Genomic DNA, 40,453 nt, shown 5'->3' with positions numbered 1-40,453 from the left:
ACGTTTTTTAGACGTTCGTTTTTTGAACACCCTTTATCCGCTATTTACATATTATGCTATTTTCCCCGAAAAAGCATACCGGATTACAAATCCAACAACTGACAGAAAAGGCTGACAGATAAGCAAGTAGCATAGGAACACAAAAGAAATATCATATTATATATCAAAATATTTTGTAATTCCATTTCTTGACATTAACTTTGCGTCCATTAAACGAACGTCTAAAAAACGTTTTTCCTCCCCCGAAAATCATATTTACACTTTATTACATACGCGCGGGCGCATATTTTCTCTTTTTTTCTAAGGGAAGTGTGTGTTATAGAGTACTTATACAAGTCCATCCCCCACTACCCCACCCATATTCCTTTTCCACACACCACGGAATAAAAAATTGAAGATTTTGAGGAGAACCAAGTGGTAGTTCCTTTTGAATTGTTAATTTTGGCTCTTTTAAAAAAGTAAATATTAATTATTTAAAAAGCAATTCGTATGAAAAGTACAAAAAAAGACAAAATGAAATGATGCTCTACAAAGAGCGTGATTTAATGTTCTTCTACAAGGAAGACAGCGAGAGAGCAGCAGAAGTGATGGAATTCCTGACACGTCCAAAGAACAAGCCAAGAGTGAGTTACGAGGACAGGAAGACGATACTCAAGGTCTTTGTACCCCAGTTGGTAAACAAGAAAAAGGGGAAAGGGATGGCAGGTGTCAGACAGACGGCAAAAGTGCTGCACCAGGCCATAGATTTCATGGATGCAGACGGAGGGAACAACCCTGTGGGAGTAGATTGTATTGCGGCAGAGCTGAATAACCTGTATCATGAGATGTACCCCGGGGAATAACCGCAAGCCATAAGCACACCGGATTCCAAATTCGTAAAAAACGGTCTTTTTCCGCCAAAAGGCCGTTTTTGTTTTTCCCGAAGATTCTCCCCTATTTTGCACAGCCAATAAGGCAGACTAAAACAACAAACATGGAAAATATTCCGGTAACCACCTACCGTGGTTTCAGTACCGTCAGCGGAGAGACAACTCTCGCCACCGACCTGGAGGACATCAAAAAAGGCAGATATGCCAAGTCGGTCATCAAAATTGCAAGCCTCGTGGCACAGGGCAGGACCGAAGAAGCCAACAACGTGAAAAAACAGCTACCGTTCAGAACGGTAACCGCAAACTACAGGGAACGCAGGTTACCGCCCGAAATCATCCGCTACAACCCTGTACTCACCCTCGACCTCGACGGACAGCCCGAAGAACGCCTGAAGGAACTTAGGGAACTCATCGACAATGACCCGGATACCCTTGCGGCCTTCCTCTCGCCCAAACAGCACGGCTACAAGTTCTTCGCATTCCCCCACTCCGAATATGCACGGAAGCTTAGGAAGAGGCTGCTGCAAGGGGAAATAAGCTATGCCGAACTCGAGGAGATACACCTGAAGCTGTACAACGCAGCCAAGGAGCATTACGAAAAGCTCCTCGGCGCGGAAATAGACGGAAGCGGGAAGGATCTCTCCAGAGGGTTCTTCGTATCCTTCGACCCCCATGCCTACCTCAACACCTCACTGCAACTGGAAATAGAACCTTTGGAAGTACACATCCTGCCACCCGTTGGCACCGGAAAGAAATCACCGAAGACAGGCGAAAAGACGGACAGGAAGGCAAAGGAAAATGAGGAAGAAAACAAAAGAAGAGAACCTTGGGAGACCATGCTTTTCGCCAAGGCAGTGGCAGCCGTGAAGCGTGTGATGAAGTTCAAAGAGGGAAGCCGCGACAACTTCCTCTTCACCCTGGGAAACAAGTGCTATGCCAAGGGGCTGGATGAGGAAACGGCCGTAGCCCTGGCACGGGAACGGTTCGGAGGAAACGGGTTCGACGCGGAGACTCCCTTACGTAACGCTTACGTCTATACCGACAGGACCACGGAAACCGCCACGCTGAAAGAGGAAAAGAAACCCGTCATCAAGCAGGTGATGGACTTCCTCGACGCCCATTACGGCATACGCAGGAACGTCATCATGGACCGGTTGGAGTACATGCCCTTCGACCCCGCAAAGACCTCGGCAAAAGGATACCTTCCCATGAGGGGAAAGGACTACAACACCCTGTTCGTGGACATGCAGATGGCGGGCATATCCTGCTTCCAGAACTTTTTGAGGGCCGTGGTGGACTCCGACTACGCCAAGGAATTCAATCCCTACAGCGACTATCTCGGCAAGCTTCCCGAATGGGACGGGAAGGACTATATAGGAGAACTGGCAGACACCGTCGTCACCGAAGACCGGGAGCTGTGGCGCGAAGGGTTCCTCAGGTGGCTGGTAGGCCTCGTGGACTGTGCCCTGGATGATGACAAAATGAACCAGCTCGTCATCATACTCTACGGCGGGCAAGGAAAGGGAAAAAGCAGCTGGATACGCCGCCTGTTGCCGCCCGAGTGGAAGGAATATTTCTTTAACGGTGTCATAGACCCCTCCAACAAGGACGAGGCGAGGCTCCTCGCCACAAGACTTGTCATCAACATGGAGGAATTTGAGGGGGTCAAGCCGGGAGAACTCTCGGCACTCAAGAGAATCATAGCCCAGGACAACGTCACGCAGAGGAAGGTATATGACGTGGAGGCCTTCAACCTCCCCCGGCATTGTTCCTTCATAGGCAGTACCAACAACAGGCACTGCCTGCAGGACATAGGGGGAAACAGACGCTTCCTCACTGTCACCGTCAGGGAGATAGACTACCATAAGGAGGTGAACCACGCCGGAATCTATGCCCAGGCGATGGCACTGCTGAAAAGCGGCTTCCGTTACTGGTATGAGGGAGAGGAGATAGACCGCCTGAACAGGCACAACGAACTGCACCGCATGAAGGACCCCGTGGAGGAAAACCTGTTCGTCTTCTTCCGCAAGCCCCTGCCGGGGGATATCAGCGTGAAATGGTTGCCGGCCGGCGCCATATTGACAAAGCTCAGCATATACGGAAAGATACAGGTAAACCAGTGTGCACAGGCCATACTGGTACAGGTTCTGGAAAAATACGGATTCAAGACAAGAATCAACGGACAACATACCACCGAATATGAGGTGGCGAGCCTTTTGAATGAAGAACATTCTTAAAAATGAAGAATGAAAGATAAGAAAACGGGAACCCCCGTAGCATATATTGTCATGCAGGATAACATATATTGTTACGGGGGTTACATATATTGGCGTTTTCTTTACAAATTCATTCCATCTCGCCCGGAATGCCAAATCTCATTATGGCTCTCCCAAGTACTTTACCAACAAGGACACTTCACGAGGAGTGAAGCTACGGCGGTAGCGGTTATAGCCCACGGCAGCCAGCTCGGCCTTCAGAGGCTTGTTCAACCGGATCCAGGCCGCAAGGGTACTGATGGCGTTGGACACACAGTAAGTAGGGTTGTAAAGCATGGCAAGCTCTTCCTTCGTGTAGGTGCGGACATGGAAGGGACGGAGGTCTTCTTCTTCCGGTTCTCTCTTTTCTTTTTCTGTTTTCATGATTGTTATATGATTAATTATTCCATAAAGATAGTGATTATCAGCGCAATATCCTAATATTCATTCAGTAAAAACAGGTGGTTTTCAAACAGAAAGACATGTTTTTTTTAAGATGGAAGAACAAAATCAAGTAAAGCGGCATATACACCGGAAACCTCGGTAACCCGTGTTGCAGAGCAACAGGAAGCCTTACCTTTGCCATGTACTTCAAAAAGAGGTACAGAGAGATGTAATTCTTTAATTATTCATTTTTAAATTCTTTACGACTATGGGAGTACCATTCAAAAAGATTGCGAGGAAAGATCCCCGAAAGGCGGATGCGGTAACCAAGTTTTATCCGCAACTGGTGACGTTGGGCGGCAACGCCTCGCTGGACGACATCGCGTATGTGATGAAGGAAAAGAGCTCGCTGACGCTCGGGGACATACAGAGCGTGCTGACGAATTTTGTGGAAGCAATGGTGGCGACACTCTACAACGGGCAATCCGTAAACATCAAGAACTTCGGAGTATTCAGCCTGTCGGCACGCACGGCCGGAGTGACGGAACTGAAAGAGTGCACCGCCAAAAACATCAAGGCGGTAAAAATCAACTTCCGCCCCTCGAGTACGGTAAGGCCCGACATCACGGCAACCCGTGTGGGGCAAAAAATTGACTTCTACGACCTGGAGGCGCTGGTAAACAGGGGCGAAGAAGACGAAGGAGGAAGCGGAGAGTCGGGAAACGACGGGGACGAGAACGAGAATCCGCTAGGATAAAGCCTTATCCCTACCCCCTTTCCGAAAAGGGAAACAACACAAAGACATCATTATTATTTTAAATTTAGAAAATCAAGATGAAAAAAACGGCATGGGACAAAATCCTGAAAATTGTGATCGCTCTGGCTTCAGCCATACTGGGGGCATTAGGAGCTGATGCGATGAATGTGTAAACAAACAGGGGGGGGGAATCGCAACCGATTCTCCCCCTTAATTTATAAAGAACTACCAGGAATCAACGCTGGAGCAATGCCGACAGTTCCTTACACAGCCTCTCCTTCACCTCTTCCATAGAGACCTCACGTCCCAACTCCTTCTGCAGGGAAGTGACACCCTTGTCTATAAATCCGCAAGGATGGATATAGCTGAAATAGCGCAAGTCCGTATTCACATTCAACGCCAACCCGTGCATCGTGACATAATGGCTGCTACGCACACCGATCGCACAAATCTTGCGGGCACGGGCGGTATCTCCTTCCAGCCACACTCCGGTTGCCTTCTCCAAACGCCCGGCTGTGACGCCGTACGAAGCGCATACCCGGATGACCGCCTCTTCCAGCAGATGCACATACTCTTTCAGCCCCAGAGAAAATTCCTCCAGGTTAAGGATGGGGTAACAAACCAACTGTCCCGGCCCGTGATAGGTAATATCCCCTCCCCGGTCAATGTGGTACAGGGTCGCTCCAATCCTGTCAAGCTGTTCGTCACTCAGCAGCATATTTCCCTCTTTCCCGCTGCGTCCCAAAGTATATACATGAGGGTGTTCGCAAAGCACAATGTGATTCACATATTCCTCTCCCGCCTGTTTGGCATGCACCAATGCGTCAAACCACTCCGTCTGCCGCTTCCATGAATCGGCGTATGGTATTATTTTCCAATCTGATATTTGCAGTTTCATGAGAGCAAATATAACACTTTTCAGAAAAAAAACGTACCTTTGTACAAATCTAAAACGACAAAGCGTATGGAATTTCCACAAGTTGACCTACCTGTAGATATGATTGCATGGACGGAAGTGACAGAAGACATCCTTAATATATACAAGCAGTCGTGCCGCTTGAAAGCCTGTATCTTCGCACTTTGCATAGAAGGTTCCATCACTGTGTCAATCAATCTGATGGACACGGAAATCAAGCAAGGAGACTTTATCACCCTGCTTCCGGGTACCATCATCCAGTTCTACGAACAAAAGGAAAAGGTATGCCTGGGATTTGTAGGATTCTCCTCACACTGCCTGAACGGCGTAAACCTCATCCAGTCCACACTAAGTTCTTTCTCCACCATTCTGGAGTACCCCGTGATGACCATCAATCCCATTGTGGCCTCCTACTTCAAGGATTATTTCGCTTTGTGGGCACGTGTCACTACCGGTCCCTTCCCTCCGGACACAAGGATGGCGCAAAACACGCTCAAGATGGTTCTTTATGGCGTGGATAAACTGTACAGTATCCGTCCCCAACAACCGAAAAATACCAAAAGCCGGAAAGAGGAGATATGCCGTGAACTGGTTCAGCTCGTCATCGAGAACTATACCAACGAACGCCGCGCACAATTTTATGCCGACAAGCTGGGCATCTCCCTGCAACACCTCAGCACCACCGTGAAACAGGTGACCGGAAAAAACGTACTGGACATCATAGCCCATGTAGTGATGGTGGACGTCAAAGCCAAATTGAAATCCACAAACATGACCATCCAGGAAATTGCCTACTCCCTGAATTTCCCCAGCGCCTCCTTTTTTGGCAAGTATTTCAAAAGGCACATGGGCATGAGTCCGCTGGAGTATAGAAACAGCTAAGAAGCGGTCGGCAATCAACGACCGGAAGGCAGCCGGAGACTGTTGAGCAGGACGGACACACAAGAAAGCGCCATAGCCGTAACTGCCAGCAAAGGACTCATCAAAATGCCGTAAACGGGATAAAGGAGACCGGCAGCAACCGGAATGGCCACCAGGTTGTAGATGAATGCCCAGAAGAGATTCTTGTTCATCAAGGTGACAGTCAGATGCGATATACGGAACGCCTTGGGCAACAGAAGCAAATCGGAAGTCATGAGCGTGACCATTGCTACATCCATAGCCGTATCGGTACCCTGTGCCATTGCAATGCTGACATCGGCACAAGCCAGTGCCCGGGAATCATTGACACCGTCCCCCACCATCGCTACCGTCCTTCCCTGAAGTTGCAGTTCACGGATAAAGTCTTCCTTGTCTTCGGGCATAGTGTCGGCCATAAACCTAAGGATGCCCAGACTGGTTGCTACGGCAGATGCCGTACGTTCGCCGTCACCGGTCAGCATACAGATGTCGATATCCTGCCCGCGCAGTTCCTTGATGGCTTCGGCGGAAGTCGCCTTTATCCGGTCTTTGATGGCAATGATGGCAAGAAGTTCGTTTTCACGCCCGAAGTAAACGATACTGTTACCCTCCGATTCGTATTGTACCAGCATTTCGACGAGAATATCCGAAAGGTTGGCCTGGAAATCCTTCAGCAATTTATGGCTGCCTACCCAATATACCGCACCTTGGTAAACCACTTTGACTCCCTTGCCGATTATATTCTCAGAGCCGTCCAAACGGGCGGGAGTCACTTCCTCCTCCTCTTCCAATGCAATGATTATGGCATTTGCCAAAGGGTGGTCGGAAGTCAATTCCGCAGCCAGCAAGACATCCTTGTAATGCTCCTCCTGCCCTTGCGCCCATAGCCAGCCGGTGACAGACGGATGCCCTTCGGTCAGCGTACCGGTTTTGTCAAATACAACAACATCCACCTTGCTCATCTGCTCCAGTCCCAAAGCGTCTTTCACCAATACATGGTTGTCCGCCGCTTTACTGATACCTGCCATCAAAGCGATAGGGGTGGCAAGTCCCAATGCACACGGACAGGCGATGATCAATATGGAAAGTGCCGCGAACAATGCATGCGGCATGACACCCGTACCACCCCAAAATATCCACACAAAGAAAGTAAGGACGGACAGGAACAGGACAACAGGCACAAATATCCCTGCAACACGGTCGTCCATACGCTCTCCCTCCGGCATGAAACGGGCTACTTCCGGCTGCAGGCCTCTAAGCCGGTGAATAGCGACGGAAGCATGTCCTTTGGCACGTTCTTCCATCAACTTTCCCGTAAGGACAAAAGCTATGACCACTACGGTAACCTCATAATAGGTACCGGGATTCAATCCCCCGGCATACCGCAAATCCGGGAAGAAGGTAATAAATGCGCTAAAGAAGAAAGCAACGGAAGTGCTGAGAGCCACCAGAGTATCCAGTTTGGCACGTCCGATACAGATTTGCCGCCATGCATTGACATAAAAGGATGTTCCGAAGAAAGCCATGACAATGGCAGCCAATATCATCTGCATGATGTCAGCATAGGGTATATAGGCAGAAAAGACGGAAAGCAGCAGCAAAGGGACAGTAAGTGCCCAGGCTCCGGCCACCCGCTTTCTAAGGCGCCGGTAATGTCCGGATTCCTCTATTGCAGGGGTTTCTTTCAGATAATCCTCTTCCTCAAGGGCAAGGTCGTATCCTATTGCCAGCAAGGCCGCACGGATTTCACCCGGAGACAGCCTCGCGGCATCATAGGATACGGACATGAGATCCTTGTCATAACTGACCGAAACATCCGTTACTCCCGCCAGTTTCCTGACAGCTCTCTCTATAGTAGCAGCACACCCCGTACAGTGCATATTCAGCACAGGATATGCCCTTTTTATAATATTGCTCATTCCATTTGTTTTTAGATAGTTGTTCTTCTGCTTTAAATAAGCAACAACCGGAACGAGCTGTTTGTTCGGATAGAAAGTTTTAACCGTTCGCCGGAATTAATTTTTCTTTTTTTATGCGTGGAGTTCGTTAATAAGTTCTATATTTGTCGTTAAAGTTTTTTGAACGAAATGTTGATTTATAAACGAAATTCAATATGAAAAAGCAAACTGTCAGCCTACTTGTCCTTCTGCTTGCGGCAAGCGGCTTTTTCTTTTCTTGTGGTAACACCATGAACAAGAACACCGGTGCGCTGGAGTTCGACAGCATACAGGTAAACGAAACCGCACACCTTTTCGGGGATACGGCAAAACCAGCCTGCAACCTGGTCATCAACTTTGCGTATGCCACCCGTTCATCCGACGTCAAGCTGAAAGACAGTCTGAATACCTTCTTCCTTTCCGCCTGTTTCGGAGACAAGTACATGACGATGACTCCCGAAGAGGCGATAAAGAAATATACGGAAAAGTACGTCAATGACTATCGTAAGGATCTGGAGCCCATGTACCGGAAAGATGAGCAGGACAAGGAGGACGGTGCCAGCATGGAAGCCTGGTATTCTTATTATAAAGGGATTGAGAGCAACATTCAGCTATACATAAAGAATCTGTTGGTTTACCGTATTGACTACAACGAATATACCGGTGGCGCACATGGCATTTACATGTCCTCTTTCCTCAATATGGACTTGCGTACGTTGAGCCCTGTCCGTTTGGACGACCTGTTCGCAAGCGACTACAAAGATGCCCTCACCGACCTGCTTTGGAACCAGCTGATGGCCGACAACAAAGTGGCCACACGCCAGGAACTTGAAGACCTGGGCTATGCCACCACCGGCGAACTGGAACCTACCGAGAATTTCTATCTCGACCCGGAAGGCATCACATTCTACTATAATGTATATGACATTGCTCCTTATGTGATGGGACCGGTAAAAATCACCTTGCCGTATGAAGCCATGCAACATCTGCTGAGTGATGACAACGGAATACTTGACTCTATTAAAAACTAAAAAGCAAAATCAGAAGTAGCTCATGGAACTTATCCTAAAGTACTTTCCGGACTTGACGGAGGAACAGGAAAGGCAGTTCGCCGCCCTATATGACCTCTATTCGGACTGGAACTCTAAAATTAATGTAATCTCGCGCAAGGATATCGGAAATTTATACGAACACCACGTACTTCATTCTCTTGGAATAGCCAAAGTCGTAAACTTCCGGCCGGGAACCAAAATCATGGACCTCGGCACAGGCGGCGGTTTTCCGGGAATCCCGCTTGCCATTCTTTTCCCGGAAGTCAGATTTCATCTGATGGACAGCATCGGCAAGAAAATACGTGTGGCCGCCGAAATAGCCGACAGCATAGGGCTGAAAAACGTCACTTTCCGCCATGCGCGGGCTGAAGAAGAAAAACAAACGTTCGACTTCGTCGTAAGCCGTGCCGTCATGCCACTGGCCGATTTATTGAAAATCATCCGCAAGAACATCTCTTCCAAACAGCAGAATGCCCTGCCTAACGGATTAATTTGCCTGAAAGGAGGGGAACTGGAGCATGAGGCAATGCCCTTCAAGAACAAAACCATCATGTGGGACCTGAAGGATTTCTTTGAGGAAGAGTTCTTCCAGACCAAGAAAGTGGTTTATGTGGCAAATTGAAAGAATAGCCACCCAAAAATCTAAATACATATCATGAAGATAAAGAGATTTGAATTTAATATGTTCCCGGAGAATTGTTACGTACTTTGGGACGAAACCTATGAAGCTGTCGTTATAGACCCCGGTTGCTTCTATGAAGAAGAAAAACAGGCGCTGAAAAACTTTATCATCAGCAATGGACTGAACGTAAAGCATCTGCTGAACACACACCTGCACCTGGACCATATCTTCGGCAATCCTTTTATGCTGAAAGAATTCGGGCTGAAAGCGGAAGCCAACCAGGCAGATGAATTCTGGATTGACGAAGCGCCGAAGCAGAGCCGAATGTTCGGTTTCCAGTTGCAGGAAACGCCTGTACCTTTGGGTAACTACCTGCACGATGGTGATATCATTACTTTCGGCAATACGTCGCTGGAAGCAATCCACGTGCCGGGACACTCGCCGGGCAGCTTGGTTTATTATTGCGCTGCAGACCGCTGTATGTTCTCCGGTGATGTGCTGTTCCAAGGTAGTATAGGCCGTGCCGACCTTTCCGGAGGCAACTTTGATGAACTGATAGAACATATTTGCAGCCGGTTGTTTACATTGCCCAATGAAACGATTGTCTACCCGGGACATGGCGCACCGACTACCATAGGCATTGAAAAGGCGGAAAATCCGTTCTTCAGGTAAAGCCTTACCCCCGGCTCCTCTCCGAAAGAGAGGAGAGGAAGAAAGGATAGAAGGGGGAAAGATTTACGTGAGAAAGGATTAGAACAAGAAAAAGAGAAAGAATATATAACAACACCAATCCCCTCCTCCCCTCTCTTTCGGAGAGGGGTCGGGGGTGAGGCTTTAAATTTATACCTACCATGAAAAATGACCTTTTAGTCAACCGCCACGTTGGCATCAGCGAAAAAGATGAAGTGCAGATGCTCCGTAAAATCGGAGTGGAGAGCCTGGATGAACTGATAGATAAAACCATTCCTGCCAATATCCGGCTGAAAGAACCGCTTGCCTTGCCCGAAGCGATGACGGAATATGAGTTCGGGCAACACATTGCCGAACTGGCAGCCAAGAACAAACTTTACACTACCTACATCGGTACGGGCTGGTACAATACCATCACTCCTGCCGTAATCCAACGGAACGTATTCGAGAATCCCGTATGGTACACTTCTTACACTCCCTACCAGACTGAAGTCTCACAAGGACGTCTGGAAGCCCTGCTGAATTTCCAGACCGCCATATGCGACCTTACCGGAATGCCTCTCGCCAACTGTTCCCTGCTGGATGAAGCCACTGCCGCCGCCGAGGCTGTAACGATGATGTACGCTTTACGCCCGCGTGACATGCAGAAATCGGGTGCCAATGTAGTGTTTATAGACGAAAATATCTTCCCGCAGACCTTGGCTGTCATGACTACCCGTGCCCTTCCGCAGGGCATTGAACTACGCACGGGCAACTATGCCGAAATGGAGTTTACACCGGATATATTTGCCTGTGTGCTGCAATATCCCAATGCCAACGGCAATGTGGAAGACTACAGTGCCTTTGTGGAAAAAGCTCATGCAGCCCACTGTAAAGTAGCCGTTGCAGCGGATATACTGAGCCTTGCCTTGCTCACTCCTCCGGGAGAATGGGGAGCGGACATCGTATTCGGAAGTTCACAACGCCTGGGTACGCCCATGTTCTATGGCGGTCCGTCAGCAGCCTACTTCGCCACACGTGACGAGTACAAACGCAACATGCCCGGACGCATCATCGGATGGTCGAAGGACAAATACGGGAAACTTTGTTACCGCATGGCTTTGCAAACCCGCGAGCAGCACATCAAACGTGAAAAGGCAACATCCAATATCTGTACCGCACAAGCATTGCTGGCCACTATGGCGGGATTCTATGCCGTATATCACGGACCGGACGGTATCCGCACCATCGCCGGACGCATTCACAGCATTGCTGCATATCTAGAGAAAAGCATCCATAAATTGGGATACAAGCAGGTCAACACCCAGTACTTCGATACACTCCGCTTTGCACTGCCAGACACCATCTCGGCACAGCAGGTACGTACCATTGCATTGAGCAAAGAGGTAAACCTGCGCTACTTCAAGAACGGTGATGTAGGAATGAGTATTGACGAAACCACCGACGTAGCCGCAGCCAATGTATTGCTTTCCATCTTTGCCATCGCTGCCGGAAAAGACTATTCCAAGATCAACGACATTCCGGACAGTTGCAACATACGGGAATCACTGAAACGCCAAAGTCCTTATCTGACTCATGAGGTATTCAACAAATATCATACGGAAACGGAAATGATGCGCTACATCAAGCGCCTGGACCGCAAAGACATCTCACTGGCTCATTCCATGATTTCCCTCGGCTCCTGCACCATGAAACTGAATGCCGCCGCAGAAATGCTGCCACTCAGCCGTCCCGAATTTACCAATATACATCCACTTGTTCCGGAAGAGCAGGCGGAAGGATATCGTGAACTGATCCGCAACCTCAGCGAAGAACTGGCAATCATCACCGGTTTTGCCGGTGTCAGCCTGCAACCCAACTCCGGTGCAGCCGGCGAATATGCAGGACTCCGCGTAATCCGCGCCTATCAGGAAAGTATCGGGCAGGGACATCGCAACAAGGTTCTGATTCCCGCCTCCGCACACGGAACCAACCCGGCTTCGGCTGTCCAGGCAGGGTTTACAACCGTAATCTGCGCTTGCGATGAACATGGAAATGTAGATATGAACGACCTCCGTGCCAAGGCTGAAGCAAACAAAGAAGACCTTGCCGCCCTGATGATTACCTACCCCTCCACCCACGGTATATTTGAAACCGAAATCGTGGAAATCTGCAACATCATCCATGCATGCGGCGCCCAGGTATATATGGACGGTGCCAACATGAATGCACAAGTAGGTCTGACAAATCCCGGTTTTATCGGTGCGGACGTTTGCCACTTGAACCTGCACAAGACATTCGCTTCTCCTCATGGCGGCGGCGGACCGGGCGTAGGCCCCATCTGCGTGGCAGAGCACCTGGTTCCATTCCTGCCGGGACACGGGTTATTCGGATATGCAACCAATCAGGTAGCCGGTGCTCCTTTCGGAAGTGCAGGAATCCTGCCCATCACCTACGGTTATATCCGCATGATGGGAGCAGAAGGTCTGACACGAGCCACCAAAACAGCCATATTGAATGCCAACTATCTGGCTTCCTGTTTCAATGAGACATATGGTATCGTTTACCGCGGCGCCAATGGCTTCGTAGGTCATGAAATGATTCTGGAATGCCGTAAGGTACACGAAGATACCGGCATCAGCGAAAACGACATCGCCAAACGCCTGATGGATTATGGTTATCATGCTCCTACCCTCTCCTTCCCGGTACACGGCACGCTGATGATTGAACCTACGGAAAGCGAAAGCCTTTCCGAGCTGGATAACTTCATCACCGTAATGCTGACTATCTGGCAGGAAATCCAGGAAATAAAGGAAGGAAAAGCCGACAAGGAAGACAATGTGCTGGTGAATGCCCCGCATCCGGAATATGAAGTGGTGGCCAACGAATGGAAGCACAGTTATACTCGAGAGAAAGCTGCCTATCCGATAGAAAGCGTACGTGAAAACAAGTTCTGGGTGAACGTGGCACGTGTTGACAATACATTGGGAGACCGCAAGTTGCTGCCAACGTGCTATGGATGCTTCGATTGATGAAAAGAAAGCGTAACAGACTATTTTATAAAACCATCAATTCTATCTCCCATGGCATCAGCATTGCCATGGGAGTAATTGTAGGTACACTATTATTTATAAATGGTGCGGGAATCTCTTCTTAACGGATGATGGTTACCGTACCTTCCTTCACCTTCTTCTCCTTTACCGGGGCATCGGCAGGGGCATATCCCAAGGCTGCACAGCCATATACCTTATGATTTTCGGGTACGCCCAGCTTGGTCAAAAAGGCACGGACATCGGGATCGTCACACGTTTGTCCCAATTGGTTTATCCAGCAGGAACCTATGCCGAGGGACTTGGCTGAAAGGAAAATATTCTCCAAAGCACAGGCACAATCCATGCCGGCCCACCATCGGGCAGGCTCGTTGGAGACAATGACCAGCGTAGGGGCATGGTAATAGCAGCAATAAGTCCGGCTATGTCCACGTTCCCGTGTATGAGGGTCGTCACTCTTGGCAAAGGCACCTTTGATTCTATCGTTCAGTTCTTCCAGCACTTCCTTATTCTGAATAGCGGTGAAATGCCATGTCTCCAAATGCATACCATTGGGAGCGTATGTAGCCGCTTCAAGAATAAGGTTCAGATCTTCTGCGGAAACCTGCTGTTCCGTATAGGCACGGACACTGCGGCGTGCCTTGATAGTTTGTAATGTCTCGTTCATTTGTTTAATTATTTCATCGTTTCACCAATCCAATCTTCACATTCAGCTTGAAGTACCAGACCCCATTCTCGCGTTCCAGGAAACCATATTTATCCTTGTCTATAGCACCTTTCTCCAAACGTGTGTTCTGATAAAGGAAGTCTGCGAAGACCTGGGGACGGGATTTGTGATAACAAAGCACCTGGCCGTCACCGTTCGTCAGAAACATGCCTTCGACAGCCGAATCGGTACCGTTGTAAATCTTTGCCGGACGCATGCCCAAGGCAAGCACCAGCAGAAACTGCTTCATCTTGAACTCGTAGAAACCATGTTTGTTTATCAATTCATCCTTTATCTTCAGGGGATTCATCTCCTTGATACGCTCCGTCAACTCACTGATGCGGGTAATACCGTCCAAATGCATAAGACGCACCATCTCCACCAACATACGCGGGAAATGGAGGTCTATCATCAGCAAATTACAACGGAACACGCGGTCGGCAACGTCGGCATACTTCAACACACCGCCCAGGCGTTCAATCATCATCATGCGTTCGGCCACTTCCGTAGGAGATTCCGGCAAAGCGTTCACCTTGTTCACCGTGGGTACGGCAAACTTCACACCACTCTGCTCCAGCTTCAGATTAGCCGTACGCCCTCCGTCCAGCAACGGATTCATCGGGGCAAGACGGCAACGGACATTGAAACCGGTCAGCGGCGCTTCGGGATGCCAGAAGGCAACCGAAAAGTCGGTACGGTCCTCTGTCCTGGATTCCAAATCGTAGATATTGACAGCATCCAGAAAGGCTTCCAGCCCTTCGGACACTTCCACCTCTTCACCCGAAACCGTCTTCAACAAATGCAGAATCATCTCTGACGCATCCCCGAAATCCTCACGGGGAAAACAGTGTTCCTCCTTGCTTCCAGGTATAAAAGTGCCGTCCTTGCCGATTGCGCCACTGACAATGCGTACGTCTTCCTCTTCTATATAATAACGGCGTGTACCGTCATGCTCTTCCCTCTGTATCAAAGCAACGGGCCAACTCTGTTTTCCGTCTTTTTCAGCTTTCGGTGTACCAAGTGATACAGCTCCATCTGCCAACAGGCGAAAAAAGGTGTAGAGTTCGCCTAACTCTCTTTTTGTTGCACTAAATGCCATAATTTTCTTCTTTCCTATTTAAAGGGTCTCTTATCCTATTTGTTTCATTATTCAAACCTCAATGTCTCTATTTTCTCGAGCCGTGCCCGCAACTTCGGCATCATGGACTGGCGGATGCGGAGCGTCATGCGGCAATCCATATCGTACGACTGTTCCAGAATCTCCGGTTCCTCCTCCTTCACTACCCGCATCACATCATTCATGAAAGGATATTCAAAAAGGAAGGTAACCGTCTCATCCACGGTCTTCTCGATAACAGTGGCAGCGGCAATGGCTTCGGCGGCGGCGGCCTTATAGGCTACAATCAACCCGCTTGTCCCCAACTTGATACCTCCGAAATAGCGCACAACGACAACCAGGATATCCGTCAGTTCATTGGAGTTGATTTGCCCCAGAATCGGTTTGCCTGCCGTGCCCGAGGGCTCTCCGTTGTCGTTGGCACGGAAATCTTTCCTCTCATGCCCCAGCATATAGGCATAGCACACGTGGCGGGCATCGTAGTATTTCTTCTGGTAAGTTTCCAGATGCGCCTTCACCTCCTCTACTGTACGCACCGGCAGAGCGATAGCAATGAACTTGCTGCGCTTTTCAGTGTAAATGCCCTCGGAAGGGGCAACGATGGTTTTATACGTATCTTCACTCATGTTGCAAAGATAATGCAAACTGAAGACAGAACTTTCATGCTTGCATGAAAAAGTTCTGCTGAAACGCAGCTTATCTTATCTAAAGATGATAAAAAATCCGCATTATACCGCTCAATCTGCATCTAAAATTATATTTTCGCAGACTGTAAAGAGAGTGTACAGGTTACGGCTCCGCTCCCTATAACAGACATTACCCCCTCTCCCGTCTCCCTGGAACAAGCAATGAACCCCAAATTTGCTCAAGAAAATATCCGGAGGACAGCAGAGCAAATCTGCCGGATTTTCTTTTTTAGGAGGTAAAGGGAGGGAGTGCCCTTTAACTCCCTCTGGCTCCTAAAACATGCCGATAGTACCAGATACCGACTACATCGGCAATCAACCAGCCGACAGGAATGGACCACCAGATACCCGTCACCCCAACCTCGGGCATCGAGGCAAGCCAGTAGGAAAGGACGACACGGGTGCCCAGCGACAGCACGGTCAGCACAACAGACATGCCCGGCATACGGATGGCCCGGTAGTATCCGTACAGCAGGAACAAGATGCCGATGCCACAGTAGAAAGCACCTTCGATACGCAGGTACGCCACTCCCACCGCAATAATCTCCGCTTCGTCCGGACGGACAAAGACAAGCATCAACGGTTCGGCAAAGACGAAAACCAATACGGACACAAGAAGCGAGAAGACAACAGCCGTGACAAATGCGCTGCGGACACCCTGGCGGATGCGGTCGTAACGTGCGGCTCCAAAGTTCTGTGCGATAAAGGTAGAAAAGGCGTTCCCGAATTCCTGCACAGGCATATAGGCGAAAGAGTCAATCTTCACTGCTGCCGCAAAAGCAGCCATTACCGCTGTTCCAAAACTGTTGACAAGCCCTTGTATCATCAGGATTCCCAGATTCATCACCGATTGTTGAATGCAAGTCAGTGTAGAGAAGGAAGCGATTTCCTTCAAGCAAGTACGGTCAAAACACATGTCGTCGCGACGCCACCGCAATTCGGGACGGTGTCTATAAGCGTAGATAACGATGCCCAGCGCCGCCGCTCCCTGGGCTATGACCGTGGCAACGGCCGCACCCTCAATGCCCCAATCCAGTTGCAGGATGAAAAACAAGTCGAGCGCTATATTCAGAACGACAGAAACCGCCAGGAACCAAAGCGGAGTGACGGAATCCCCCACCGCACGCAACAGGGCTGCATAGAAGTTATAGATGAATGTGAAAACTATACCGCAGAAGATTATCCACAAGTAGTTGCGCATCATGCTGTATATGTCTCGCGGAACCTGCAACAGCCGAAGGATAGGGTCGAGCCAGAGGAAAACGGCTACATTCAGTATCAGTGTCACGATACCTATCAGTACAAACGAACTGAATATGCTGCGACGCAGGGCCACTTGGTTTCCGGCGCCATAATGTAAAGAGAAGACCGTGCCGCTACCCATCGCCAGTCCCAACAAAACAGATATCAGGAAAACCATCAGCGTGTATGCCGAGCCGACCGCCGCCAACGCCCCCGCGCCAATACATTGTCCCACGATGAGCGTATCTGCAATGTTGTAGCATTGCTGCAAAAAAGACCCTACCATCATGGGTAGGGTAAAACGTAATAAAGTACCGGTTATTCCTCCTTGGGTGAGGTCTCCTTTCCGTAGCATCCTGCCTTTGCGTTTTTAAGATTTCCGTATGTGACCGCAAAGATACAAAAAAAGCAGAGAATCAACCTCTGCTTTTCATGCTGTTCGTATCAGGATTCAGCATCAGAACAGCCTGACTGACATCCTTTTTTTCTGCATTGTTATAAAGACCAATCTGTTGTCCGGGAAGCGCTCCCTTATCATTGTTTACCGAGAACAATGCAATGGGGGCTCCAGGCCCCTCTTTCTTATCTATATTCATACCTATTGATTTTTTTCTAAATTCTTATAGGAGAACAAGACAAGAAAGTAAATTGTTCAACTGTGTCACGAAATACTTAATAATTCCACATCAAATATCAGTGTGGAATACGCCGGAATAGGTCCACTGCTACGTGTGCCATACCCCATGGTATATGGAATATAAATTATCCAACGACTTCCGGGACGCATCCTCTGCAAGGCAATCTGCCAGCCTTCAATCACTTCATTCAGGCGAAAAGCCTCCGGACAATTCCGTTTCCACGAATTATCAAATTCACGTCCATTGATAAGCGTGCCTTTATAATGCACAGATACTATACTGTTGAGACGCGGTACCGGGCCGTCCCTGCCTTCCTCCAATACCCGATAGAATATGCCGCAAGGCAATTCATTGATTCCTTCTTCCGTACGCAGCCGTTCCAGAAACTGTTCGTTCTGCAATTTGTATTCTTCTTTTCTACCCATGTTGACTTTTCAATGTTCTACAATAATTTATGTACTGCTTTCTTGCACTTCCGTACATCCCTTTCCGTCAGCTTCAGCATCTTCAATATATTACCATGACGGCAAGGACTGCCGTTAAGAATCAATGCCTTCATATCTTTAATTTTTCAGCAAAGGCCGGCATTTTCTACATAATACCCTTCTTCTTACTCAGCTTTAGTTCTGCAATGAGCGAAAAACGAGGATGCCTTTCATGCAAAGACATCCCCGTTTCATTTTATATCCAATTCATTTAGTCCAGTTTATGAATCACCAACCCTGAACGCAACTTCGGCTCAAACCAAGTTGTCTTGGGAGGCATGATATTGCCCGTATCGGCTATGTCCATCAGCTGCTTCATGGAAACGGGATAGAGCGCCAATGCCACTTGCATCTCACCGCTATCCACCCGCTTCTTCAACTCTCCCAAGCCACGGATACCGCCTACAAAGTCGATACGCTTGTCTGAACGGAGGTCTTTGATGCCGAGCACTTCATCCAGTATCAGATTAGAAGAGATGGTTACATCCAACACACCAATGGGGTCGTTATCATTGTAAGTACCCGGTTTGGCAGTAAGGCTGTACCACTTTCCGCCCAGATAGAGGGAGAAGTTATGCAATCCGGACGGCTTATAAATGTCCGTACCTTTCTCCTCCACGATGAAATTCTTGCCCACAGCGGCCAGAAACTCTTCGGGAGTCATACCGTTCAAGTCCTTCACCACCCGGTTATAGTCAATAATAGTCAACTGGTTGGCAGGAAAGCACACCGCCATGAAGTAGTTATACTCTTCATCCCCACGGTGATTGGGGTTTTGCTTGGCTTTCTCCGCACCCACCAAGGCGGCAGCGGCACTGCGATGATGTCCATCGGCAATGTAGAGGGCGGGCATCTTGGCAAACTCTCGGGTAATGGCATCAATGTCTTCCTGCTTGTCTATAACCCAGAAAGTATGACCGAAACCATCACCCGGAGCGATAAAGTCATATACCGGTTTCCCGACTGTATAACGGGAGATAATAGCATCCAGTGCTGTGTTGTCGGGATAAGCAAAGAATACGGGCTCGATGTTGGCGTTGTTCACGCGGACATGCTTCATGCGGTCTTCTTCCTTATCACGACGAGTCAACTCATGCTTCTTGATGACACCGTTCATGTAATCGGGAACGTATGCACCGACAACAAGGCCGTATTGTGTCTTGCCATTCATGGTTTGGGCATAGACGTAATAGTTTTCTTTATCATCCTGCACCAACCAGCCTTTCTCCTGGAACATACGGAAGTTTTCCGCAGCTTTCTGATAAACACGTTCGTCATGTTCATCGGTACCAACGGGAAAATCAATTTCCGGTTTGATGATATGATACAAGGATTTCTCATTGCCTTCCGCTTCTATGCGGGCTTCCTCCGAATTAAGTACATCATACGGACGGGAAGCTACTTGTTCTACTAAGTCTTGGGGAGGACGGACTCCTTTGAAAGGTTTAATGATTGCCATGGTAATTAGATGTTTTAATGGAATACTTAGGCGCAGATTACACAGAACTGTACGGAATAAAAACTCCGTGAAATCCGTGTAATCCGCGCCTACTAAAAATATTACTTGTTTACGCGGAACTTTTCGCAACCGTCTTTCAAGAAGCCTACAATCTGCTTGGCTGCTGCAATACCTGCATTGATATTGGCCTCGGCAGTCTGGGCACCCATCTTTTTCGGTGTAGAGAAATAGCGTCCGGCAAACTTTGCAGCAAACGTTTCATGGGCTGCAGGCATAATGTCAGTCATGTATTTCAAGTCGGCACGCTCTTCCATCAGCTGGATAAGTTCAGCTTCATTGATAACTTCCTTGCGGGCAGTGTTCACCAACAGGCCACCCTTCGGCAGTCTATTTACCAAAGCATGATTTATGGAATTTTTCGTTTCGGCGGTCGCAGGGATATGCAGGGAAACAACATTACAGATAGAATAAAGTTCTTCCGCAGAACCTACGGCCTTCACCCCATCCTTCTCGATGACCTCTTTCGGACAGAAAGCATCGAATGCATAAATCTCCATGCCGAAGCCTTTGGCAATACGGGCTACATTACGCCCTACGTTACCGTAAGCATGAATACCCAGTTTCTTACCCATCAGTTCCGTACCGGAAGTCCCGTTATACATATTACGGACAGCCATCACCATAAGGCCAAAAGCCAACTCAGCTACAGCATTGGAGTTCTGTCCCGGGGTATTCATTACACACACATTGTGGGCGGTAGCAGCTTCCAAATCTACATTATCGTAACCGGCACCTGCACGTACCACTATTTTCAAGTCTTTGGCTGCATCCAACACTTCGGCATCAATGATGTCGCTACGAATAATAATGGCATTGGCATCTTTCACAGCCTCCAGCAATTTCGCTTTCTCGCCATATTTTTCCAACAGTACGAGTTCATAACCCGCAGCTTCAATCTCCTTACGAATACCGTCCACTGCAACTTTAGCAAACGGTTTGTCTGTTGCGACCAATACTTTCATGATTCAAATGGTATTATATTAAAAGACTCACCACAGACTAAACAGAACACACAGATGTTTATCTAACATAATCTGTGAAATCCCTCTGCGCAGTCTGTGGTGGATAAATATTATTAATGAAGTTTCTCAAATTCCTGCATGCAGTCAATCAAAGCCTGCACACTTTCTTTCGGCATAGCGTTATAGCAAGATGCACGGAAACCACCGACTGAACGGTGTCCCTTGATGCCTACCATACCCTTTTCGGTAGCAAACTTCAAGAAGTCCGCTTCAAGATCCTTATATTCGGGAGCCATTACGAAACAGATGTTCATGCGTGAACGATCTTCCTTGGCAGCAGTACCCGTAAACAGTTTGTTACGGTCTATCTCTGCATACAGCATATCCGCCTTTTCAATGGCACGGCGTTCCATTTCCTTCACGCCACCTTCTGCCTTAATCCAGCGCAAAGTCTGCAAAGCCGCATAGATGGGAACAACCGGAGGAGTATTGAACATAGAACCTCCATCGATATGTGTCTGATAATTCAACATAGTGGGGATATAACGTGATACCTTACCCACCGCATCGTTCTTCACGATAACGAAAGTCACGCCTGAAGGAGCCAGATTCTTCTGTGCACCGCCATAAATGCAGATATATTTGGAAACATCGATAGGACGGGAGAAAATATCGGAAGACATATCGGCAATCATCGGAACATTGACATCCAAATCATTCTTCAATTCCGTACCATAAATAGTGTTGTTAGTAGTAATATGGAAATAATCCACATCAGCCGGAACCGTATAATCCTTCGGAATATAAGTATAGTTGGCTTCAGCAGAGGAGGCTACTTCTACAACCTCACCGAAACCCTTAGCTTCTTTCATCGCTTTCTTGGCCCATACACCAGTGTTCAGATAAGCAGCTTTCTTTTCAAGGAAGTTGAAAGGCACCATGCAGAATTCCAGACTAGCACCACCACCCAAGAACAACACCGAATAACCTTCGGGAATATTAAGTAATTCTTTGAACAACGCTACCGCTTCGTCAACCACAGGTTGGAAGTTCTTAGCACGGTGACTGATTTCCATTAAGGAAAGACCGGAATCTTCAAAATCAAGAATGGCTTTTGCTGTATTCTCAATTACCTCACGCGGAAGAATGGAAGGTCCTGCATTGAAATTATGCTTTTTCATTTGGAGTGTGTTTTGGTTATACAAATTCGTTCATTTACGTCTTTCGACATGGCGAAATTACGGAATTATTTCCGTAAAACAAATCTTTCCCTATGAAAATCCTTTTTTTATCCGTATTTACCTTACTTTTTATTGGTATATACAAGAAATATGCACCAATCTGTTATGTATGGTTGCCAAGAGGTATATTTGAAGACAAACTGAAAGTTATAAGCTCCCATACCTTTTTAATCAACAGAAAAGATGAAAGAAAAACGAATATTTATAAGACAGTTCATTTTGCCTCCTCGATAATCGTCTTCATACCTTTTATTTTTTCACCGCGGATCAAAGTAAGAAGTTGATTTGACTTACTACGACGAATGGCTACAAAGGCATAATGCTCCTTCACATCTACCTGCCCCACATCTTCTTTTGCCAATCCACCTTTCTTATAGAGAAAGCCGACAATATCTATCTTATTCAGTTTGTCTTTTTTCCCTTTTCCTATATATAAGGTAGTCCACCGGGATTTGGCAGGTTTGGGCGTTTGTTCCGGCAATTCAAAAACGGGCGTGTCTTCCGGAATGTAACCTGGCAACGGCTCTTCAGAATGTAGAATCAGAAAAGAAGAGCCACGTGCCTCCCAGCGTGCCGTACGTCCGTTCCGGTGAGTAAAAGCTTCCTCATTGACAGGAAGGTGATAATGCACCACATTGTCAATGCCGGGAATATCCAGGCCGCGGGCTGCGAGGTCAGTAGAAACCAGTACCGGGCAACTACCGTTCCGGAATTTATAGAGTGCCCTTTCACGGTCCGCCTGTTCCATTCCTCCATGGAAAGCGTCACAGGGAAACTTCTTTGATTTCAGATAACTTGTAACGCGTTCCACACTTTCACGGTAATTAACGAATACCAAAGCGGAACGATCTCCCAAGGTGCACAACAAGCGGTAAAGCGTTTCCAGTTTATCCTTTTCCGGTGAAATGACACGTTGCAGATTCAAACGTTCGGAAACAGGTCCGGCATCAAGAAAATCCAGTTTGCAAAGCCGGGAGTCACCCATACTGCCTACTCCGGCAAATTGCGGGATTTCTTCAGCATCAGTGGCAGAAAGCAACACACGCTTCTTCAATGATGGCAACTGTCCGATGACTTCTGACATTTCATCATGAAAACCGAATTCAAGGCATTTATCAAATTCGTCAATTATCAAGGCCGTAACCGTACGTGCCTCAAAATTTTCTTTCTTCAGATGGTCATTCATTCGTCCCGGCGTCCCGATGATGACCGACGGATTTATTCCACGCATCGTCCGGTGTTCCTCCATTGCCGGACGTCCACCATAGCAACTCATAGCCTTGAAAGGCGTATTCATAGCCTTGAAAACGTTTTCTATCTGCAAGGCCAGTTCCCGGGAAGGTACCAGCACTACCGCCTGTACTCCCGGCACATCCGGACTTAAGGCCTGTACCAACGGAAGCAGAAAAGCAAGGGTTTTTCCGGAGCCGGTGGGTGAAAGTAAAACCAAATCTTTATCCGACCGATAAGCTTCACAAGCAGCTTTCTGCATCGGAGTAAGTTGTTCTATCTTTAAATTGCAAAGAATATCAGTAAGTTCCATGTACACCATTATTTTAGTTAGAGGTACAAAGATACACATATGGCATCTATTTGCCTCACGAGATCGGGAAAATCATTCTCCAGGATATAAAAAGAAGCGGCAAGTGGTATAAAACCATTTGCCGCCTTTCTCTTTAACTGAAGGACAGAATCCTCTTGTCCTTATCCTCCGAAATTGTCGAACATCAAGTTCTGAGCAGGAACACCAAGGTCGTCGAGCATCTTCTCAACAGCTTTCGACATCGGGCCGGGACCACACATGTAGTATTCGATGTCTTCGGGAGCTTCGTGGTCTTTCAAGTAAGTCTCGTAGATTACGTTGTGTACGAAACCCGGAGTATATTTCACGCCCGCCGCATCGGCTGCCGGATCGGGACGGTCCAGTGCAAGATGGAACTTGAAGTTGGGGAAATCCTTTTCAATCTGCAGGAAGTCTTCCAAATAGAACACTTCGTTCAAGGCACGTGCACCATAGAAGTAATTCATTACACGGTCTGTAGTATGCAGCGTCTTCGTCATGTGCATAATCTGTGCACGCAACGGAGCCATACCGGCACCACCGCCGACCCACATCATCTCTTTCTTGGAGTCGAATATCGGATGGAAGTCTCCGTAAGGGCCACTCATGGTTACCTTGTCACCCGGTTTCAAGGTAAAGATATAAGAAGAAGCGATACCCGGCATTACATCCATGAAGCCCGGACCCTGATCTTTCGGCTTGAACGGAGGCGTAGCGATACGTACCGTCAGCATAATGCGGTCGCCCTCAGCAGGATAGTTGGCCATAGAATAGGCACGGATGGTTTCTTCGTCATTGCGGCACTTCAAGCCCAGCAGACCGAATTTCTCCCATGCAGGCAAGTATTCCTTGCCGATAAGTTCCTTGTCGATGTCCTTATCATAATCCATCGAATATTTAGGGATCTTAATCTGCGCATAAGAACCCGGAACGAAATCCATGTGCTCGCCTTTGGGCAATGCAACGATGAACTCTTTGATGAATGTAGCCACATTCTTGTTGGAGATAACCTCGCACTCCCACTCTTTCACGCCCAGCACACTTTCGGGAACCTTGATAGCCATATCACTTTTCACCTTCACCTGGCAACCCAGACGCCAGTGATCCTGTATTTGCTTACGGCTGAAGTGCGGAGTCTCAGAAGGCAGGATTTCACCTCCACCTTCCATCACCTGGCACTTGCACTGTCCGCAGGAACCTTTACCACCGCACGCGGAGGAAAGGAACACACCATTTACAGACAGCGTATTCAGCAATGTAGAACCGGAAGCTACGTCCAGTTCCTTGTCGCCATTGATAGTCAGTTTTACATTACCTGAAGGCACCAAGAAGTTTTTGGCAACCAACAGGATAACAACAAGCAGGATGACAACCACGAGGAATACTCCAATGCTTGCTAATATCATATTCATATCCATTGTTTTATTCCTTTCTTTTAGATGTTCAAACCAGAGAAACACATAAATGCCATTGCCATCAGACCTACTGTGATGAAAGTGATGCCCAGCCCTTTCAGCGGAGCCGGAACGTCAGAATAGGCCATTTTCTCACGGATGGCAGCCAAGCCTACGATAGCCAGTAACCAACCGATACCGGAACCCAACGCATAAGAGACAGCATCAGCAATACCACCGATGAATTTAGGGTCACTCTCGCCCAGCGTGATGCGCTGCTGCATGAAAAGAGAAGCACCCATGATGGCACAGTTTACAGCAATCAGCGGCAGGAAGATACCCAGTGAAGCATAAAGCGAAGGACTGAAGCGCTCCACGATCATTTCCACCAACTGAACGATAGCTGCAATCACAGCAATGAAAAGAATAAAACTCAAGAAGCTGAGGTCAACGCCTTCAATGATTGCGTTGGCAGCCAGCACCTTGGTCTGCAATAAATAGTTGACCGGAAGCGTAACCACCAACACAAAAGTTACGGCGATACCCAGTCCCACGGCAGTCTTCACATTCTTCGAAACGGCAAGGTAAGAACACATGCCGAGGAAGAACGCGAATATCATGTTGTCCACAAAGATAGAGCGGACGAATAAACTTATTAAATGTTCCATAATCTTTATAAGTAGTTAAGTAGTAAGTAGAAAGTAGTAAGTAGAAAAGTGATTCAGAGTATCTGATTCTAACTACTGGCTACTGAATGCCGACTACTTTAAATTATTACTTTTCCTGCAATTCTTTGTGGCGTGCACGCTGGTACCAGATGATACAGGCACAAAGAATCAGTGCCATTGGCGGCATCAGCATCAAGCCGTTGTTCACATAACCCAACTTCTGCAGAGGTTCATAGTTCAAGATGTTGAAACCAAGCAGCGTTCCCGAACCCAGAAGCTCGCGGAAGAAAGCTACGATTACCAAAATCTTGGCATATCCCAAACCATTACCCACACCGTCGAGGAAAGACTCCCAGGGACCATTCTGCATGGCAAATGCTTCCAAACGTCCCATCAGGATACAGTTGGTGATAATCAGACCTACATATACAGAAAGCTGCACACTTACGTCGTAAGCAAAAGCTTTCAGAATCTCACTTACGATAGTTACCAACGCGGCAACAACCACTAGCTGAACGATGATACGGATACGGTTGGGTATCGTCTTGCGCAGCAGTGAAATCACTACATTGGAGAATGCTGTAATCACCGTCACCGAAAGACCCATCACGATGGCAGGCTCCAGCTTGGCAGTAACAGCCAAAGCAGAACAGATACCCAAAACCTGCACGGTAACGGGGTTGTTCAGTCCCAGCGGAGTAGAGAATACTTCTTTATTCTTCTTTGAAAACAATTGTCCCATATTCTTATTCCTCCTCATTATTATTAGTTAAAAAGTTCTTGTAGCTGCTCAGACAAGCTTTCAGCATGGCATCCACACCTACAGAAGTGATGGTACCGCCGGAAATACCGTCCACCTGGTAGTCGGGCTTCTCCACCTTGCCGTTCTTCACAACACCAAGGGCAATCTCACCGTTCTCAAGCGTCTTCTTGCCGGAGAATTCTCCCTGGAAATGCGCGCCTGCGATTTCAGCACCCAGACCCGGAGTTTCGCTGGCATGGGAAAAGTAAACACCGTAAACGGTATCCTTGTCGCTGTTCAGCGCAACATATCCCCAGATAGCACCCCAAAGACCGGCACCGTAAACAGGGAATACATATTTCTTTTCACCGTCAACCTCGGCCACGAATACGTGCAGACGATTGTTCTCTTTGGCTTCCTTCTCGTAAGCGGTAGCAAATGCACCGGTATTCTCTGCCAGCGTACCGTCAACATTCATCAGCATATCGCCCTTTACATATTTATTATATTCTGCTTCGGCATCCTTCACGTCCTTGATGTTGAGTGCAGCAAGAATCTGCTTCTTCGTATCAAGTTCCACGTTCTTGTTCTGCGTCTCGCGCAGTGAAGAACTTACGAATGCCAGCAGGAATGCAACGATAACAACCATTACCGAAGCATAAATGATAGTATAACTATTACTATTGGTATTCATTTTCTTAAATTTTGAATTTTGAATTCCGAATTTTGAATTAAGTATGCAGGCCTTCGCCCATCATTCATAATCCATCATTCATAATTCACAATTATTTAACTGCACGTTTCTCGCGGCGACTGATGTTACCCTGTACCACACAATAATCAATCAGCGGAGCGAAGATATTCATCAACAGGATGGCAAGCATCATACCTTCGGGATAACCGGGGTTCAGCACACGGATAATGATGGCCATTGCGCCAATCAGGAATCCAAAGATATATTTGCCGGTTTCCGTACGTGCCGATGTAACGGGATCGGTAGCCATGAACACGGCACCGAAACAGAAACCACCCAGCACAAGGTGTTCGTACCAAGGCATCTGCGCCATCGGAGTGTCGGGACCGATTGCATTGAACACCCACGCCATAAAAGCACCGCCCACGAATACGGAGAACATCGTCTTCCAACTTGCAATGCCCGTCCACAACAGCAGAATGGCACCCAGAGCGATGGCGATGACACTTGTCTCACCGATAGAACCCGGAATAAGACCGGTCACCATATCCCAGGAGAACTCCGGAACGGCACCCGAGGTAGCGGCTGCCCCCAGCGGAGTAGCTACCGTCAGACCATCCACCGACTGTCCCAGACCGAAGATACTGTCGCCCGATACCCAAACGGCATCACCGGACATCTTCGTAGGATAGGCGAAGAAAAGGAATGCACGGGTAATCAAGGCAACGTTGAACACATTCATACCCGTGCCGCCGAATACTTCCTTGGCGAAGATTACGGAGAATGCAGTGGCCACTGCCAGAATCCACAGCGGACAATCCACCGGAACGATCATCGGAATCAAGATACCGGAAACCAAGAAGCCTTCCTGAATCTCCTCCTTCTTCCACTGAGCCACTACGAACTCAATGCCGAGACCTACCACGTATGATACAATGATTTTTGGCAATACAGCCAGGAAACCGTAGATGAACATTTCCCAGAAGCCTCCGGCAGCACCGGTAGCGTGAAAATGCTGGTAACCTACGTTATACATACCGAACAGCAGCGCCGGTATTAACGCAATGACCACCATCGACATGATGCGTTTGCTGTCAATGGAGTCGTGAATATGCGTTCCCGATTTCGAAGTGGTATTGGGCACGAACAAGAATGTTTCGAAGCCGTCGAACACCGACTGAAATGCGTGGAATTTGCCGCCCTCTTCAAAGTTCGGCTTTATCTTGTCGAGATAATTTCTTAACGCTTTCATTTATTAATCTTGAATTTTGAGTTTTGAATTTTGAATTATAAATCAGCGAACTGCCTTTTGCCGCAATTCATCATTCATCATTTATAATTCATAATTAGTTTACGCCATTTCAGCACGGAGCATATCGAGTCCGGCACGTACGATGCGCTGTACTTCCACCTTGGAAGAACATACGAATTCGCAGAGAGCGAAGTCTTCGGGAGCTACTTCGTAGATGCCCAGAGCCTCCATACGGTCAATATCACCTGCAATGATTGCTTTCACCAAATATTCGGGGAAGATGTCCATCGGGAACACGCGGTCGTATTCATTGGACATGATCATGTGACGTTCGCCACCCTTGATACGGGCATCAATCACATATTCCTTCTTGCCCATCAACCAACTGAAGTAAGAGCGGTTGACACTGAACTGATTGAAGCGCGGCATAATCCAACCCAGCATTTCATGGATTTCATCTCCTTCGGGAATCACCGTCAGTTGGTTGTGGAAAGAGCCGAGGAAACCGTTCGGAGAAACCTTCTTACCGGTCAGCACGTTACCGCTGATGTAACGGAGGTCTTTGCCGGTAGTCACGTTTCCTTTGAAAACATTCGTCAGCAGAGCGCCGACTTTCAGTTTGCAATAAGCGGGTTTCAAAACTTCGGAACCCGTTACGGCTACCGTACGGGTCAGATCGACACGGCCGGTATTCATCAGTCGTCCGATGAAAAGTACAGCTTCTGCACCGATAGTCCATACTGTTTCACCCTTCACAACCGGAGAGATATGGTTGATCTGTACTCCTACGTTACCTGCCGGATTAGGGCCGTCGAAAGCAGTAACGGTAACGTTCTTTGCCTGCGTCAGGGCAGCAGCCTTTTGTTTCACACTGATACCCAGATACGTCTTTGCCATCTTTGACAAAGCGTCGAGCCCTGTCTGGAAGTTTGCTTCCTCCCCTTTCAGAGCGAATTCAAAATCAGGAGCCAGCGGATTGCTGTCAAAAGCGGAAATGAAGATTGCTTTCGGAGTCACCGTCGGGTCAGCGATAACATCGTACGGACGTTGGCGGATAAAAGCAAACATACCAGCCTGTAAAAGAGCTTCTTTCACTTGCTGGCCGTTCATTTTTGACGGATCCATCTTGCCGAATTCCTCATAGTCTTGCTCAGTGGCAGCCTCTACGACGATGTTCAGCACCTTGCGGCGTGCGCCACGCTCCACGCTTGTCACTACGCCACTGACGGGCGAAACAAATTTCAATTCAGGATGATTCTTGTCGATAAACAAGGGTCCCCCGGCCATCACATACTCCTGCTCTTTGACCACCACTTTCGGAGTGATGCCTGTATAGTCATCGGGAACCAACGAATAGAATCCCGGTTCCTTAACAGACACAAATTCCTGGGCAGCAGCGCCTTTCAGGTTGATGTCAAGGCCTTTACGTAACTTAATTACATTTGCCATGCGTTTATTTAAAATAATGGTTTCATTAATTTGCCCGCAAAAGTAATAAATTATAATGTGAATAAAGAGCAAAAAAGAAAGGAATTACGGATAAATTTCCGCAATTCCCTTCGTTAACGAACACGATGCTTAATTACAAATGATAAGTGACAAGTCAGGAGCATCCATATCCTCTTATTCCTCCTCCGCAAACATCGGGTCCCATGCCGGCAAGCGGATAGGTTTTTGTTTAAATAGTTCCATAACCTTGGCAGGAACATATTTTGTTTCTACTACCAGACGGAACATATATTCATTAAACCAGTCATCGGTCATGATGAGATGTCCCTGATAACCGGTTCCTGCTCCCCAACTATTTTCAACCATCCACTTGACCGGTTTTCCATCTTTATTCAAATCAACAGCCATCAGCGTCATTGCATGAGACGAACCGCTGGAAAAGGTCTGGATACGCTGCTTCTTATCCATGCCGAAGGTGGTTCCCATCAAAGACTCATAGTCATAGTTTTTTACATCCAATAATCCACGTTCGGAGTTCAGGAACTTGCCCACGTCACAAGAGAAATACATCATGGTACTGTCTTTCAAGGAAGCAATGGCCATCTCCTTGATATCCTCCACCGGCAGATTGACATAAGTCCAGTTCTTCCCGTCGTATCGGTGACGGTCATAGTCTATTTCATAACATTTATAATACTCGCGGCTAGGGTCGTTCATCAACATCACATAGTTGGTTAGCAGCTGCTTATCACCATACTTTTCAAGGAAAGACATCGGGGTGTGGTGTTCAGTTTCCAATGGATTTCCCTTCGCATCCCTACGTACATAATCAAATTCCGTGGGAGGTACACCAAGATTCAACACCAGCATACGGTAAATATTTCCCAACATGGCTGTTTTCTCCTTTTCCAGTACGGCAGGCTTGGCACCTTCGGCAATCCTGTCGCGCAGCTGCAAGCCGTACTCCTTCAATTTCAGAGAAATGAGACTTGCCATACGCGAAGTATTCTCGCTGCTGTTCGTTTCCGGCATCACTTCCTTGGGAACAAGACCGTATTTGGAAACAATGTCCGCCACCCCGGTGAAAGTTCCACCGTCACTCAACGGATGTTGGAAAAGCCATTCCACAGTCTTGTCACTCATAGGACTCTTGCCGGTATCGATTATCCCCTGCAGAAAAAGATTAGCTTTTTCCAGCTGATCCCAAAAGAACGGGTAAACCTGAGAGAACTCAAAAGACTGGAAACCATATTCGGCCAAAGTCTTGGCACGCATCACATTCAGTCCCGTAAACAGCCAGCAACGTCCGGACGACTTTTGGTCAGTGATACCTTTAGAATCTACCTTGATGGAGAAATGGGTATCCATGCCCTGCAGATTCTCCTGGTTGAGAGACAATTTGCGGATATCGTTATTACCGATAGCATTGCGAAGCGCTTTATCGGAAGCGTTTCCTTCGTAACTCTGCTTGATTTGTTCAAGCATACCGGGGTTGATCCCTCCTTTTCCCTCTTGTGCCTGCAAAGAAAAAAAGGCGGCACTAAAAACAATTACAGATAAAAATCGTTTTTTCATCGAATCAGTATATTTAATTTATGTAAGTCCGTAAAATGACCTTTGGGCAAAAGTAATCTCTTTTTTGATAATTTTAGCGACTTCTTTAGAAATATTATCTATTCCACTGAAAACTATTTCAGATAAAATAGTTTCCTTTGCAGCCACATTTCGTAAGATATGAAGAAATATATACTAAGCATAATTACACTGGTGCTGGCAGTTACCACTCTTTCAGCCCAAGACAAGGTGAATACGGCAACGGCCGATACGATCCCTGCATTGACAAAAAAGGAACTGCGCAAGCAGAAAGTAGCGCGCAGAAATTTCCACTACAACATTTTAGGAGGTCCGAGCTATACTCCGGATTTTGGCGTTTTAATCGGTGGAAGCGCACTGATGACTTTCCGTATGAATCCCGGTGATACCACACAGCTGCGCTCAGTAGTCCCCATGGCGATTGCTTTCATGTTCAACGGCGGTGTCAACCTCTTTTCCAAGCCGCAGCTTTTCTTTAAAGGCGACCGTTTCCGCATCTTCGGAAAATTCAGCTACAAGAATACAGAAGAGAATTTTTATGGTATCGGCTACCGAACCAATAAGGATTATGAACGCAGTGACACTACCAGCCAATACCGTTACAGTGGGGTACAGATCAATCCCTGGTTCCTGTTCCGCCTGGGAAACAGCAACTTCTTTGCCGGTCCGCAAATCGACATCAACTACGACAACCTGACCCGGCCTGCGAAGCATCTTATCGATGAACCTTCCTATAAAGCTGCCGGAGGTACCGCCGACGGATACAAGAATTTCAATTCCGGTGTGGGTTTCCTCATGACCTACGACAGTCGCGACGTTCCTGCCAATGCCTACAAAGGCGTTTATCTTGATTTCCGCGGCATGATGTATGCCAAATTTATCGGCAGTGACCAGACTTTCTACCGTCTGGAAATAGATTATCGCCAATACAAGTCGCTTGGAAAACGCAAGGTGCTTGCCTGGACCGCCCAGACCAAAAATGTATTCGGAGATGTTCCCCTGACACAATATGCCCTTACAGGAACTCCTTTCGACCTGCGCGGGTACTATATGGGACAATACCGCGACAAGTCATCGCACGTAGTTATGGCAGAATATCGCCAGATGTTCAATACAGACCGCAGCACGTGGGTGAAACGCATGCTCAACCATGTAGGTTTCGTCGCATGGACCGGCTGTGGCTTCATGGGGCCTACCCCCGGAAAGATAGAGGGTGTGTTGCCCAACTATGGCGTAGGGCTGCGCATCGAAGTACAGCCCCGCATGAACGTACGCCTGGATTTAGGGAAAAACACCGTAAACAACCAGACACTGTTCTACTTCAATATGACAGAAGCGTTTTAAGTAATGACTTGTTTAGCCTTGCCAGCCCGTTTCTTTCCGGTAAAGGATGATGATTAATAGCATTTCAATCATAGAGTCATCCAAGCTCACCTCTGTAATAATCCCGTCTCCTTATAGTATGGAAACTACTTGAAGAACAAACATTTTCTTTTATTTTCCTTGCATCGGTAAAAGATTATACCTATTTTTGACAGATATATATTTTTTTTATAAAAAGAAAACAATCTGATGCAATGAAAGCTTTTGAAGCACTATTCTGGATAAGTTTATTGATAGTATTCTATACCTATATCGGATATGGCATACTATTATATATTCTGGTTAAAATAAAAGAATCCTTCCACAAGCCGGTTCGCCGGCCGATGCCGGCCGATGAAGCATTGCCGTCATTGACATTATTCATAACCGCCTACAACGAAGAAGACGTAGTGGACGATAAAATGCGCAACTGCCTGAAGCTGGACTATCCTGCCGACAAGCTCCGCATCGTCTGGGTGACCGACGGCAGCAACGACCGCACCAACGAGCGCCTCTCCCGCTGGCCTCAAGCCACAGTCCTCTACCAACCCGAACGGCAAGGAAAAACCGCTGCCCTAAACCGGGGTATGCACTTCGTTGAAACACCGCTTGTCGTATTTACCGATGCCAATACATGTCTCAACCGCGAAGCCTTGCGGAAAATAGTACATGCCTTTACCGACCCGAAAACCGGATGCGTGGCAGGAGAAAAGCGTATCGCCGTGCAAAGCAAGGACAATGCCGCCTCCGGCGGCGAAGGCTTGTACTGGAAATACGAATCCGCCCTCAAGGCACTGGACTCACGGCTCTATTCAGCAGTAGGTGCGGCAGGCGAGTTGTTTGCCATTCGCCGTGAACTGTTCGAAGAAATGAAGGCAGATACTCTGCTCGATGACTTCATACTGTCCCTGCGCATCGTCATGCGCGGATATACCATCACATACTGCGCCGACGCCTACGCCGTTGAAAGCGGCTCGGCCGACATGCACGAGGAAGAAAAGCGCAAGGTACGCATCGCCGCCGGCGGATTGCAGTCCCTCTGGCGGCTGCGTCCGCTGCTGAACCCGTTCCGTTACGGAACATTCTGCTTTCAATACATTTCCCACCGGGCGCTGCGCTGGTCGCTTACTCCCATCTTATTGTTCCTGCTGCTTCCCCTCAACATCATTCTTATTTTCACGACAAGCACCCCTTTGCCGTATGCCGTCATCTGGCTGCTCCAAACCGTGTTCTACCTCATGGGAAGCTGGGGCTATTACCTCTCTACGAAGCATATAAAAAACAAAATACTCTTTGTCCCTTACTATTTCCTCTTTATGAACATCAACGTAATAAGAGGATTCAACTACCTGCGCAAACGAAAAGGCACCGTAAACGGCACATGGGAAAAAGCTAAAAGAGCATAAATCTAAATACTGGGAAAAAAGACATGAAAAACATTCTGAAAAATGCGGAAAACACCGAAAGGTTGTTGAAGCTGACATCAGACACCATGATTATTCTGGATAAGAATGGAATCTGTATAGACATTGCGATTTATAACGTGGACCTTTGGTTTATGAAGGAAGACAAGTTGCTGGGCAAAAACCTGCTCAGCCTGATTCCCCCATCCACTTACGCACAGATCTATCCGGAGTTCCATAAAGTGCTGACCCACAAGACACGTTCCGTCCGCAATTATGAAATGACATTGGGCAATACGACCTATTTTTTCAAATGCATCATGTATCCGTTCGACGGAATGGTACTCTGCCAATACCGGGACATCACGGAACGTAGCTTGCGCAAGCTGGAACTTGAAAGAAAAAACCAGGAACTGAATGAAATACAGAAAGCCGCGCTCATCGGGAACTGGCTGTACAGTTCCGATACCAAAACCTTTACATATAGCGGGCACACCGATATACTAAGTACAGAACAGGTACAGGAAACCAGTCTGGACGACTATCTGAAGCTGATTCTTCCCGAAGACCGGAAAAGTTTCACCAACTGGCTGAAGGACAACCTGCAGGGAAACTTGGAAAACAGCATAGACTACCGCATCTGTTTTCAAGAGCACATCTACTATACCCGCCTCAAGACCTTTGCACGTGAATATGATAAAGACAAGAACATTATTTTAGAAGGCTATGTGCAGAACATCACCGACATACAGCAACGGCGCAATGATATCAATCTGCTGACGCATGCCATCAACAACTCCACAGAAGACATATACTCCGTCCATGAAGACGGCACGCTGATATTCGGCAACCGCTGTTTCAAGGAAAGGCATGGCATTGGTGACACACAGGACATCACCAAACTAAAAATATATGATTTACCTTCGTACGGAAGAGATGAAAAATCATGGAAAGAATTTGCCGAAAGCGTTAAACGCGGTGATACCGCCCAAGGCTACATAGTCCACAATCCATTGCCATTGTGTCCGGAAGTGCTTGCCATAGAGGGAAATGCATACTGGGTGACCAGTGATAAAGGTGAAGGAACCGTCTGGACATTCGGAAGGGACGTCACGTCACGCATCCGGCACGAACAACAAGTGAAACGCTTCAACCGGATTCTGGACAAAATCATCGAAAATCTCCCTGCAGGCATTGTGGTGAAAGACATCAGCAACAACTTCAAATACATCTACCGGAACCGTGAATCCTACAACCGGGGAATCAAGATGACCGAGGCTTTGGGCAAAGACGATTTTGATTTCTATCCTTTGGAAACGGCAAAAAGGAAAAGAGAGCAGGACATCAAAATAGCCGAAACAGGAAAAGAAATGCACTGGACAGCGGAGGAGCATGACATTAACGGAAAATCCATTTACCTCGACAAACGGAAAATGAAGATTGAAAGCAGTGAATTCTCTCCCATCCTGTTGAGTATCGAGTGGGACATCACCGAGATGGAACGCATGAAACGCGAGTTGTTGGTAGCCAAAGAGAAGGCAGAAGCTTCCGACCAGCTGAAATCCGCTTTCCTCGCCAACATGAGCCACGAAATACGGACACCTCTCAATGCCATCGTAGGTTTCTCCCGCATCATTGCAGAAAGTACGGATGCTGATGAACGCCTGAATTATTACGAGATTGTAGCAGTAAACAATGAACGCCTGCTGCAACTTATCAATGAAATCCTTGACTTGTCAAAAATCGAAGCGGGCATTGTGGAGTTCACCATCACGCCGGTGCGCCTGCATTCACTCTGCAAGGAAATATACGACGCTCATGTTTTCCGTTGTCCCCAAGGAGTGGAACTCATTTACGAATCCTCCGACGAGGGTATCGTTATCGACGGAGACAAAAACCGCCTCTTCCAGGTAGTTTCCAATCTCATAGGAAATGCTTTCAAATTCACCACCAACGGGAAGATAAGCTATGGCTATCACCGCGAGGGGGATTATGTGGTATTCCATGTCAATGACACCGGCAGCGGCATTGCGGCTGACAAGCTGGACCGGATATTCGAACGCTTCGTCAAGGTAAACACCTTTGCACAGGGTACAGGATTGGGATTATCCATCTGCAAGACCATTATAGAGCGGATGGGAGGCAACATATCCGTCAGTTCCGAAATAGGGAAAGGAACCACATTCACTTTTATCCTTCCTCTGACAGCACCACAAAAAGAAGGAGAAGTACAAGAAGACTCCGAAGAAAGAGTTCCTGAAAGTGGAAAAGGCATGGAACATGACAATGACAGCACCACGACAAGTAAGGAAAACGGAGAATGCCTCCCAAAGAAAAAGGAAGTACCCCATTCTTCCGTACCTACCATTTTGGTTGCCGAGGACACGCATAGCAATTACGTGCTGATAAAAGCCATATTAGGAAGCACTTACCATCTTGAACATGCCCAAGACGGCATGGAAGCCGTCACCATGTTTGAGAAGATACGCCCAGACTTAATCTTTATGGATATGAAAATGCCGAATCTCGGAGGTCTGGACGCCACACGTATCATCCGCGAGCTTTCCCCGGACATCCCCATCATAGCCCTTACCGCCTATGCGTACGAACACGACAGGCAAGCCGCCTTAGACGCAGGCTGCAATGAATTTCTGACAAAGCCTTTCGTACAAGAGATTCTCAAAGACACAGTGAAGAAATGGCTGAAATAAAAACAGGGAAGCCTCTTTCCTGCCCGGATTTACCCTTCCGGCAAGAACGAGGCTTCCCCTAGTCATTTTATGCAAAAATATCACTTCTCTGAATATAGGCTATCACATCCCCCTTACGCACATTGGCACCTTGCTGTGCACAAACTTCAACCACACGTCCGGTAAATCCAGGCAATATCTTCTCGTATTCCCCCCAAGGGGTAGAAAGATAACAGAACACTTCATCATGCTGATACTTACGACCGATGAAAGGCGCTGATGAAGGCCCCTCTACCGAAACCTCCCAAAGCACCTGTCCGTTGGCAGGAGCAATGACCGGGTCTGCCTTGGCACGTTTCAACTTCTTGATTTCTTCTTCCGAATAACCGCTTTTTGCCATAGCTGCATCCTTGGCACGTTGCAGTTCGTCCTGGAAACGCTTCTTGGCAGCCCCCGACTTGAAATCACGATACTGGCGGTCGTGCATAGCCAGCTCAAAGAGTTCTTCGTCATCTTCTCCGTACTCCCAGCCATTCTCATCCATTTCCTTGCGATATTCATCCAACGCATCCGGGTAATTCAATTGCGGATCGGTATCGACAAACTCATACCCCTTGGCTTTGGCAAGTTCTACAATTTCCGGTGCCAACGTACCCGGAAGACGTCCGCTCTTGCCCAATATCATATCCCAAGTATGGTTATCGATCATCGTCCAACGCTCCTCACCTTTCACCAACTGCATGACATTCATCAATGCCACATTCTTCACATACTGGCTGAAAGGAGTTACCAAAGGAGGATAACCGAGCTTAGGCCATACATATTCCACTTCATCGAAAAGCATGACAAGCAAGTCGTCGATACTGAGTTCCGGTTCATTTTTACCCCTCAATATCATATTGATACCGGAATGTACACCTTTCAAATCCGCCATCATGGAACCCATCATCCCTCCGGGCAATCCACACTTCAACAGAAGCGAGGACATATGCTTATTGGTAGGATCCATGAAATATCCCAGAAAATCATCAATGAATTCTTGGGTCATGGCGCGAGCTTTCATGTAAGCTTTCATGTTGATATCGGGCACTTGGAAACCCTTATCTTTCAGCATGGCCTGCACAGAGATGACGTCCGGATGAACCTTACCCCATGACATGGGTTCCATAGCCACATCTATAATATCCGCACCGTTTTCACAGACTTCAAGAATGGACGCCATAGACAATCCCGGCCCGCTATGTCCATGATATTGTATCAGCACTTCAGGATGTTTCTCCTTGATAGTCTTAACCAGCTCTCCCAACATTCCCGGACGACCTATACCTGCCATGTCTTTCAGACAGATTTCAGGTGCTCCCGCTTCAATCAGCTTGTCGGCAATCCCGGCGTAATACGCTACGGTGTGTACGGGAGAGTAAGTGATACAAAGTGTTGCCTGAGGTATCATACCCGCCTCCAAGGCATATTTAATGGAAGGGATAATATTTCTAGTCTCGTTCAGTCCGCAGAAGATGCGGGTGATATCCACTCCCTGCGCATGCTTCACCCTATACATCAACTGACGCACATCTGCCGGAACAGGATACATACGCAGCGCATTCAAACCACGGTCAAGCATGTGTGTCTGAATCCCCGCTTCTCTAAAAGGTTTCGTAAAAGCACGAACAGCATTATTAGGGTTTTCTCCATATAAAAGATTCACCTGTTCAAAAGCTCCTCCGTTAGTTTCAACTCGCGCAAAACAGCCCATCTCAATAATTAACGGAGCTATACGTACCAACTGGTCAACCCGAGGCTGGTATTTACCGGAAGATTGCCACATGTCCCGATAAACAAGACTGAATTTAATTTCCTTTTTCATCATAGTCAGTAATAAGTGATTTTTTCTTCGGTTAACTTAACATATACAAATATAAAGGATTATTCTGACATATAGTCAAGAATAATCCCTAAAAATTCAAGTATAAAGATATGTTTTATATCATAATGCAACCAAATTGTAGATACTTTGCCATCTCAAGATAGCAATTCACAGCTTGATGGCTTAGATAAAGTCTTTCAATTCTTCCTGCAATTTCTGACGGGTAAAGAATATACGGCTTTTCACGGTTCCGAGCGGTAAACCGAGACGTTCGGCTATTTCGCGATATTTGAAACCGGAAACGTGCATCGAAAAAGGAACTTTATAGTCACGAGGAAGGGAGTTTACTATACGGTGCATCTCTTTCAAGTCGTATGCGCCTTCTGTACTCGCAAAACCGGAATCCTGCGGCATACTTAAATGATACAGGTTATCAGTCTGGTCGACAAATGTCTGCTCGCGGACGATTTTCCGATAATTATTAATAAAGATATTACGCATAATCGTGTACATCCACCCTCTGAAGTTCGTGTCAGGTTCAAATTTGTCTTCGTTGTCCAAAGCCTTTAGAGATGTCTCCTGCAACAAATCATTCGCTTCTTCCCGGTCGGCTGTCAACTTGTATGCAAAGCGAAGCAGTTCCTCTTGCACTGCAAGCAAATCTTTTCTAAAACTGTAAGTATTCATACTTTGCTTCTTTTTTTAAATGGTTAATAATGGTTTAGGTTTTCTTGAATGCAAGTATAAAGAAGATTCTCCATTCCGGGGGACGGAAGATGATTATTCTTAGGGGTGAAAACTATCAATTGACAGTTTTCACCCCCTCCCCTGGTAGTTTACGGGTGTTATTTTCATCTTAAAATAATCTTTTTCCGAATCTTTCGTAAAGAAATTGTGATTTTTTTATAGCTTTGCCTACATATAGAAAAACACTTTTATTACATAAAAACACTTTATTTTATGAAATCATTTAAGTTTAAACCGGTTCTTTTACTGGCAATGGTTTTAATTTCCCTGCCCTCCTTTGGACAAGGATTAAAAGCATTCAAGCTGAAGAACGGTCTTTCCGTATATATATGGGAAGACAACACGAAATCAGATGTGTATGGTGCTGTCGGCGTGCGCACCGGAGCTGTCAATGATCCGGCCGAATATACCGGCCTCGCACATTACCTGGAACATGTCATGTTTAAAGGTACAGACAAGATCAGTACGCTCGACTGGGCTGCCGAAGAACCTATCTACAAAAAAATCATCGCCAAATATGACGAGATGGCAGATGAAGCCGACCCGATAAAGAAAGAAGCCATCGGAAAAGAAATAAACGAATTGACCATCGAGGCCGGAAAAGTAAGTGTATCCAATGAGTTTTCCAACCTGATGGAAAGTATGGGAGCCAAGGGTCTGAACGCCGGAACCAGTTATGATTATACGATTTATTTTAATTCTTTCCCGGCCTTCCAGATCAACAAGTGGCTGGAGATTTCTTCACAGCGTTTCATCAACCCCGTATTCCGTACCTTCCAGTCCGAATTGGAAACCGTATATGAAGAATACAATCGCGGTCAGGACAACCCGGGCAGAGTGCAACAACAATTCCTGCTAAGCAAAGCCTTTGAAGGACATCCGTACTCCCGTTCGGTATTAGGTCTGCCCGAACACTTAAAAAATCCACGCCTGAGCAAACTAATCGAGTATTACAATACATGGTACACACCGGAGAACATGGTACTGATTTTAGTCGGCAATGTCAATGCCCAACAAATCAGCGGAC

General features: G+C 47.3%; 35 protein-coding genes (1 of these 35 cut by a window edge). 13 read left to right on the top strand and 22 right to left on the bottom strand.

Features of this window, described 5'->3' with window-relative positions:
* Positions 1-518: 518 nt before the first annotated feature.
* A complete protein-coding gene (locus HMPREF9446_RS17830; protein ID WP_009127150.1) occupies positions 519-842 on the top strand; it encodes a hypothetical protein in 324 nt (107 codons plus the stop codon).
* A gap of 131 nt (positions 843-973) precedes the next feature.
* The gene (locus HMPREF9446_RS17825; RefSeq protein WP_009127149.1) at positions 974-3,106 is read left to right on the top strand and encodes a VapE domain-containing protein; all 2,133 of its coding nucleotides are present in this window, start codon (positions 974-976) and stop codon (positions 3,104-3,106) included.
* Between the two features lie 141 nt (positions 3,107-3,247).
* Here HMPREF9446_RS17825 and HMPREF9446_RS17820 read toward each other — a convergent pair whose 3' ends face one another.
* The gene (locus tag HMPREF9446_RS17820; protein WP_039969952.1) at positions 3,248-3,508 is read right to left on the bottom strand and encodes a DUF4248 domain-containing protein; all 261 of its coding nucleotides are present in this window, start codon (positions 3,506-3,508) and stop codon (positions 3,248-3,250) included.
* A gap of 268 nt (positions 3,509-3,776) precedes the next feature.
* On the opposite strand from HMPREF9446_RS17820, the gene HMPREF9446_RS17815 reads away from it, so the two are divergent.
* Both HMPREF9446_RS17815 and HMPREF9446_RS18850 read left to right on the top strand, forming a co-directional pair.
* A complete protein-coding gene (locus HMPREF9446_RS17815; RefSeq protein ID WP_009127146.1) occupies positions 3,777-4,265 on the top strand; it encodes an HU family DNA-binding protein in 489 nt (162 codons plus the stop codon).
* A gap of 77 nt (positions 4,266-4,342) precedes the next feature.
* Positions 4,343-4,438: a smalltalk protein gene (locus tag HMPREF9446_RS18850; protein WP_157243342.1), complete on the top strand. Its 96-nt coding sequence runs from the start codon at positions 4,343-4,345 to the stop codon at positions 4,436-4,438.
* A gap of 62 nt (positions 4,439-4,500) precedes the next feature.
* On the opposite strand, the gene lipB is transcribed toward HMPREF9446_RS18850, so the two are convergent.
* On the bottom strand, positions 4,501-5,163 hold the full coding sequence (lipB, locus tag HMPREF9446_RS17810) for a lipoyl(octanoyl) transferase LipB (RefSeq protein ID WP_009127144.1): 663 nt from the start codon (positions 5,161-5,163) through the stop codon (positions 4,501-4,503).
* A 66-nt stretch (positions 5,164-5,229) separates the two neighbouring features.
* Here lipB and HMPREF9446_RS17805 point away from each other — a divergent pair, with 66 nt between their 5' ends.
* Positions 5,230-6,063 carry a helix-turn-helix domain-containing protein gene (locus HMPREF9446_RS17805; RefSeq protein ID WP_039969951.1) on the top strand — a complete coding sequence of 278 codons (834 nt, stop codon included), beginning with the start codon at positions 5,230-5,232 and terminating at the stop codon, positions 6,061-6,063.
* 14 nt (positions 6,064-6,077) lie between these two features.
* On the opposite strand, the gene HMPREF9446_RS17800 is transcribed toward HMPREF9446_RS17805, so the two are convergent.
* Positions 6,078-8,000 (bottom strand): heavy metal translocating P-type ATPase, encoded by a 1,923-nt coding sequence (locus HMPREF9446_RS17800; RefSeq protein WP_009127143.1) that lies wholly within the window; start codon positions 7,998-8,000, stop codon positions 6,078-6,080.
* 194 nt (positions 8,001-8,194) lie between these two features.
* Here HMPREF9446_RS17800 and HMPREF9446_RS17795 point away from each other — a divergent pair, with 194 nt between their 5' ends.
* The 4 genes from HMPREF9446_RS17795 (at position 8,195) to gcvP (ending at position 13,393) form a co-directional block, all read left to right on the top strand.
* Entirely contained in the window at positions 8,195-9,049 is an 855-nt protein-coding gene (locus tag HMPREF9446_RS17795; protein ID WP_009127142.1) for a DUF3298 and DUF4163 domain-containing protein, read from the top strand.
* Between the two features lie 22 nt (positions 9,050-9,071).
* Positions 9,072-9,692: a 16S rRNA (guanine(527)-N(7))-methyltransferase RsmG gene (rsmG, locus tag HMPREF9446_RS17790; RefSeq protein ID WP_009127141.1), complete on the top strand. Its 621-nt coding sequence runs from the start codon at positions 9,072-9,074 to the stop codon at positions 9,690-9,692.
* Positions 9,693-9,725: 33 nt separating this feature from the next.
* On the top strand, positions 9,726-10,364 hold the full coding sequence (locus HMPREF9446_RS17785; protein WP_009127140.1) for an MBL fold metallo-hydrolase: 639 nt from the start codon (positions 9,726-9,728) through the stop codon (positions 10,362-10,364).
* A gap of 179 nt (positions 10,365-10,543) precedes the next feature.
* The gene (gcvP, locus tag HMPREF9446_RS17780) at positions 10,544-13,393 is read left to right on the top strand and encodes an aminomethyl-transferring glycine dehydrogenase (protein WP_009127139.1); all 2,850 of its coding nucleotides are present in this window, start codon (positions 10,544-10,546) and stop codon (positions 13,391-13,393) included.
* 121 nt (positions 13,394-13,514) lie between these two features.
* Here the strand turns inward: gcvP and HMPREF9446_RS17775 are convergent, their stop codons facing one another.
* The 17 genes from HMPREF9446_RS17775 to HMPREF9446_RS17695 form a co-directional block, all read right to left on the bottom strand.
* Positions 13,515-14,078, bottom strand: a complete 564-nt coding sequence (locus HMPREF9446_RS17775) for a nitroreductase family protein (protein ID WP_009127137.1) — start codon at positions 14,076-14,078, stop codon at positions 13,515-13,517.
* A 13-nt stretch (positions 14,079-14,091) separates the two neighbouring features.
* Complete coding sequence (locus HMPREF9446_RS17770; RefSeq protein WP_009127136.1) at positions 14,092-15,216, bottom strand: HpaII family restriction endonuclease; 1,125 nt, start codon at positions 15,214-15,216, stop codon at positions 14,092-14,094.
* A 47-nt stretch (positions 15,217-15,263) separates the two neighbouring features.
* On the bottom strand, positions 15,264-15,860 hold the full coding sequence (locus tag HMPREF9446_RS17765; protein ID WP_009127135.1) for an IMPACT family protein: 597 nt from the start codon (positions 15,858-15,860) through the stop codon (positions 15,264-15,266).
* A 316-nt stretch (positions 15,861-16,176) separates the two neighbouring features.
* Positions 16,177-17,517: an MATE family efflux transporter gene (locus HMPREF9446_RS17760; RefSeq protein WP_009127133.1), complete on the bottom strand. Its 1,341-nt coding sequence runs from the start codon at positions 17,515-17,517 to the stop codon at positions 16,177-16,179.
* Between the two features lie 61 nt (positions 17,518-17,578).
* Positions 17,579-17,758 (bottom strand): hypothetical protein, encoded by a 180-nt coding sequence (locus HMPREF9446_RS17755; RefSeq protein ID WP_009127132.1) that lies wholly within the window; start codon positions 17,756-17,758, stop codon positions 17,579-17,581.
* A gap of 65 nt (positions 17,759-17,823) precedes the next feature.
* Positions 17,824-18,225, bottom strand: coding sequence for an FKBP-type peptidyl-prolyl cis-trans isomerase (locus HMPREF9446_RS17750; protein WP_009127131.1), 402 nt, complete (start codon positions 18,223-18,225; stop codon positions 17,824-17,826).
* A 271-nt stretch (positions 18,226-18,496) separates the two neighbouring features.
* On the bottom strand, positions 18,497-19,744 hold the full coding sequence (locus tag HMPREF9446_RS17745) for a DUF1015 domain-containing protein (RefSeq protein ID WP_009127130.1): 1,248 nt from the start codon (positions 19,742-19,744) through the stop codon (positions 18,497-18,499).
* 101 nt (positions 19,745-19,845) lie between these two features.
* The gene (locus HMPREF9446_RS17740) at positions 19,846-20,766 is read right to left on the bottom strand and encodes an NAD(P)-dependent oxidoreductase (RefSeq protein ID WP_009127129.1); all 921 of its coding nucleotides are present in this window, start codon (positions 20,764-20,766) and stop codon (positions 19,846-19,848) included.
* Positions 20,767-20,879: 113 nt separating this feature from the next.
* Positions 20,880-21,947, bottom strand: a complete 1,068-nt coding sequence (gene serC, locus HMPREF9446_RS17735; protein ID WP_009127128.1) for a 3-phosphoserine/phosphohydroxythreonine transaminase — start codon at positions 21,945-21,947, stop codon at positions 20,880-20,882.
* 274 nt (positions 21,948-22,221) lie between these two features.
* The gene (locus tag HMPREF9446_RS17730; RefSeq protein WP_039969950.1) at positions 22,222-23,550 is read right to left on the bottom strand and encodes a DEAD/DEAH box helicase; all 1,329 of its coding nucleotides are present in this window, start codon (positions 23,548-23,550) and stop codon (positions 22,222-22,224) included.
* A gap of 161 nt (positions 23,551-23,711) precedes the next feature.
* Complete coding sequence (gene nqrF, locus HMPREF9446_RS17725; RefSeq protein WP_039969948.1) at positions 23,712-24,986, bottom strand: NADH:ubiquinone reductase (Na(+)-transporting) subunit F; 1,275 nt, start codon at positions 24,984-24,986, stop codon at positions 23,712-23,714.
* A gap of 17 nt (positions 24,987-25,003) precedes the next feature.
* Positions 25,004-25,630, bottom strand: coding sequence for an NADH:ubiquinone reductase (Na(+)-transporting) subunit E (gene nqrE, locus HMPREF9446_RS17720; RefSeq protein WP_005828321.1), 627 nt, complete (start codon positions 25,628-25,630; stop codon positions 25,004-25,006).
* A gap of 106 nt (positions 25,631-25,736) precedes the next feature.
* Positions 25,737-26,372: an NADH:ubiquinone reductase (Na(+)-transporting) subunit D gene (locus HMPREF9446_RS17715; protein WP_039969946.1), complete on the bottom strand. Its 636-nt coding sequence runs from the start codon at positions 26,370-26,372 to the stop codon at positions 25,737-25,739.
* A gap of 4 nt (positions 26,373-26,376) precedes the next feature.
* A complete protein-coding gene (locus HMPREF9446_RS17710) occupies positions 26,377-27,066 on the bottom strand; it encodes a Na(+)-translocating NADH-quinone reductase subunit C (protein ID WP_009127123.1) in 690 nt (229 codons plus the stop codon).
* A gap of 91 nt (positions 27,067-27,157) precedes the next feature.
* Positions 27,158-28,318 (bottom strand): NADH:ubiquinone reductase (Na(+)-transporting) subunit B, encoded by a 1,161-nt coding sequence (locus HMPREF9446_RS17705; RefSeq protein ID WP_009127122.1) that lies wholly within the window; start codon positions 28,316-28,318, stop codon positions 27,158-27,160.
* Between the two features lie 99 nt (positions 28,319-28,417).
* Positions 28,418-29,767 carry a Na(+)-translocating NADH-quinone reductase subunit A gene (locus tag HMPREF9446_RS17700; protein ID WP_009127121.1) on the bottom strand — a complete coding sequence of 450 codons (1,350 nt, stop codon included), beginning with the start codon at positions 29,765-29,767 and terminating at the stop codon, positions 28,418-28,420.
* A 174-nt stretch (positions 29,768-29,941) separates the two neighbouring features.
* On the bottom strand, positions 29,942-31,342 hold the full coding sequence (locus HMPREF9446_RS17695) for a C1 family peptidase (RefSeq protein ID WP_009127120.1): 1,401 nt from the start codon (positions 31,340-31,342) through the stop codon (positions 29,942-29,944).
* Positions 31,343-31,501: 159 nt separating this feature from the next.
* On the opposite strand from HMPREF9446_RS17695, the gene HMPREF9446_RS17690 reads away from it, so the two are divergent.
* The 3 genes from HMPREF9446_RS17690 (at position 31,502) to HMPREF9446_RS17680 (ending at position 36,836) form a co-directional block, all read left to right on the top strand.
* Entirely contained in the window at positions 31,502-32,704 is a 1,203-nt protein-coding gene (locus tag HMPREF9446_RS17690) for a BamA/TamA family outer membrane protein (RefSeq protein WP_009127118.1), read from the top strand.
* Positions 32,705-32,937: 233 nt separating this feature from the next.
* Positions 32,938-34,128, top strand: coding sequence for a glycosyltransferase family 2 protein (locus HMPREF9446_RS17685; protein WP_009127117.1), 1,191 nt, complete (start codon positions 32,938-32,940; stop codon positions 34,126-34,128).
* A gap of 23 nt (positions 34,129-34,151) precedes the next feature.
* Entirely contained in the window at positions 34,152-36,836 is a 2,685-nt protein-coding gene (locus HMPREF9446_RS17680; RefSeq protein ID WP_009127116.1) for a hybrid sensor histidine kinase/response regulator, read from the top strand.
* A gap of 67 nt (positions 36,837-36,903) precedes the next feature.
* Here HMPREF9446_RS17680 and HMPREF9446_RS17675 read toward each other — a convergent pair whose 3' ends face one another.
* Together HMPREF9446_RS17675 and HMPREF9446_RS17670 are read right to left on the bottom strand one after the other, a co-directional pair.
* Positions 36,904-38,679, bottom strand: coding sequence for an oxaloacetate decarboxylase (locus HMPREF9446_RS17675; protein ID WP_039969966.1), 1,776 nt, complete (start codon positions 38,677-38,679; stop codon positions 36,904-36,906).
* Positions 38,680-38,862: 183 nt separating this feature from the next.
* Positions 38,863-39,366 (bottom strand): RNA polymerase sigma factor, encoded by a 504-nt coding sequence (locus HMPREF9446_RS17670; protein WP_009127114.1) that lies wholly within the window; start codon positions 39,364-39,366, stop codon positions 38,863-38,865.
* 273 nt (positions 39,367-39,639) lie between these two features.
* Here HMPREF9446_RS17670 and HMPREF9446_RS17665 point away from each other — a divergent pair, with 273 nt between their 5' ends.
* Positions 39,640-40,453 carry the start of a M16 family metallopeptidase gene (locus tag HMPREF9446_RS17665; protein WP_009127113.1) on the top strand. 2,090 nt of this gene lie beyond the right edge of the window, so the window shows 814 of its 2,904 coding nt (coding positions 1-814); the start codon lies at positions 39,640-39,642; the stop codon falls past the right edge of the window.

Source organism: Bacteroides fluxus YIT 12057 (genome assembly GCF_000195635.1).
Taxonomy (GTDB): Bacteria; Bacteroidota; Bacteroidia; order Bacteroidales; family Bacteroidaceae; genus Bacteroides; species Bacteroides fluxus.
The sequence above is the reverse complement of the archived record's forward strand: the minus strand, read 5'-3'. Positions and strand labels throughout refer to the sequence as shown.

Excerpts from the sequence above, each read along its gene's own strand:
- lipB (WP_009127144.1), bottom strand. The coding sequence starts at position 5,163 with ATGAAACTGCAAATATCAGATTGGAAAATAATACCATACGCCGATTCA.
- HMPREF9446_RS17830 (WP_009127150.1), top strand. The coding sequence starts at position 519 with ATGATGCTCTACAAAGAGCGTGATTTAATGTTCTTCTACAAGGAAGAC.
- HMPREF9446_RS17705 (WP_009127122.1), bottom strand. The coding sequence starts at position 28,318 with ATGAAAGCGTTAAGAAATTATCTCGACAAGATAAAGCCGAACTTTGAA.
- HMPREF9446_RS17785 (WP_009127140.1), top strand. The coding sequence starts at position 9,726 with ATGAAGATAAAGAGATTTGAATTTAATATGTTCCCGGAGAATTGTTAC.
- nqrE (WP_005828321.1), bottom strand. The coding sequence starts at position 25,630 with ATGGAACATTTAATAAGTTTATTCGTCCGCTCTATCTTTGTGGACAAC.
- HMPREF9446_RS17745 (WP_009127130.1), bottom strand. The coding sequence starts at position 19,744 with ATGGCAATCATTAAACCTTTCAAAGGAGTCCGTCCTCCCCAAGACTTA.
- HMPREF9446_RS17755 (WP_009127132.1), bottom strand. The coding sequence starts at position 17,758 with ATGAATATAGATAAGAAAGAGGGGCCTGGAGCCCCCATTGCATTGTTC.
- HMPREF9446_RS18850 (WP_157243342.1), top strand. The coding sequence starts at position 4,343 with ATGAAAAAAACGGCATGGGACAAAATCCTGAAAATTGTGATCGCTCTG.
- rsmG (WP_009127141.1), top strand. The coding sequence starts at position 9,072 with ATGGAACTTATCCTAAAGTACTTTCCGGACTTGACGGAGGAACAGGAA.
- HMPREF9446_RS17815 (WP_009127146.1), top strand. The coding sequence starts at position 3,777 with ATGGGAGTACCATTCAAAAAGATTGCGAGGAAAGATCCCCGAAAGGCG.
- HMPREF9446_RS17770 (WP_009127136.1), bottom strand. The coding sequence starts at position 15,216 with ATGGCATTTAGTGCAACAAAAAGAGAGTTAGGCGAACTCTACACCTTT.
- HMPREF9446_RS17795 (WP_009127142.1), top strand. The coding sequence starts at position 8,195 with ATGAAAAAGCAAACTGTCAGCCTACTTGTCCTTCTGCTTGCGGCAAGC.
- HMPREF9446_RS17800 (WP_009127143.1), bottom strand. The coding sequence starts at position 8,000 with ATGAGCAATATTATAAAAAGGGCATATCCTGTGCTGAATATGCACTGT.
- HMPREF9446_RS17675 (WP_039969966.1), bottom strand. The coding sequence starts at position 38,679 with ATGAAAAAGGAAATTAAATTCAGTCTTGTTTATCGGGACATGTGGCAA.
- HMPREF9446_RS17680 (WP_009127116.1), top strand. The coding sequence starts at position 34,152 with ATGAAAAACATTCTGAAAAATGCGGAAAACACCGAAAGGTTGTTGAAG.
- HMPREF9446_RS17805 (WP_039969951.1), top strand. The coding sequence starts at position 5,230 with ATGGAATTTCCACAAGTTGACCTACCTGTAGATATGATTGCATGGACG.
- HMPREF9446_RS17750 (WP_009127131.1), bottom strand. The coding sequence starts at position 18,225 with ATGGGTAGAAAAGAAGAATACAAATTGCAGAACGAACAGTTTCTGGAA.
- HMPREF9446_RS17695 (WP_009127120.1), bottom strand. The coding sequence starts at position 31,342 with ATGAAAAAACGATTTTTATCTGTAATTGTTTTTAGTGCCGCCTTTTTT.
- HMPREF9446_RS17715 (WP_039969946.1), bottom strand. The coding sequence starts at position 26,372 with ATGGGACAATTGTTTTCAAAGAAGAATAAAGAAGTATTCTCTACTCCG.
- HMPREF9446_RS17760 (WP_009127133.1), bottom strand. The coding sequence starts at position 17,517 with ATGCTACGGAAAGGAGACCTCACCCAAGGAGGAATAACCGGTACTTTA.
- HMPREF9446_RS17740 (WP_009127129.1), bottom strand. The coding sequence starts at position 20,766 with ATGAAAGTATTGGTCGCAACAGACAAACCGTTTGCTAAAGTTGCAGTG.
- HMPREF9446_RS17730 (WP_039969950.1), bottom strand. The coding sequence starts at position 23,550 with ATGGAACTTACTGATATTCTTTGCAATTTAAAGATAGAACAACTTACT.
- HMPREF9446_RS17820 (WP_039969952.1), bottom strand. The coding sequence starts at position 3,508 with ATGAAAACAGAAAAAGAAAAGAGAGAACCGGAAGAAGAAGACCTCCGT.
- HMPREF9446_RS17700 (WP_009127121.1), bottom strand. The coding sequence starts at position 29,767 with ATGGCAAATGTAATTAAGTTACGTAAAGGCCTTGACATCAACCTGAAA.
- gcvP (WP_009127139.1), top strand. The coding sequence starts at position 10,544 with ATGAAAAATGACCTTTTAGTCAACCGCCACGTTGGCATCAGCGAAAAA.
- HMPREF9446_RS17670 (WP_009127114.1), bottom strand. The coding sequence starts at position 39,366 with ATGAATACTTACAGTTTTAGAAAAGATTTGCTTGCAGTGCAAGAGGAA.
- HMPREF9446_RS17775 (WP_009127137.1), bottom strand. The coding sequence starts at position 14,078 with ATGAACGAGACATTACAAACTATCAAGGCACGCCGCAGTGTCCGTGCC.
- HMPREF9446_RS17765 (WP_009127135.1), bottom strand. The coding sequence starts at position 15,860 with ATGAGTGAAGATACGTATAAAACCATCGTTGCCCCTTCCGAGGGCATT.
- HMPREF9446_RS17690 (WP_009127118.1), top strand. The coding sequence starts at position 31,502 with ATGAAGAAATATATACTAAGCATAATTACACTGGTGCTGGCAGTTACC.
- HMPREF9446_RS17685 (WP_009127117.1), top strand. The coding sequence starts at position 32,938 with ATGAAAGCTTTTGAAGCACTATTCTGGATAAGTTTATTGATAGTATTC.
- serC (WP_009127128.1), bottom strand. The coding sequence starts at position 21,947 with ATGAAAAAGCATAATTTCAATGCAGGACCTTCCATTCTTCCGCGTGAG.
- HMPREF9446_RS17825 (WP_009127149.1), top strand. The coding sequence starts at position 974 with ATGGAAAATATTCCGGTAACCACCTACCGTGGTTTCAGTACCGTCAGC.
- HMPREF9446_RS17710 (WP_009127123.1), bottom strand. The coding sequence starts at position 27,066 with ATGAATACCAATAGTAATAGTTATACTATCATTTATGCTTCGGTAATG.
- nqrF (WP_039969948.1), bottom strand. The coding sequence starts at position 24,986 with ATGGATATGAATATGATATTAGCAAGCATTGGAGTATTCCTCGTGGTT.